The sequence below is a fragment of the Spirosoma pulveris genome (assembly GCF_054781875.1).
Window position 1 is genome coordinate 576,715 of record NZ_BAAGTO010000003.1, and the last position, 57,671, is coordinate 634,385.

Here is a 57,671-nt window from a genome sequence, read left to right on the forward strand (position 1 = left end):
AGACTTGCCTCTGTTTCATTTATTATTGATCAGTCTATCAAATCCGCCTAATTAGTTATGGTAAAATTGTACAGTAAATTCGCATTGAAGATGTGCTGTATCGCTGTATGGATACTGCTCATCAGTCTGTTAAATAATTCAGTTGGTTGGACTCAGAGCGGTCCCCCTGACCGGGATAAGTTTAAAAGCAAGCAGAAGCTAAAAAAGAAAGAACCCAAGCTTCCTAAAGAGAAACTGAAGGATAAAACGAAGAAAAATGCAAAGTTCAATTTCAAAGCAAGTGCTTTGAAAGGGGATAAGTCGAAAGGTGGTCGCCTGGGAGCTATTAATTTAACTAACCCAACCTCACTTCAATTTGGTCCGGATGGACGCTTGTATGTAGCCCAACAGGATGGGATCATCAAGGCCTTCACCATTGTGAAGAATGCACCCAATGATTATTCTGTAACGCAGATAGAAACGATCGCAATAATCAATCAGATTCCCAATCACAATGACGATGGGACACTAGCTGCTGAGGTAACTACCCGCCAGGTAACCAGCCTGCTCGTTACGGGAACCGCCACCAGTCCGATCCTCTACGTCAGTTCGAGCGATAGTCGTATTGGGGGTCCCGTTGGTGACTTGAACCTCGATACAAACTCCGGCATTATTTCCAAGCTGACAAAAACGGCCACCGGTTGGGATAAGATCGACCTGGTCCGGGGATTGCCGCGTTCGGAAGAAAATCACTCCAATAATGGGATGCAGCTGGATGGAACAAAACTCTATATTGTCATTGGGGGGAATACCAATGCGGGCAGCCCATCCACAAATTTTGCCTACACCTCAGAATTTGCGCTCTCCACGGCCGTACTGTCAATTGATCTGGCTGTGATCGAAGCCCTACCTACTCAGGGCAGTGGTGTCAATAAATACAAGTACGATCTGCCAACGCTCGACGACCCTACGCGGGCGGGCAACCCCGACGCGGGCGATCCCTTCGGCGGGAATGATGGGTTAAACCAGGCCAAAATAGATCCAACCGGGCCGGTTCAGGTATTTGCAACCGGGTTCCGGAATGCTTATGATCTGGTGATTACCAAAACACCGGGTAAGGCCCGGCGTATGTTCGTTACCGATAACGGAGCCAATCAGGGATGGGGAGGGGTACCGGCAAATGAAGGTGGTGGTAACGCCACCAACAACTACATCCAGGGCGAACCCGGTTCAACGAGCAGCACCTTAACGGATAATATGGTTAACAACCTCGATAACGTCCATTTTATAGGTGACTTAAGTACATACGTTCCCGGTAGCTTCTACGGTGGGCATCCGAACCCTGTTCGCGCCAATCCGTCCGGTGCGGGATTATATACAAATACGAGTGGCGTAGGCGTGTGGCGTACGGGCAAAACCGGCGCTAACCCACTCCCTGCCGACTGGCCCCCGGTGCCGCTCAGCAATGCCCATCCCATTGAAGGCGATTTCCAGAATCCCGGCGAAAATGATAATGCGATCATGACGTTTCAAAGCTCGACCAACGGCATAGTCGAGTACACCGGTTCCGGGTTTGGGGGCACGCTGAAAGGACACTTGCTGGTGGCTTCCTTCGATGGCACCATCCATAAAATCACACTCGACGATGCGGGTACCGCCGTTACCAACACCTTGGGAAACAAACGGTTGAATCAGGATTTGCCCATTGCATCAAACTTTGGCGCAGAACCACTGGACTTGACCGCGCAGGGCGATAACGATATTTTTCCCGGTACGATATGGGCCGCCTGCTATGGAGGTAACTCCATTTATGTCTTTGAGCCGGAAGAAACGACAGGCTGTGATGCGGCCTATAGCACTACCCTGGACGACGATGGGGATGGCTTTAGTAATGCCGATGAAATTGATAATGGCAGTAACCCCTGCTCGCAGGCTAGTAAGCCCAAGGATTCTGACGGCGACGGGCAGTCTGACTTCAATGATGCTGATGACGACAATGACGGTGTGACGGATGACAACGACTTTTATCCGCTGGATGCCGCCAACGGAAGAACGACGAATCTGCCGGTTACCTATGAATTGTTCAACAACGATCCAGGCCGGGGCTTATTTGGCGTAGGCTTTACGGGGTTGATGTTACCCAAACAGACCGGGTTTAATTACCTCGATATGTTTGACGAACAGAATCTGGTAGCGGGTGGTGCAGTAGGTGCTTTCTCTGTAGTGAGCGTTTCGCCCGGCGACCCATACCGTACCCTGAATAACCAGGAAAACGGCTTTCAGTTCGGGGTAAATGTAAACAGCAGCACCGGACCGTTCACCGCGAGAACCCGAATGCTGGGGCCTTTCTTCAACGGACAGGCACCCCGCTATTATCAGTCGCAGGGGATATACATTGGTAATGGCGATCAGGACAATTACCTTAAGCTCGTGCTGGGTTGCGACGGTGGTCAGGGAGGACTCGAAATGCTGTATGAGAGCAATGGTGAACTGATCAGTAACGGGTTTTATACCTTACCCGGTGGTTTACCCAACAGCACCATGGACTTATATCTGTCCGTTGACCCGGCAACGGGTATGGTGCAACCCAAATATTCGAAAGATGGTGGTCCTCTGGTTAATGTTGGCCCGCCCATTCAACTCACGGGTGCTGTGCTCAACGCAGTGCAGGGTGCAACGGCATTAGCGGTAGGTATTCTCTCTACATCGCTCAACTCCACACCGTTCACGGCTACCTGGGATATGATCAGTGTAAGGTCCGATGCCGAGCCGCAGCAATCGGTAGTGAGCTTTAGCCTGATGAATACCAACACCAATCAGCCAATCAAACAGTTAGTACCCGGCGAGCAGCTGGATCTGGCTGCACTGCCTACCCGTAATCTGAGTATTCGGGCTAATGTCAGCACCGCAGCCATCGGTTCGGTCGTTATGGCGTTAACGGGAACCGAGGTTCGAACTCAGATTGAGAACGTGGTGCCCTATGCCCTGTTCGGCGATAATGGCGGTAGTTTTTATTCCTGGACACCCAGCGCGGGAAGTTACAACCTAACGGCAACACCTTATACCGATCCGGGTGGTGCAGGTACCGCCGGTAATGCGTTGTCTCTAAACTTTACGGTTATTGATGGAACTCCGCCAACGGGTACCTGGCAAACGCTGGTTCCAAATTCCGGTTCGCCAACGGCTCGTCACGAAGCCGCTTATGTGCAGGCCGGAGACAGATTTTACCTGATGGGTGGGCGAGGTATCAAACCTGTGCAGGTATATGAGCCCATTGGCAAGAACTGGACCAATGCCGTTGCTACACCAATTGAACTGCACCATTTCCAGGCCGTAACAATGGAAGGACTGGTATACGTTGTAGGTGCCCTTACCGGAAATTTCCCGGAAGAGCCTTCTGTATCAAACGTTTATATCTATAACCCAACGACAGATAAGTGGTTGCTGGGTCCGGAAGTACCCCTCAGCCGACGTCGGGGTACGGCGGGTGCGGTGGCGTATAACAAGAAGATATACGTAGTGGGCGGAAATACCCGTGGGCATAATGCCGGCTATGTGAACTGGTTCGACGAATTCGATCCGGCTACGAATACCTGGAAAGTTATGCCCGATGCTCCGCATGCCCGAGATCACTTCCAGGCAGTCGTTATTGGTAATAAGCTCTATGCGGCCGGTGGTCGGCGGAGTTCACAGAATACGGGTCAGACGTTCATGCTGACGGTGCCCGAAGTGGACATCTATGACTTCACGACGGGCCAATGGTCGACCTCAACGAATCCTATCCCAACGCAGCGGGCCGGTACGACAGCGGTTGCACTGGATGGTAATGTGGTCGTTATTGGTGGCGAAAGCGTTCAGGCAACCGCGCATAACGAAACGGAATCCTTCTCGCCAACGACAAACAACTGGCTGAAGCTGGCTAATCTGCAGCAGGGAAGGCACGGCACACAGGCGATTCTCAACAACCAGGCTATCTACATTGTCGCTGGTTCCGGTTCGCAGGGGGGTAATCTTGAACTTAGCTCGCAGGAGGTATTCTACCAGTCGGGGCCAACCACGCCAACCGGTACACAACTAACGCAGAGCCAGCTGACCTCTCCCTCGTCCGGTGCCTATGGTCAGGCATCCATTGGTTCGACCCAGAGCACATTGATCAAACTGACCAATTCGAGTGGTAACCAGGCGATACTGGTAACGGGTATCTCCTTAACGGGTAGTACCGACTATACCTTCCAGGCGCCTATTACGATGCCGTTTATTATCCCGGTTGGTCAGAGCGTAGATGTTAAGGTCGACTTCAAGCCGTCGTCTTCCGGAACCAAAAACGCCAGTTTGGTTATCGCGCACTCGGGCGCTGTAGGAACCCTGTCCATTCCGTTAACGGGTGAGGGGATGAATGGCAGCCAGCAGTCGGTAACCAGTTTCTCGCTGCTGAATGCAGATACCGATCAGGTTATACGCGTGTTGGCCAACAATGATGTGATCAACCTGCCCAGCCTAACGACGCCAAGGATCAACATTCGGGCGAACACCAGTCCTTCAACGGTAGGTAGTGTACTGCTAACCTTAACTGGAACGCAGAATCAAACCGTCTGGGAGAGCGTAGCGCCCTATGCTTTGTTCGGCGATAAAAACGGCGATTATAACCCGTGGACGCCCGCCATTGGTACCTATGCCCTGAACGCGATTCCTTACTCCGGCGCCAACGGCACTGGCACTGCCGGTAACCCGTTGCGGATAAACTTCACCGTCACGAATAGTGCAGGGGGTAAAGTAGCTGCGGAGACCATGCCGCTAACCGAACTGGGACAGGGATGGCGCTTCTTCCCCAACCCGTCATCGGGCGTTATCCGGATCGAGTTCGAGCCTAACCATGCGCTGCCGCTCACCATCGATATCACCGATATTATGGGCCGGTCGCTGCTGCACGAACGGAAAGAAAGTCTGGACGCGGTAACGGTTAACCTGCACGATTATCAGCCGGGTCTCTACATTGTTACGATTCGATCCAAAAACGGTATAGTGAGTCGTAAGTTGGTTAAACAATAAGGTTTAGTTTGTAAAAAAAGCCGCCGGGAACATGACATTTAAATCGTCATGTTCCCGGCGGCTTTTTTCAATACAACCCTTTGTCGCCCGATGGACTCTTGATCGTCAGGCGTTGGTGCGCAGGTATATCAATTTCTCATGAATCAGATGAAAGCTATCTATTGTTTATTGCTGCTGATGAGCATGCAGCTTTTAATGTGTGGTAAGGGGTACACTCAACCTACGCATCCTGACCGCTCTTTTCAACTGAACGGAACCATCGACGCCGACACAGGTACGGTATTATTGTTGCCCATAGCTGGAGAAGCTTTTCATCCGGCTACCGCTAATGTCTACAAGGCGTCGATTAAGCAAGGGACGTTTACGTTCAAGGGCCAAATGGCATATCCCGGCGGCTTCCTGATTGCTTTTTTTCCCAACTATGTGTCAAGCCCGTTTATCGTTGAAGCCGGTACGCAATCAATTGTTTGTCTTGTTGATTCCGCCCGCGAAATCCCCCGAATCGACAACGGGAGTATGCGTGAACTGAAAGCTGCGCCCGTCAACTTCTTTTCGAGACTTATTGTCTCAGCAAAGCAGAAAACGCGTTTACTGGACTATACCCGGCAGCATCCCGATTCATACGTGGCACTTTGGGAAACTGTGCGGCAACTGGAAGTTGGTTATGTACCCATTCTGGATTCTGTTTATGCCGCTTTCTCCACTTCGCTTAAAAACAACCACACGGGCAAGCTGATCGCCCGGCGTCTGGCATCTGCCCGGGTTACTGCTATAGGGAAGGTTTTTCCAGCCGTAACCCTGCTGGATACGGACCAGAAGCCGGTAGCGGTAAAGCCCCGGAGCGGAGCCAGTTATACACTGGTCGATTTTTGGTACAGTCGTTGCACCGCCTGCCTGGAGGAGTTTCCACAGCTTACCAACCTGTTTCAATTGTACCGGAACAAGGGATTTGATATCGTTGGTATTTCTATAGATAAGCCTGTCGATAGTCGACTTTGGGTAAATACGATCGAAAAAAGAAAGCTTGGCTGGCGCCAGTATCTGGATTTGTCCGGTAAGTTTACGCTTGATGAATTGTCCATCGGCTACTTCCCGTCCAATTTCTTACTCGACGAAAAAGGAACGATTATCAACCGGAATATCCGGCCAGATGAGCTAAGTAAATTCCTTGCCGAAAACCTGTAAACCCGCTCACGCTGTGCCAACAGGTCATGACGCCTGACCCGGCAACGTAGAACGAACCCAACTGCTCTGGTAATGCGGCAGTAAACGTGGGCTCTGAACGATTTTTGTCTAGTATAATGGTAGATAAATCGGGCCATGCCGGGAACCAGCACGCAGCCGGCCAGTGTATAGGGTATGAATGGGTATCAACGTCAAGTACACAGGAGTTCGGCAGCGGTCTTTGTTCCGGCTCATGCAGGCAACGGGGTGGTTGCTGGTGTTAGTGGCGACAACCGCTAGTACGGCACCCCCGCGTGCTCGAACGGTTCTGTTCGGGTATAAAGCGGTCATTGGCCAACTACCCACCGGCACCCGGCAAGTGGATATCTGGATACCTGTACCACACAGCAACCCGTTTCAGCAGATTTCGCAATTGACCATCGTTTCGCCTTATCCGTACCAGTTGGACACTGCTCAGTACGGTAACCGGATCATGCACCTGCATATTCAAAATCCGTCGGGGAAGGAATTTTCGGTTGATATGCAGTTCAGGGCTACCCGAAAAGAACACATTCAGCCCCAGCAGCAAACGCTCGGCACGACCGAGAAACGGCCCGTTGACCCATACATGAACCGCTGGCTACAGCCAGACCGGCTGGTACCTATCGATGGGGCAGTTAAACGATGGGCCAAGGCCGTTGTCGATTCGGCGGGTGCTAAAACGGACCTCCAGCGGGCACGAGCTATCTACAATCACGTTATTGCCACCGTCAAATACGATAAAACCGGTACCGGCTGGGGACGGGGAGACATCTACTACGCCTGCGACACCCGCCGGGGGAACTGCACCGATTTTCACGCTATTTTTATAGGCTACTGCCGGGCATTGGGTATCCCTGCCCGCTTTGCCATTGGGTTTTCCTTACCAGCCGACCGCCCTACCGGACAGGTAAGCGGCTACCATTGCTGGGCCGAGTTCTACAGTAAGGAGCTGGGGTGGGTACCTATCGATGCATCGGAAGCCGCCAAGAACCCGGCCCGGCGCGCCTATTTCTTCGGGGCTCATGACGAAAATCGGATCGAGTTCAGCTTGGGTCGTGATCTGATGCTTTACCCAAAACAGGAACAACCGCTGAACTATTTTATCTACCCGCTAGTGGTTGCAGACGGACAGCCACTTCTGCCTGTGACTCCTGCCATTACCTACCGCAACGTAGTTGATTAGTTTATCGCAGCGAGACACAACTCGGGTTGGCCTTCAACTTTGTTTTTGTTAAATACCTGTGTTAATTGATTTACTTGATATATTTATAATAGACATATTGAATGAATATTTTTTCATAATGTTAACTTTGTGAAATTTATAGTAACTATTCGCGTACTAAAATAGCCTGAACTGATTCATGGTCGTGATGGATGATACAGTATGGGCACTTATCAGAAATCGGCAACTATAGGATACCTTACTCAACAGACAGTATAAAGAAGCACAACGGATAGTAGGTGCTTAGCTAAGTTAATATCCACAAGAAGGTATTTTATTGGTACGCCAAGTGGCCGATAGGGTCAATTGGCGTAAGCAAACATGGAAACGCTTTTAGAGCTTTGGTTCGATACGTCTGTACAGGGAGTTGCCTTCCTGGAGCCTGTTTATGGGAGATCGGAGTCCTTGATTGCGTTTCATTGCCGGCGGGTCAACAAAACACTGGCCCAACTGCTGGGCCAAACCGCCGATAAGTTTATCGGGCAACTTATCGGTCCGTTCGTCCCCTGGATACCCCAGGCAGAGTTGGCGAGTCAACTGATAACTGTCTTTCAGACTGGCGCGCCCCGGCAATGCCATTGTTATGATCCCCGGGGGAATCGCTGGTTCTCGGTTAGCCTGACCCGCCTTGCCGATTTGGTCGCCATGAGTGTTCTGGAGGTGAGTGAACCTCGGGAAACAGCTCGCCAGCCACCATCGAATCCCTATCCTGAAAGGCGTGCCACGGGGATAAATCGGCTGCGTAGGCATCGGTTTCCCCGATATCTCAGCGACCAGCAACGGCAGCGGCTAACCCTGCAACGCCTGTTTAAACGGATTCCCTGCGAAGAGGCCGTACTTTTCCAACTGGATCAGACCGGGCAGCTCTTCAATACGGAAGTCCGATATCGGCACGGCGTTCAACATGAGGGTCCGGCTATCTCGCTGCCAACCAGGTACCGACATCATTCCTTACTTGCACAGGGGCAGGAGGTACTCATTAACCAGCTTGAGGAAGATATGCCGGGCTTTCCGACTGATGTTAACCCATACCGGCGGGGGCATCGTTCGTTTTTGGGACTGCCTTTGCTGGTTGGCAGGAAATTGGTGGGTATCCTGGCTTTGCTGGACACCTCACCCAATTTTTTTACACCGGATCATGTGCGGATCGGGCAGGAGGTGGCCAGTCAGCTAGCCAGCCTGTTTCTGCGGCAGGCTACAATCCAGCAGTCCGGTAACCTGAGTGAAAACAATCAGTTGCTGCAGGCCATTATCAACACCAGTCCGACCAGTTTATGTTTGTTAAGGCCTGTTTGGCAGGATGGCACGATTACTGACTTCCGGGCCATTATCAATAATCCACAGTGTGCCACCATAACCGGGTTAAGTCAGGATGCGCTGTTGGCCAAATCGATGCTCACCCTGTTTCCGCAATTATTGACGAACGGTGTATTTTCTAAAATGGTCAGCGTGGTGCTCACGGGCGAAACCCAGCGCTTTGAAGTAGCGGATGAGCTGGCAACGGGATCATTCTGGGGCGATTTCTCACTGGTACGGGTAGCCGGTGATGTGCTGTTCAGCGTCAATGATATCACGCGGCTAAAACAGGTTGAAGAAGAGTTCAGGACAGCCAATCTGGAACTGGAGCAGCGGGTAATCAGACGTACGGACGAAGTTCGGCAACTGGCTGCCTTGCAGGGGGCCATCCTAAAACACGTTGGGGCGGGCGTGGCGGCTACCGATACCAAAGGAATTATCCAGCTTATAAATCCGGCTCTGGAGGCCATGACCGGCTACCGGGCGGATGAACTGGTGGGCCAGCGGACAACCGGTTCCTTAAGAGAACCGATACTCCATCAGCAACAGCTTGATCAATTGAAGCGCGAACTGGCTGATGAGGAGGGCGAAGGCGAAGATATAGTAGCCCGTTATGTCGCCCGGCATAATTTTCTGCGCCTTGAAAATAAACTTTTGACGAAAGACGGGCGTGTGATCCCCGTTCTGTCGACGGTGAGTGGCCTGTACGACGAGCAGAACGAATTGATGGGCTATGTAGACATCAGTACGGATATATCGTATCTAAAAACCATTGAGGAGGCTTTGATGCAAGCCAGCCAACGTAGTCAGATGGCAACCAAAGCCGGTAAACTGGGCGTTTGGGAGTGGAACCTACTGACCCATGAGCTGATTCTTGATGAGAATTTTTATACCCTCGTTGGCATTCCTCAAAGTACAGCCCTCGCCCATATCAGCGATGTAGAGCCGCTGGTACATCCGGCGGATCTGGCCTTCTTTTCCGATAAAGTGCAGACCATTATCCGGGAGCAGCAGCCCTTTGAAGTCGAGTTTCGAACGATCTCGCCGATTGATGAATCTGTACGTTACATGAAAGTCGATGGGCTGGTTCTGCAAAACGAGTCGGGACTAAGCCATCGGATGATTGGCGTTATTCGGGATCGAACGGCCAAGCGCCTGGTCAATCAGGCACTTCGGGCTAGTGAACAGCGGTACCGCTCGCTGGTCGACCATTTGAACGATGTTGTCTTCCAGGCCGATTCGAAGGGATTATGGACGTACCTAAACCCGGCCTGGGAGGTTATAACCGGCTTTTCAATTGAGGAGTCGCTGGGTCGTTATTTTCTTGATTTTATTGTTCCTGAGGATCATGCCAAGGTCAAAGCTCTTTTTCCACCCATTGAGGCAGGACAACCGGAGTCTGTGAGGCAGGTAATTCGCTATGTTTATAAAACAGGAGGCTTTCGCTGGATAGAGGCCTTTGCGCAGGTAAGCCGTAATCAGCACCAGGAAATAACGGGCGTAACCGGCACATTGACGGATATTACGGAGCGAAAAATGGCCGAAGAAGCAATTCAGGAAAGTGAACAGCGGTTTCGGGAAATTGCCGAAAATGTCGACGAGATGTTCTGGATTCGGGATGTTGATTCGCCCGTATTTCTCTATATGAACCCCGTCTTCGAAGTCTACAGCGGTATGTCTGTTGAGCAGTTGTACGAGAATCCGCTCATTTTTGCCAATGTTATTGTCGAAGAAGACCGGGCTGCTATCGTGAACGCTTTTATGAGTAATGAGCCGAAAGCTACCTTTCAGTTCAGGGTTCACCACCCCGATGGCAGCATTCGCTGGCTCAACGCACGAGTCTTTCTGCTGACGGATGCAAATGGGGTTCCCACACGCCGGTTAGGGGTAGCCACAGATGTGACGACAGCCATTGAGAAAGAACAAATTCTAGAGGAGTCGCTCGCGAAGGAGCGGGCTCTGAATGCGCTTAAATCGCGGTTTATCACAACCGCTTCCCACGAATTCCGAACACCGTTGGCGGCCATTGTCTCCAGCGTCGAATTAATAAGATATTACGCAGCAAATGAGTCTCGGTCCGTAACGAACGCCTTGATTGACAAGCATGTCGACTCCATCTCGAAGCAGGTGATGTCCCTCACCGATTTGATAGCGGACACGTTGACCCTAAGTAGTCTGGAGGAGGGGAAAATACCGGTTCAGCTGGAAGCGTCCGATATGGTAGACCTTGCCGATAAGCTGGTGGCGCTCAACTTTGGCAATCGGGAAGACAAACGGCAAGTGATCCTGGAAGTGATTGGTTCGCCGGTGCTGGTGAACATCGATAAAAAGCTGATGACCCATGTGTTGACGAATCTGTTATCCAACGCCTTTAAATTTTCCGCTACGAATCCCAAATTGACAATCCGATTTGAGAAAGAAGCCGTATCTATTTTGGTCGTTGATCAGGGCATCGGTATTCCCCGAAAAGATTTGCCTCATTTATTCGGTAAATTTTTCCGGGCGAGTAATGTCACTCATATTAAAGGTACCGGCTTGGGGCTGTCTATCTGCCTGGAATATACCACGTTGCAGAATGGGACTATCGACATTGCCAGTACAGAAGGCGTTGGGACAACCTTTACCATTACTCTGCCAACTAACAGCCTTGATACGCATTCGTGCTAATAAACGCGTTATAATAGTACCTATTTTAAAAATTTCAAGTACTTAATATTTTCATTAGTTGTTTTTTTATATACTTGTTTTATTTATTTCACTAACTTTTCAGCATCGGTGGGAGGAGCTCAGAGAATAGCCTATCCTACTATTTCTGTATTCTTCTCCTGACATGAAAATTAAACAAGATCTATTCACGGGTAGCAGCTGGAAAACACTCTCAGAAACTGACGGCTTTACCGCATCCGCGTCACAATTGGTTCTGGCCTTTGGCGAGCGAAACTTGCTCAGCCGTACCGATGTGTACGGGCAGCTCCGGGCCCGGTATCCATCCGCAGCTATCGTCATCAACTCCACGGCCGGCGAAATCTTCAACGATCATGTGTCAGACGATACTATTGTTGCTACGGCTATTGCGTTCGATAAAACCACGGTCCGTACAATACAGATCGAGATAGAGAACTATCAGGAGAGCTACCAGGCAGGCCAGCAAATTGCGCAGGCACTGGACGATCCATCCCTGGCCGCGCTGTTTGTCGTATCGGATGGCAGTTGGGTGAACGGCAGCAAATTGATCGACGCACTCAACGACTCACTCCAACGCGTCGTTCCAATTACCGGCGGGCTGGCTGGTGATGCAAGTCGGTTCGAGTCTACGCTGGTCGGGCTCAATGAGCAGCCAACCGCCGGGAAAATTGTAGGTATTGGCTTTTATGGCGACAGTCTTTACGTTGGTACCGGTTCTATGGGCGGGTGGGATGTTTACGGCCCCGAGCGAGAGGTAACGCATTCGGAATACAATGTACTTTTTCAGATTGGCGACACCTCGGCGCTCGATCTGTATCGGGATTATCTGGGCAAATACGCTCAGGGGTTGCCCTCGGCGGCTCTGTTCTTTCCCCTGTCCATGCGCACCACCGCCGACTCTCCACCCCTGGTACGCACCATTCTGACCATCGACGAAGCCGCCCGCAGCATGACCTTTGCCGGTGATATGCCCGAGAAAAGCCTTGTGCGGTTCATGACGGCCAACTTCGATCGGTTAATTGAAGCGGCTGCTACGGCTGCAAATACGGCCAGGTCGTCAACCACCTTTGCGCCCGAACTGGCCATTCTGGTGAGTTGCGTGGGCCGAAAGCTGGTGCTGGGCCAGCGTATCGATGAAGAAGTAGAAGCCGTTCGCGATGTGTTTGGCGAGACTACGGTACTCAGCGGATTTTATTCATACGGAGAAATTGCCCCTACTGCGCCCGGTGCCCGGTGCGAACTCCACAACCAAACAATGACCATTACCGCCTTTTCGGAGCAATAAGCATGAATGAGAAACCGCTACATAAAGTACTGGCCAGACAGATAAAAAAATACTTACCCGAAGATAGCCTAGCCGATACGCAACTCGACCTGTTTGTACGCGTGATCAACGAGTCGTATCATAACTTTGAACGAGACAAGGAATTGTTCGAGCATTCGTCTTTCATGAATGAACAGGCGTATGCTGACCTAACCCATAAACTGAAAGCCGAAATCGGGCAGCGTAAGCAGTCGATTGAAAAACTGATCGATGCCATTGGAACCCTGGATGTACCCACTGATGAGGGGATGACGGACATTAATCCCGATAACCTGATCGAGCTGGTCGAGTTCCTGAAACGGCAGATTGAACGCCGGAAAACAATTGAAAACGAACTCCGTCAGGCCAAAGAGCTGGCTGAACAGGCTACCCTGGCCAAGTCCGATTTTCTGTCGACGATGAGTCACGAAATCCGTACGCCCCTCAATGGTGTGATCGGATTTACCGACTTGCTCCTGAAAACCAAAACCGATGAAACCCAGCGTCATTATCTGTCGCTGGTTAACCAGTCTGCTAACAGTCTGCTCGACATCATCAATGATATTCTCGACTTCTCCAAAATTGAAGCCGGGAAGCTGGAACTCGTTGTCGAACAAACCGACCTGCTGGCCATTGGTCGCCAGGTAGCCGATATGATAAAATTACCGGCTCACCAGAAGAAGCTGGAAATGCTGCTCAACATCGACTCGTCGATACCTCGTTTTGTGTGGGCCGACCAGATTCGACTCCGGCAGATTTTGATCAATCTGCTCAGTAACGCTGTAAAGTTTACCCAACAGGGAGAGATTGAACTGAGTATAGAACGCATCAACGACCACCTGTCCGATGACTTGACCAATCTCCGGTTTGCTGTGCGGGATACCGGTATTGGCATTGCTGAACGAAATCTGGAAAAGATCTTCGAAGCGTTTTCTCAGGAAGATTCCTCAACTACCCGCCGGTTTGGTGGAACCGGCCTGGGGCTGGCCATCTCCAATAAGCTGCTGGGACTGATGGGCAGCCAGCTTCAGCTAACGAGTGAACTGGGTAAAGGCAGCACGTTTTTCTTCACCATCCAGTTTAAATCGCTCCCCGGCGAAGTGAACCAGTGGGCAGGGCTGCAGTTAATTCAGCGCGTACTGATCGTAGATGATAATGCCACAAACCGTCAGATTTTACTGGCCATGCTGGATCTGGCAGATATCCAGGTCCAGCAGGCGGCTAGCGGTCTGGAGGCACTGGAACGGCTAAAGTCCGGTGAGAAGTACGACGCCGTGATTATGGATTACCACATGCCGCTGATTGATGGACTGGCCACCATCCGACTGATTCGGCATGATCTGAATCTGTCTGCCGATGAGTTGCCGATCATTCTCCTGCACAGCTCGTCGGAAGACGAAAAAGTAATGAATGTGTCCAAAGAGTTATCGGTAGACCGGCGGTTGGTGAAACCCGTTACCGCCGACCAACTGTTCGAAGCCCTGTCGTACCTCAAGCACCGGCCCGAAGAGAAGGTCGTTGCCTCGGCTCCTTCCCAGCTTGCGACCTCTGTGGATGTGGAGCCGGTAACGATTCTGCTGGTTGAAGATAACCAGGTGAACATGCTTCTGGCCAAGACCTTACTCAAACAGCGATTGGCAAATGTTCGGATTGTGGAAGTCGTTGACGGGCAGCAGGCCATCGATGCGTTTCAGACGGCAGATCCTGATCTGATCCTGATGGATATTCAGATGCCTGTTGTGAATGGATACGAAGCCACGCGGGCTATCCGTCGGCTCGAAACCGGTAAACGAACGCCAATTATTGCGTTGACGGCCGGTACAGTGCGGGGTGAAAGGGAAAAATGCTTACTGGCCGGTCTGGATGACTATCTGAGTAAGCCCATTATCCCCAACGCATTAAATACAATTATTGATAAGTGGCTGGGCCAGCAGGACGAAATGCCTAAGCCAGATGAAGAGACCGAGCTATCCAGACAGGGACATTTTGATCGGGAGGGTTTATTAGCCCGCATGAACCAGGACCAGCTGCTTGTCGATATTCTGATTGAGGGCGCTCAGGAATACCTGAGTGCGTTCCCCGCCCGCTTTGCGTCAATTCGTCAGGAGGGGGCTTTGTCAAAGCTGAAATCGCTGGCTCACCAACTAAAAGGAACTGCCTTGACCGTTAACCTGCTTCGTCTGGCTGACCTGGCCGGAACCCTGGAACACACACGACCTATCGACCCGGACGAACTGGCCGAGCTATGCACCGATATAGAAGCAGAGGTTGAGTATGTCTGTAACTTACTGAAAGCTGATTCGAAAAGTCGGTAATAAGTACCGAACAGTGGCTGCCGGGCAAATTCTGCTAGTTATTATCTTACCCTGCTGGTTAGATCAGCGGGGTTTTTCATTTTTAAGCAAGGCTACCTTTTGTAAACTGCTGAATTACTATTAAGTTTGTTTACTATATGTTAATATTAGACAATGTAATTATACTTTAATAATAAAACTATTAATTAAAGATTGGTTGATAGGCCGGAAAAAGTTATTAGATTTGACTACGTATAAATTACTCAAGAGTATCTGATTCGCCAGATTCGTCAGCCAAAAAGCAGTTTATCCCTAATGTAGAGAAAGCAACGCCCGAACGCTGGTATTGGTGTCCCGAATGACCAAGCCAGTAATCTCTATGGCTACCAGACAAGAAGCTTCTATGATTGGCGTTGGGATGAATGAGTAAAAAATCGGTGTTACTGGCTGATTAAGCTGACCTTAGTTTTTATGAACAATTCTCTACAGACTGCGCACATAACAGGTCTTGACCCACTGTCGTCTGCTCGGCGAAACTTGTTCTTTTTTACACCGGTATATAATGAACGTGGGAGGCTGGTTAATTTAGCCTGTCACACAGCTACGGCATCAATCCCCGCAGGTGCCTGCTTAACCGACTGGATCTCCTCAGGAGACGGAACTCTGTTCGATCCCCTTTGGCCGTTGCTGGAAAATGGTATCGGTTGCCGTCTGGCTTATGAACTGGCAACCGGCAAGCCGGGCCAACTCCTCATTTCACCCATGAATGGGGGGTATCTGGTCGAATTACTGGCTGGTAATCCGGTCGATTCCATCCCGGCTAACGTTGAACCAGACAACCTGCCCGTTGAGCAGTGTGAGTGGGCTTCTGCTCACCCCCGCTCTTTCTTTTTAACGAAACAGTCTTCCCCATCCGATACGGTAAATCAGTTACTGGAAGCCATTGTGGCTAATACGCCCGTTGGGCTGGCCTTTTTGCAGCCTGTTTGGGAAGAGGGGAATATAACAGACTTTAGCTACCTGTGGACCAATCCGGCCCATGCCGCCATGATTGGCTATAGCACTAGCCAGTTGGCTGGCAAGCACTTTAAAGCGCTGCACCCTTCGGCTACCAATGCCGGCCTGTTTGACCGATTGGCCCATGTGGCGCAGACCGGAAAAACACTCCACTACCAAAAGCAGGTTCAGCATGATGGTATTTGCTTGTGGGGAGAGTTCAGGATCGTTCGGGTAGGTGAGAATGTGCTGTTCACCGTCATGGATATTTCGCCCCTGATGGAGGCTAAAGAACTGCTGAGTCAAAAGAACGCTCAGTTGGAAAAAGGTATTGCCGAGCGGACTAAACAGGTTCAGAAGCTGTCTACGCTGCAAAATGCTATCCTCAGGCATGCAGGGCAGGCTATTCTCTCGACCAATCCCGACGGCATCGTACAGACGGTCAATCAGGCCACCGAAACGTTACTGGGTCTTTCGGCCAATGAGCTTATCGGTAAAGTTGCCCGGTTAAAGTCTGAAATAACCGAAAGTTGGGATCCGGTCATTTCATTTTGTTCGTATGATCCCGACGAATCGTACAACTTCTTTTCGCAGTCTGTAGTGGCTGAGAAGGGATACGTACAGCAGGAATGCTTGCTGACAACTCGAAATGGCCGTCTGGTTCCGGTTCTGCTGACGGTTAGCCGGTTGGAGGATGAGGATGGATCAACCTTGGGTTACATGGGTATTGCCACTGATATTTCGGCCCTGAAGCTGGCGGAAGCCAGGCTGCTTCAGAAAAATCAGATACTGGATACTTTTTTTGCCGGTGCACTCGATATGCACTGTATTGCTGATCGGAAGGGCTTGCTGCTGGAAGTCAACCATGCCTTTCAGGAGGTAACGGGCTTTTCGTCCAGTGAACTCAGGACTATGCCGCTTTTGAAACTGATTCATCCTGATGAGCAGGCGTTTGTGGCTAAAGAAGTAGTAAAGAAAAGTCAGCAGGAGCCGGTTCGCAATCAGATCAATAGGTGGCGCTGTAAAGATGGTACGTACCGGATCATTGAGTGGAGTGCCATTGGCATTAAGGGATTGCTCTATGGTTCAGCTCGGGATATTACCGACCGGCAACTGGCTGAGGATCAGCTACGACAGCTTCACGAACGGCTGCAGCTAGCTACGCAGGCGGCTGGACAGGGGATCTGGGAAAATAACTTAATTACCGGTACGGTCATCTGGGATGAGCGCCTGTGGGAGTTACACGGGTTAACGCTGCCCGTCCGGCCGTTGACATATGCCGACTTTTTAGCTACTGTACATCCGGAAGATTTGCCCGCTCTCATGGCCAAAAGCCAGCACGAACTCGCCGGGAAAGGAGATACCATTTCGAATGTGTACCGTATCGTTTGTCCAAATGGAGTCGTGCGGTACCTGGAAACGAACGGCCGTATCATTCGCGATTCGGTGGGGAAGCCAATCCGGCTTATTGGGGTTGCCTGGGATGTGACCCGTCGGAAACTGGATGAAGAAAACCTGCGTACCAGCGAACAACGCTATCGTTCACTGGTCGATCATCTGGATACTATTGTCTTTCAAACCAACGAGGTAGGGAGATGGGTTTATCTAAATCCCGCCTGGGAGGTCATCACGGGCTTTTCCGTCGAGGAATCGCTGGGAGGATTTTTTCTGGATTCGATTTTACCCGAAGATCATGCCGAAACGCTTTTGCTCTTTGAGCAGATTAAAGCAGGGCAGCGGACGACTGTCAGGCATGTTATTCGCTATGTTCACAAAGAGGGCGGGTTTCGCTGGATCGATGTAAATGCCCAGATCGTGCCGGGTGATGGGCATGTATGGATGGGGGTAACCGGCACATTGACGGATATTACGGAGCGCAAAATGGCCGAAGAAGCAATTCAGGAAAGCGAACAGCGTTTTCGGGAGATTGCTGAAAATGTCGACGAGGTCTTTTGTATAGTAGACAGTGAAAAGCCCCGCTTTCTGTATGTAAACCCTGCTTTCGAGAAATTTACCGGTGTATCTTCTCAGGCCCTTTACGCAGACTCTTCCTTATTCTTACCGCGTATTGCGAAACAAGATCGGACGCTTATTCAAACTATTTTCAAGGATTCTGTTTCGGGTAGTGAATTGACATTCCGGGCGCGCCATCGGGACGGTAGTCTGCGCTGGTTACATGCCAGGGTTTTTGGCGTTACCAATGAGGCCGGGGTGCTTATTCGGCGTATCGGCGTAGCTACCGACATAACGACGGCTATTGAAAAAGAGCAGATTCTGGAAACCTCGTTGCAGAACGAGCGATCCTTAAATACGCTAAAATCGCAGTTTATCACCACGGCTTCGCATGAGTTCAGAACGCCCCTCATGGCCATCAGTTCCAGTGCGGAACTGGTAAGGCATTATATAGCCGGAGAGGATGTTTCGCTGGTACTGCCAGTCATAGACAAACATCTCACCGCCATCCTGACAAAAGTAGTTTCGTTGAATGAATTGATCAGCGATACCCTGACGCTCAGCAAGATAGAGCAGGGCAAGATAGACGTACAACTCGTCTATACCAATTTAGGTGCACTCTGCAAGGCATTGATTGCATCTACGTTTTCGGAAAGCAAGGATAATCGGCAGATCGATGTCAAGCTTGTCGGGGAGGCTGTCGATGTACTGGTGGATAAAAAACTGATGCATCATATTCTGACCAATTTATTGATGAATGCCATCAAGTTTTCCACGAAAAATGTAAGCCTGACCCTAACCTATAGCGCGACAGAAGTGAAAATTGCGGTAAGCGATCAGGGAATCGGCATACCCAAAAAAGACCTGCCCCATTTGTTTGATAAATTTTTCAGAGCTGGTAACGCCATCAGCTATCAGGGAAGTGGCCTTGGTCTGGCCATTTGCCAGGAGTATACAAACCTGATGAACGGCCAGATCAGCGTACTGACCAAAGAAGGAGCAGGCACCACATTTACGATTACACTTCCGTATGCCTAGGCTGAATTAATTTATTCATTTGCTTAGAAACGAGCGTTTTTATTCCCTGATAGTTGCGTGTTGTAGCACTCCATAAAGTAGGAGCCAGGTAGAGTGCAGCGACTACCAGACAGGTCGATACGGTTTCCAGCGGATAAAAATAATAGCCGCCAAACACCCGGTACGCGCTGATACTGGTAAGGTAGGGGTTGAAGGGCGAAAAAAGTAAAACCAGGATAATGTGAAAGGCGAAAACCTCCAGCGAATTTTTACCGAGATAAGCAAGGGGTTTATACTGAAACCAGGTGGGATTTTTTACCATTACCCAGCGAATTAGAATAAAGACGGCCCCAACATTAATTAACCGTAATGGACGAAGGTATTTTTTGTCAGCCCAAAACTTAATGTCATAATCAGTGATTTCGATCAGGTGGAGAGCCACCAGGTTTTTGATTAGAAAAAGAGAAATAGCAACCGCAAAAGCACCCCAAACAATGTAGTTTTTATCGAGAAGATCGCCCAGTTTTTTCTTATAAGCCAGGTTGCCTAAAATAATCCCGACAACGAAGATAATTTGCCAGGAAAGCATGTTAAAATAACCCGGATTTACCCATCTGCTCCAGGTGTATCGGTAGTGATTAATTAAAAGCAGTTCAAACGTTCCAATCAGGTAAATAATCGATGAGATCAGCAAGACAACAAAATAGCCTTTGGGATGCTTTTGTAAGTGGACGATAATCCAGGGTACAAAGAGTAAGAAGACGGCATACATGGGCAGGATATCCATGTTTTGCGGCTGGTAAAGGAAAATCAGTGCCAGTATAGATGCTCCTATTGGGTTGGCCAGCATAGTACCGTAGTGCGGTTCCCAGTGAGTTCGAACGAAGCCCAGCGTCAGTACGGCTAATAAAGTAATGAAGAATACACCTATATGAAATTTATAAATAAGCCACGACCGGTTTATGGCTGCACTGCGAATTTCGTTTCCTCCCTTTTTTAAAAATTTATTTGTGTATACTAACCCCACCGTGAAACCTGACAGGTACACGAATCCTGATGCCCCTTCCACCCAACCAATTGATTCTCTGGTGAAACGAATGATAATATTATTCTCTGATACGAAGTGATTGATCGTAATTAATACTAATAAAAATCCTCTGAAAAAATCTATCTGATTATTCCGCTCCATTCTGTTTAAGTTAACAAGTACGGTAAATAATATAATATAAGTCTGTAATTTTATGTAGGCTGAAGAGACAGAAAACCAGAAGTAATCTGTACGTAATACGTAAATGAGTGTATGAAGAATAACGTTGATAGGTAGATAGCTCTCAGTTTAATCATAAAATCCCTGACGGTATTTTACAAAAAACGAGAACTACTTTATAAATAAGATGCAGTCGAAAAGTCAATAAACTTAGCGCATACCGATAAATAAATTTCGGTCAGCTAAGTATGGTAAACTTTACTCGGTGCAAACCATTGGTAAGTGAAATCGAGTACTACAAAATTAAGACAAAAACTTATTTTAGTGCTAAGCTAATGGATTATATATGTATAAGTGGATATAATTTTTTAGTGATAAGGGTAGATCGGTAACTTGTGCCGTCGATAAACTTCTGAGAATTGACTAATTGCCGGAAGCTATACTGTAGTTCATAGGAATGAACAGATAGCTTCCGGTAACTAGTCAACATAGCTTATAGATAGAGTAAAGAAAAGGCAGTCTGACAACTGCCTTTTCTTTGCCTGAACTTATGCTTTTACTATTTTTTCGTGTACACTCTTACCCAGTCAACCTGCATGATGCCTTCGCCAGCATTGAGGGGAATCTGACTGGCTGTTGGCGCGTAGAAGAAATCGCCACCTACCGCTTGATTCAACGTAAGTTTTTCAAGCTTTCCGGCCAGATTAGATACGTAGCCGCCGGTTTTGGTGTCAATCACCTGGCCATCGAGCAGGAATGTAAGCGACTTTTTGCTCCAGATCAGCTCATAAACGTGCCAGCACTCGGTCAAACTGGTTGACGTTGTGAGGAAGGTACCTGCGTTCGTAACTAAATTTTGGTTGCTTGTAGTACCATATATATAGTTTGTCTGGTAGTTGTTAGGCTCATTGCCGCGCGCTTCAAGAATATCAATCTCACCGTTAGTCGGCCAGTTATCGCCATAAGACCAGAAAGCAGGCCACATGCCATAGCCACTAGGCAGCTTTATACGCGCTACCATCCGTACCTGGCCATTAGGGCCAACAGGTGTAAACAAGGGTTTTGATTCAATCCGAGCCGATGTGAAGTCGAAGTTTTTAGGAGTTGCATCAACATCCTGCCGATATTTTGGCCCTGTCACCTGCTCCTTTATTGCTTTAATTTGTAGCAGGCTATTCGCCGTGTTACTGGGATCCTGGGTAACGGTCAGGTTAGTGGGGCTGGCCGTATACATTTGCAGTTCCGTGTTGAAAGATCCTCCAACCCACACATTCCAGTTTGTATTCGCCGGATTATTGGGGCTTACATTGAAGTTGTCCTCAAACGTTTTTGTCCAGCCGGCAGTTGCCAGGCTTGATTCCATAGCAGCTGTGTAATCGTACCCGCATATACTCGTTACAGAGACTAAATTGTCGGCAGTAGCCGTCGCCCCTTTACGAGCATTGGCTGAAGAAACGGTTGATACGGGTTCAGGTTGTATGGACTCCGAGTTTTTAACGCATCCGAAAAGTAGTAGGGTGGACAGAGCACCGGATACCAATACAGGTACACAGTTGTTGAAAGGTAAAAATTTCATATTAGATCATATTAGATGTTAAATCAGGTTAAAGTAATGAAATTTCTATTTTAGAAACTATGACGAAAATCTTTTAAACGGTTGATCAACATCGTATTTACTTATTATTTATTTAATGACACAATAGTATTGTAAATCTAGCGTTCTGGTATATATTAGATAAATGACATATGTGTGTCGTGGTTAAGTTTTTTGAGCCATTTGCCGTCTATATAGAAATGGTTGATAATAAGCAGAATAGGCGGTTTAAGTAGCCTTCTTGCTTGTTCAATTGTACTTAATTTGTGGTCTATTCTCTCGAATAAATACAATACGAGTCTGAATAGTCTGCACAGGGCCGTTCGATAAAAGAATTTTATACAGAAGAAAGAAATTTTCGACGTTTGGTAGCATTACCACGTTTTTTGGTTTTCAAATCACTTTTCCTTCCTTGGCGTACTCTCGCAGGATGGCCTCTTCCAGTCGTTTCCGATCCAGTTTAGGGGACTGATCGGCCAGTAGTTCAATAGCGCAGTAGTGTGCCACGTTGACGATGCTGGCGCCCGTGAGTTCGTACCGGCTGGCCACCTGATGCCAGTCGATATCAGCAGCAATTGGCATCTGTTTCGGAAAGGTGCGCTGCCAGATTGCCTGCCGCTCTTCGGCACGCGGTAGGGGGAAGTAAACAATCGTTTGAAAACGCCGGATAAAAGCGTCATCAATATTGCCCCGCTGGTTGGTGGCCAGAATAACCAGGCCATTATAACTCTCGATACGCTGAAGCAGGTAAGCCACCTCCTGATTGGCGTATTTGTCATGGGCATCGCGGATGTCGGTTCGTTTGCCAAACAGGGCATCGGCTTCGTCGAAGAAAAGGATCCAGTTTTTGTGCTCCGCCTTATCGAACAGCCGCGACAGGTTCTTCTCGGTCTCGCCAATGTATTTGGATACCACCCGCGATAGGTCGATCCGAAAGACATCCTTACCCGTCTGCTTTCCCAGGAGTGTAACTGTAAGGGTTTTGCCGGTGCCGGGCGGGCCGTAGAACAGGGCGCGGTAGCCGGGCTTGATTTTCTTTTTCATGCCCCACGTATGTTGTACGGTATCGGTATGGGTAATCCAGTGTTCTATTTCCTGAATCTGCCGTAAGGTGGTTGGGTGAAGCACCAGATCATTCCAGTCCATGCCGGTCTCAATATACTCGGCCGGAAACTCCATACTGAACTGCGGCCGACTGCTGATGCCGGTGGTTAGTAGTTCAACCACATCGGGGTCTAGGAGCAGTCGGCCGCTCATGAAGGGTTCGCCTGCGGGTACGCTGTCGACCCGGAGCATTCGTTTCCAGACAAAGTTGGGGTCATTGCTCAGCAGGCGCTGGATGGTGAGCCGCTTGGCGAGGTCGTCACCCGCCAGCACGAACTGGGCGGTTTCGCCGGTGGGCAGTATCCCCCGGTGATTCATGCCCTTCACGCCCCCAAACTCGGGCAGGTCGCCCCCCTCGGGGTACTGTTCGGCAATGATCTGGTTAAAGAAATGGGGATGAACATGCGGAGCCAGTGCCAGCAGCAGCAGCATGTATTCGTCGAAGCCGGGCTGGTACTGTTTGACGAAGGTCGAAAAGGGCGAGTCGTCCTGATAATAAGCGGTGCCGCTAACGTCCTCGGCCTCTACCTTGCCCGAATGCACCTTTAGTCGGCTCACGATTACAGCCCGAAGGTAAGCCAAAGCGGTGGTGAGGTTATCAGCGTTGGTCATATCTGTCATAAGAATGGGCGAGAGCCTACACCCGCCGGGCTTTGCCGCCAAAAAGTTGAGCGAGTAAAATCAGATGCTCCTTCATTTTTACGACCTCCTCTTTTGACGTTTCGAAGCTTCCTCCCAGTGGTAGAGCAGGAAACAATGCCACGATTTCATCCGGTTGCAACGTCTGCACATCAACGCTAAGATGTTTAAACTGGCTGATGAAAAAGCCGTTCTCCAAAATTGTATCGAGCATTAACATCATATTCAGTAAATCGTCAAGGTCGTCCGCTAAATCCATCCTTCGCCCTAATAGGGGATCGAGGAGATAGATTTTTTTATTGCGACGATTATAGTAAATGAAGGCGCCAAAAGCAGTTCGCAAAAAGGGAATACACGTTGATTCGTTGAGGCCCCACTGTGCCAGTACGCCATTAAAATGATCAGGACTGGTTGTCCACAAAAAATTATTACTGTAAGAGCATATACCTTCGCTGGTCAGAAATTGAACGATTTCTTCCGGTAGCTTCTCGGCCATTCCCTGAAGTTCCGAATCGGAAAAGTAACCGAATTGCCTTTTGGGGATGTGCTCTTCTAAAAATTCGTCGTAGTTGACCATATACTGTGTTAAAACTAGTCTTTATTCGCATTCAGTTATCTTGGAGTTAAGTCAACATTGACTAACGCAGTTGGCTTAACATTCTTCGCTGCCTTATCTACTACGTCAATTTTTTGCGCCCATTGTGAGCCTATCGAAGAGTTGATATCGCTTTGGCCAAAAATGCTTTTCTCGTCGCCGTAAACGTCGGCGCTTCCGCCCGCTACCTGGTCGACTGTATGAAGTACGGCCAATTTATTACTGCTGTAAAGTCCCATGATTCTACTGACGATGGTTTTCATCTGTTTCTCATTCTTTACCGTGATCGCCGTTTTTAAGCGTTGGGCATCTTTGGCTGAGATAATCTTCAGGGTTTGCAGTTCGGCAATAGCTTTATCTCCTTCTACCTTCAGTAAGTCTATGACTGACTCTGATCGGGTTTCTTTCGTGTCTGATTTTTTGTCTCTACCAAACCCTATAAACCGGGCTCGGTTCTGTTGCCATTTTCCTACTTCTGTCTTGTTCAGCTCCTGGTGCTGCATGCCAATTTGCCGCTTAAACTCGGCAATGGAAGTGGGATTGCTTTTAGCTGGTGGCGTAAAACTTACGCTTGTTTTCTCCATTGTCTCCTTTGTCCCCTTTCCATACTTAAGTTGGACAAGCAAAGCCACCGCTTTGGACACCAACCCATTCACTTCTTTCTCTGCAGCGGCTTTCTGAGTCGGATTGGTAGCGTCTTTCAGTTTTTTGTTGGCTTTTCCTAAATCTTTTGCTAATCCCGGATCGGCTCCCAACTCTTTTAAGGCTGCCTCAAGTCGTTTTGGATTTGAGCTGGCAACCATTGGTTCACCAGAATTATCAGGGTAGAGCTTGTGATCTTCGTCTTCTACTTTAAAGGATTGCGGTGAAAAGAAAGAGGACAAAGCTCCACCCAACTTCTTCAGCAAATTCCCCAGCCACGCCACGATCTTGTCCAGCCCTTTGTCGATTGGCTGACGGATCTTCTTCACAATGCCGACCAGTTTCTCCGGAATATTCCCCAATCCGGCGAACTTGGCCAGAAAGGCGATGATGACGGTGAGCGTGCTGGCCATCGTTTGCTCCACTTTCTTGGCCGCCCCTTCTACCTGACCGGACGCAATGGCCGATATGGAGTCGATAAACGATGCCACCACGGCCGCAATCTGGTTTATCTTTTGAATAAAGAAGGTAACCGTATTGTAAATGGCCAGAATTGCCTGAATAACAGCCCCCGCCGGGTTGATCATACTCACCAGCTTCGCCACGGCGGCTTTCACGACTTCTGTGGTGATCATCTGCGTAACCTGCGCTATCATCTGGTCTTTCAGTTCCGTCAGCTCAGTCTTGATCTGCTCCCAGGCCGCTGCCGGGCCGTCTTTTACGAGTGTAACCAGAATGCCCGCCGTTTTTTCGAGTACCACCAGCACGGGTTCGGGAATGATCTTGACCAGCTTGCTTCGGATGTTCTGCCACGTTAGCCCCAGCACTGATAAAACCAGTTTCACAATCTCGATCAAGTTGAACGACTTAGGGATGTACACACCCGCTTCGCCCAGTGGTCCGGTAATCCATTTGATGAGGGCCGTTTTCAGGTGTTCGCCAATGTTGGACGCAAAGAGCTGGAAGCCCATTTTACCCGCGCGTACCAGATTGTTCACAAAGCCAATCGGGTTTTTTAGAATCGTGTTGAATGCCGCTTTGGCCTTGGCGATGTACGGCATTACGCCGGGAGCCACCACCGAGAAGAGGATTTCCAGCAGGCTGATAACCTGGTTGAGCGCCCAATTGAAAAATTCACCCGCAATGCTGGCAAACGAGCCGACAATTTTGCTGAATGCCCCGGCTACAGAAATGATGTCCTGAAAGGTAAGGGACGTAAGCGTGTCGATGATTCGGCGGGGGATGGTCCGGGCAAAATTCAGCAAGCCGCCCAGCGCGCCCTGGAACCACGCCCAAGCGCGGGCAACGGCATTCCCTTTCTTGATGTTCTCCCAGATTTCTTCCTGCCCGATCAGTTTCATGAACCCGCCAATGAGGGTATCGGCGGTGCGCGGAACGGCTTCGCCCGTAATGGGGTCTACCCCAAGCAGGGCTTTGAGCAGGTCGTAACCGCGGGTTCCCTCCGCCAAAGCCGCCAGCGGTTTCAAAATGGCGTCTTTAACCATTTTGAGGAGTTCGGAAACAACGCTCCCGGCAAAGGAAATGAGTCGCCCGATGGGGTCGGTGAAGATGCGTTTAGCTCGATCCCAAACCCCGCCAAGGTCGAAGATATCCGTCCAGCTCAGGGAGTTGATAAAGCTTTTCAGCCCGGAGATAATCTCGCTGCCGATGTCGCCCAAGGTGGCCAGCTTCTGCTCGATCCAGGCCCCCGCTTTGGTAAACACGCCGTGGTTGTCGAGGGCCTGCGTAATGAGGTGGCCGCCCGGTACCAGTTCAATCAGTGCCCGCAGAATATTGGCCGCGCTCCGGTCTGTAGACCGCATGTTGATGGGGTTGAAGCCCAGCAAAATAGTCAGCATCCGGAAACCGGGGATGTTATACGCCTTATCGGCAAAATAGTCCAGTGCATCCTGTACACCCAGCCGCTGCACGGGTGGGGGCGTAGCCGTGGTAGCTACCTGCGGACTACGCTGTACGGCATGGCCCTGCTGTACCGTATGGGTTAGCTCGTGGGCCAGCAGCTGTTTTCCCTCGCTGGTGCCGGGCTGGTACTGGTCGCGGGAGAAAAAAATGTGATTCTGGTACGTAAAAGCCCGCGCACTAAGCTGGTTGCTCAACCCCGCCGACTCGGCATTGGTATGAATGCGGACATTGCTGAAATCGGCACCAAAACGGGGTTCCATAAACCCTCGCACGTCGTTGGATAACGGTTGCCCGCCGGAGGTTTGGTGCTGAATGGCCGTCTGGACATCGGAGGTAACGGCTGGCGTACCGTCGCCGGTTGTCTTCCCGGCCTGGGTACTATCCTTCTTCTGTATTTTATCCTCCTGAGCGGGAGCCTTCTGAAGCTTGTCGTCTTCTTTTTTCTGAAGTTTTTCTTCCTGAGCCGGTGCCTTCTGAATTTTATCGTCTTTTAGCTCGGCCTTTTGTATTTTCTCTTCGGCCAGGGCAGCCTTCTGAAGCTTGTCGTCTTCTTTTTTCTGGAGTTTATCATCAGGTTGCCGTTGCAGCTTCTCGTCTTTTCCTGTGATGGCGGGTGCCGACATGGGCGCGGGCATCCGCATTACTTTATCGGCCGTTTTGTCGGCTTCCTGTTCAAACGAGTCGCCGGGCTTGTTCACCGTCAGTTTCATCTGAACGGCGGGGGCAGCGGTTTGCCGGGCTGGCTCAAAAAAGTCGCCACCACCTGCCTTGGCAAAAAAAGGCTGGCCGCTCGTCTGCGTGGCAGTCGAAGGCGTGGTGGTGGTCGATTTTTCCGAACTCGCTTTCATGCGTACATTATACGTTTAGCCGATGAGTCAGCGCCACTCTATCCGAAGCAGCCGGTCCATCCAGGGAAGTTTTACCATCGCTATGCCCCAGGGCAGCTGATCTAGCAAAATATCGTACGGCTGCGATTCGACCTGGAGCAACCAGTCGCCATCCGGGCGCAGGGAAAGTTTGCCGGGGCGAATGAGAAAGGTGCCCCGCAGGGCATCGGGCGAGGTATTTCGCAGTGCTTCCCAGTGATGGACAACGGCTTCGAGAAGTGCATCGGCTTCCTCCAGTTCGTTGGGCGTTAAGGTTACATCGGCCTCTACGGGTGTTTCGAATGGGACGTTACACAGTAGTTTGGGGAACAGCAGTTCATGCTCCGGCGCAACGGACTGGCCGGTAGCCAGAAAGTGCAGAAGACATAACGCCCGCTCGGGTTGCTGCAACTGCCCATCGGCAGCAATGCCCAGAGCGCCAAAAAATTGCCCCAGAAAGGGATGCAGCAAAATCAGACCGGCATTGTCGATATACAGACCCTCGTGCGTGTCGAACAGTTGAGATGGCCCGGCGTTATCTCCAAATCCCGCTGGCAAGGCTGTTTCCTGTTTGGGAGCCGGGTTGTCGGTTGCCCGTTCGGTCGTTTCACGGCCCGCCGACTGGTCTTTTGCGGGAGTCGATTGTGTTACGCCCGGCCAGTACTGTTCCAGCACATGACCCAACTCGTTCGATGGTGGTATCGTCCCGGCCAGGGCCAGCCAGGTTTTCCGGACGAGCTGCTCACCGGAAATGGCGGTATCTGTCGTGACATGCGCAAAGGCCGTTTCCCAGAGCTTTCGTTCAAAAAGAGCCACCGATTCCGGCCGGGGGTACACATACTTCAGTATGCTCAGGAGCGTCGTTACGGTTGCTTCGGCCACCGGGGCAAATCGGCCCAGCAGCCGGGTTCGGAATGCAGCCGAAAACTGCCGGGTAAGCCGCTGTCCAACCGGGAATGCGCTCAAAACTGATCGAAGCACCTGATTTTGCCAACGTTGCTCTACGTTCGATTCAGGTTCGTTTTCCCAGATGTCCAGCAGGGTCTGTTCCAGCGTTTTGTCGGGCGGAAGGCGGAAAAACCAGGGCAGGGTACCGGTTTTCAGGAAATGAATAAACGCGTCAAAAACCGTTTGCCGGCTCGTTTTTCGGATCACGGTCCCGGCGGGCTGCATCTGCGCCTGTTCGGGCGTTGGCGTCTGTAGCCGCATGGCCTGCTCCAGCGCCTGTTCGACCAGCAGGATTATGTCCTGTTCCAGTCGGTCGAGGTTCAGGGTACCGGCATCAATGTCCAGTCGGTCGATAATCAGGTGCCCATCCGACGGTGCATAGCGGTCCAGCACCCGCTCAATGGCGGGAATCAGCCAGTGCTGGCACACGTCCGAGAGCTGGTGCTGGAGAGCCATACCGTCGGATTCGGTGCCGTTCAGGTCGATGTGCAGGTATTGTTGCCGGATGATGTGGGTCATGATAACTTGATCTGGCTATCGAGAATATTGAAACAGCCTTTGGTGGTGATGGCCGTCAGCCGAACGGGTAAATCGGCTCTTCGCAGTTGAACGCCATCAACTTTCTGGCCTGCATAGACGGGTTCTGCTGCCAGCGCTACATCCCATATCCATCCCAAAATCTCGCTGGGGTCGATGGTGGTAACCTGTCCTTCAAACGTGGCATTGATCAGTAGTCGGCTCGCCGTACTACGCTTGCCAACGGTTCGGGATTCAAGCACGGGTTTGGGACCGTCGCATTCGGGTTTATAGTCCGTTTTCAGGCACTGGTTTCGTTCCGCGTAGTTGAAAGCGGGTATCCGGGCTATCTTCTGTGTCTCCCGGTTCGTCAGCATCACCCCGTCGAAGGGAGCACCCGTCACGTCGGGTTCGTTGGTATAGCGGATGGTTAGGTTATATTTCTGTTCAGAAAGGTCTATGAAGTAGTCGAACTCAAGCATAAACGTATCGCATACGAAATGCTCGATCATCATTACCCCAAAAGGATCATCGGCAGATGGTTTGTAGGTGAGTACAAGTCGCTTGTTCCCCGGCTTACCCAGGTCTTTAGTCAGGGCGTCATTGATGATACTGTTCAGCTTTTTGAGAATCCCGCCAACCGTATCCTGGAATTTCGTGTTCAGCGCATCGGCGGGCTGCTGAAGCAGTCCCTGCGTGTCCGGGAGTTCATACTCCTTTCCATTGAACCGGAACCGGATGATCGATTGCTGTTCAAAAGCGTTATACCGGGGGAAATCGTTTACGGGTTGAATCCACAGTCGATACGCACCCCGTCGCGATTGTCCATCGCAGGGCAGATCGCAGCAGGTATGGCTTATCGTCAGCTTGGCGGGGTCGCATTGGCTGGAGTCTCTGACCACAACGGCAGCTTCTTCGCCACTCTTGACCGGATCAGTAATGAATAGGGTTTCGGTAAATTCCAGTTCGTCGGTGGCCCGTTTGTAGAAATAGGGCGGTGTGCCGCCGGATACGTGCACAACGGCGCGGTACGTTCCATCTTCGCAGCGGTAGTCTGTTTCGCTGACAGACAGGGTTAGTACGGCCGGTACGTTGATCGTTTGCGGAGCCGCCGATTCGCCAACCGAATCGGTAACGAGCAGGGTGTGTGCGCCCACCGATAGGAAGGTCGGATTCCTGACGGCCACAGTCGCCCCCTGGTCGATCTGCACCTGATAGGGTTTTTGTCCCCCCGTCGGCGTTATCGTCACGGGCGCTACATTATTGGGCGTTGTACACCCAATCTCAACCGTAAAGGCGAGTGGCGGCAGGCACGATTTCTGAAGGACTTTCGTAGCCTCGCATCCCTGGCTATCCGTAATTTTGATTGTCGTCTCCACATCACCGGGCAGCACCTCGCTGGTATACTGGTTGGTGTTGGTAATCGTGCCTTTATCGGCTTTATAAGGCGCTTTTCCCCCTTTTATGGTTAGTGTAGCCGTATATGTATTGCCACCGGGAAGGCAGGTATAGGTCGGCTCATCGAGGACAAGCTGCTTTTCGATCTTGATCGTCTGCGGTTCCGATTCGGTCGTTTCGGCATCCTGGATGCTAAGTTTGCGTGCCCCCACTGCCAGCGACAGAACACCGTCGAGGGGTTTATATCCTTCATCATCGACCTTAACGCTGTAGGGAGGCACACCACCCTGTGGTTTCAGCGTTACCTCCGCCTTGTCGTTGGCCTTGGTACAGCCTATACTATAGGTAAACGAAGGTTTCACTTTCGGCAGCACAAACTGCACCGGCGTGCCGCCCCCGCTGAAGAGGTAAGGCAGGTAGAAATCGGCAATGACCGTTCCATCGGCCAGTTCATTAACGGTCTGGTCGATGATCTTTTTGCCGGGGTCTTCCTGACCAGCCACAATGCCGGTAGATTGGGGTGGGATGATGCCGAACAGCGTACCCATCACAAGCCGGATGTCTTCGTTATCCGTTAACGCCTGGTTCTTGCTGATCCGTTTGAAGGCCTGTGCCAGAGGTTCGTTGTTTGTTTCCTGGGTGAAGGTGGGCGCTTGCTGAACGTTGAAAAATGGCGTGAAAAATACCGGCTGGAGGAAATCAATCGTTACCGGAGCCACCGTGCCAACGACCGGTTCCGGATCGTCGTGGTAGACGAGGATGAACGTTCCGCCCAGCGGTACCCCGGCTTTGTGCTGGATGCCGGGGTTGTTCTGTAAAAAATTACTTAAAAACTGTTTCTGCTTCAACTCCTTCAGCCGCTGTTTATACTCGTCGATGAGCGAGCGGATGGGTTCGAGTTTGCAGGCAAAAAGAATCTGGTCGAACTGGTCGATGAGGTCTTCTTTCGGCAGGAACTGTTCCAGATTTGCCGGAACGGCGCTGGCCTCCGCATTACGGAAGTAGCGGGACAACTCGATCAGATCCTGGTATTTATTCTGGAAGTCGGCGAACTTAAGCTGATCTAAACTTTTGGGCAGCATCTCGGCCAGCTTAGAAAGGTAATAGACGGCCACAACGCGCGGCTGAAACTCGGGCGCCGGTGCCGTAGTACCAATAAAGAGACCGCAGTAAACAGTTAGTATGGTACCGGCATTGATGTTGTTCTGGTCGACATCAATGTACGGTATGGCTTGTAGCTGCGCCCGGTATTTCTCATACCACGCCCCCAGCGAACCTGCTTTGTAGCTGTAGTTGGATGCATATTGTTGCAGCAGGGGTAACTGGGGCTTCCCGCCGGGGTCTTTGCTGTTTATCGGCTGATCGTAAAATTTGCGGGCACCTTCGGCCAGCGACGACAGCAACTCCTCCCGGAAGGCATCGTATACGGCTTCCAGATCCTGAAAACGGGCTTTTTCTTTGGTCAGATCCACAGGCATGGTCTCGTCGAAAGCGCCGGTACGCAGGGCAATGACGTCGATAGGAAGCCGGTACTGCGCTTTCAGAGTCAGCAGTGTGTTCAGCACCGACTGGTAGCTTTTGCCCAGATGACCTTCGATACGCAGGAAATTATACGGCTCCAGATCGTAGCGCAGGGGGTTGGTCACAAAGGACGGGGCCACCGGCACGTATTCGGCAGCGCGGTAACTCAGGTTCTGATTAGCTCGGTTTCGGCGGGTTTTTTCCGGATTCCAGAGCTGGTACAGGGGCGTAGTGCCCGTTTGCTGGTAATAATACGGAATGGCTTTGTCCGACAGCGGGGCATCCGACAGTTTGCTGGGGGTAATCCGAATCTGGTTGTCGGTGGATGAGCCCGTCGATGGATTCGGTAAAGGCGGGGTGGGGGTGAACCGCTCAATCATGGTCGCCAGCCGACGGAACAGCAGCCGTACTTCCTGCTCCTGTTCTTCGCAGCCGCTCACCGCCGATGAGGATCTGAACGCGTGCCGATAGACGCCCGCGTTAGCCGCCGGATAGAGTAACCCGACCATCAGGTGCCGGGGAAACAGCCCTTCCGGCGGGCAGCAGGCACACATGAGCTCCAGCCCTTTCCGGCAGAACTCATCGTACCCGCGAATCAGGTCGTCGAAGAAGTCGTAATAATAAGGAAGAAAACGCACCTGTCCGGTATTGGCGGGAGCCTGCTCTAAAAAGCCAAATTTGGCGCTGAACCCGACGGATGGGTCGGGTATGTTCTGCAACACCGGCTTGAATGCCGTATAGGCAGCAGCAAGTGCTTTGCTGAAATTAGTGACGACCTTGTCCGTTTTAAAGACGGCCTGAAACGCAGTCAATACGTCCTGTGAAGTAGCCGGGCTGGTGTTGGGCACATCATAGCGGGGCAGTCGCAGGTCGGGCAGGTTTAAACGGGCAAGCAGGGCCGTTTCCAGTTCGGCAGTCGTAATGGTGGTATTCAGCTGATTCTCCTTCGCAATGAGTTTGACCAGATATTTCTGCTGAATCAGCATGGGGCGCACGCTGATGTTGACTTCGGCCCCTTTATCGTCGCAGTTATTGGGGCTGCAATTGCGCAGTTTGGCGTTTTTAAGCTCCAGGAAAAGCACCACTGCCTTGTCTTTCAGGAAATTGGCGGGCGACTCCAGCGGTTTTACGTTGGGCTCGTCTTTCGGAAACAGCTCCCACAGATCATACTGGGTGTTGAGGGCCGGGTCGAGGTCGACGGGGTTGGTATTTTTGAACAGCGGATAGGTCAGGTCTTCGGTTACTTTGCGGTACGAGACAAGTTCCACATCCTGTTGCTGCACCACCAGGTACCCCTCTGAGGTAATGCCGCAGCCCTTCGACAGGCGGATGGTTTTCAATACCTCATCGTAGCTGAGGTCGAACCCGCACACGATACCAATGCCAATCAGGTTAGCCCGCGTGAGTCGTTCCTGCTCGTCTAAATAGATAAAGAGCTGATTCAGGTGTTCGTTGGTAAGCACCTGATTCGCTTCAAATACCGGATATTTTTCTTGAGTCGCTTGCATAGCAAATAGCGGTTATAGCCATTTAGAGAAACAGGTTATTGTTTTTTGGTGGGGTAATTGCCGAGGGCGGTGCTCCCCAGCCGAACGGGGTTCTGGTCACTGCCATCGTCGCAGTCGTGGAGGGTAGCCCCCGGATAGGTATTCCTGAGTTTACTGAGCATATTCACCACCACCCGGAGCCGATAGGAGACGTCCACATAAGTCGCGTAACGCTCGGTCAGGAAGGTTTTTATCGCTTTCAGCGTATCGGCAGCAAACGTAAAATTGGTGCAGAGCGTCAGCGGATCGGGCTTGTCGGGATCGAACCTGGTGAAATCAAGTTCCTTAATGGCAATACCTGCCTGCATGTTGGTCTCCATCCAGGTATAGAAATTCATGCCGAAGGTGGTCAGGATGGCGGTGGCGCACTGGCATAGTTTCGCTTTTTGATCCGCCAGCGGCACCAGCGTTTTGTCGACGTTTATACTCAGAATACCCTCCACCCGCTCCTGCAACTGCTGCTCCGTCCAGTCGATGGCGGCATTGGCCTCCAGCCACGCATGCCAGGCATCTTCGAACCGCTCGAACTGCAATCCCGAAAAGGCGATCTGTACAAAATGGCTTACCATAATGGACTGCACACGTGCCCATAAGGCAGCTTCGAATACCGTGGTGCAGGATACATCGGCGGGTTTCAAACGGGTCGAAAACTCCGTGTCCAGTGCCGTTTGCAGGGCTTCGGGGTGGAAATACGTCAGCGTTTTGTCGGCGTACCAGTTTTTAAACGCCAGGCTGAATTGGGTGTACACCGCCAGCGCACAGGTACAGGCTTCGTCCGGGCTGGGCCGCACATCGGCAGTGGTTTTGCCTTCATCTTCGAATAGCTCCGCCAGTTGGGCAACCACCGGGTCGCAGGGGTTTTCGATGAACCCATCGTTGCTTACCCAGCATATTTTCCCCAGCAGATGCGAGGGGATTTCCTGCTGAATGGTGCGGTTGGCGAACCGGCGCATGTCCAGGTTTTCGCTGAAAGGGGCCGTCCAGCCGGGCATCACGTAGGTCAGCCGGAAGGAGTAGGGGTCTTCGTCGCCACAGGTGCCGCAGTCTCCCTCGGCGCAGGCAGGGTACAGGGCATCGCCGGGAAACTTGGGCCTTAGCAGCAAATGCTCGACGACCAGTGCCCGTTCGTTGCTACTCCAGCCCAGCAATTCGTTGACAATGGCCTGGGCGTCGACTTCGGTATTGAACAAGGTAGGGTGCGTACCCAGCAGATCGCCGTTATCGGCCCTGACGTTGAGTCGGAATTTACCCTGCTCGGCTACAATCTCGTACGAATCGGGCTGGATCGTCTGCTCCAATATCTCCCCAATCTGTTCAAATGCCTTGAATCGGGCGGTTTCTTCGTCGGCCTCGCTCACGCCGACGGTCAGTTTACCGGTGAGCCAGACCGTTGCGGTTTCGTCCGTCGCATCCGTTTTGTAAGGGGTATCCGCCAGTGTGAAGCTGGTAGCGGTATAAGGGGCCGACGCGCTGAGATCGATCGAAAATGTTAAGTTAGGGTAGCCCAGGAGCAGGCTGATCCGGCGTTTCAGGCCCGATGCGTTGGCCGGGTCGTTCTGGTTTTTCTGGTAATTGAACGCTTTTCCGCGGTCGTGGCTGATAGTCGGATACGCTTTCAGGAACGAGATTTTATCGTCGATCAGGCGCTTTTGAGCGATCTGCTGCCCCTCCAGCGTGGTGAGCATGAGCGCGTACTCGCTGAATTGCTCGCCAAACCGGGCCAGCAGATGATCCAGAAACCGGTTTCGCCGTTCGGCAAATTCGGACTCCGACTCGACCAGTTTCTGTAATACATCGGCCGTCAAACCTGCGCTGACAATGTCTTCGTACCCCTCAATAGCCGTCTCATCGAACAGTCGTCCATAATACGTTTTGTCGATGGTTGACTCCAGCGAAAACAACTTCCTGGTGTTGGCTACCTGCGATAGTGTATTGCCCAGCAGTTGTTCAAAAACCATCAGATACGCTTTCAACTGGTTGGCCTGCGCCCGGCGCTGGGGTGTGGCCGTCGACGGCAGCCCTTCCGGGCCAATGCCGTACGTCATCGGGAAGCTGTACTGAACCGGGAAGTACGCTTCCGGATTGCGGAATTTGCCCATCGGCGCTGGTAGATCATTGGTAATCGCATCCAGCGTGGGGTTGATCTTCGGGCGTTCGGCCTCTCCCCGAAGTTGGGTAAGCGTGTCCATCGATTCGTCCATGCGAGGACGAAAGGGGAGCCCGTTTTTATAAAACAGAAACTGCGACTGGTTATAATACAGTCGGGGCTGGTGCAGGGTGCTCACCCAGAGCTGCCACTTAGCGCTGAACCGGTTAGGGTCGAACACCAGACCCGCATCGGTCTGAACGGGGTCCGCAGCGCCTTTTATACTGTTTCCTTCGGCATCGTATTTGGACAGCAGGAGTTCATTGACGGCAATAACGCCGTCAATATCCATCAGCCGGTTGATAATATCCGACGTACGGAGCACGGTTTTCAATCCAGCCGCTTTTAATTCGTCGGCTTTGATGAAGCCATTTTCCAGGGCGGGTCCGTTGAAAATGTCCTCTACCGACTGTCCGGCGTCAAGGAGTTCCTGTAGACTGTAAAAGGGGATGGGCGGGTTGAAATAGCGGTCGATCTCGAACCAGATTTTGGCCTGAATTCGCTCAATGTCGGCATCGGGGGCCACTTCTACATCGGCGCAAACGGCTACGTCTTCTACATCGACTACCTTAATTCGGCAGTAATCTTCGTCCAGATTGCGGTGATTCTGCAGCGTGGCTTTGGCGGCTGTTATGGATTCGCCGGCCTTGCGTAGTTTCTGCCGATACCGCTGGATGCTTCCCAGAACAGATGTCTCCTCAAGAATATCGGTCAGCCTGAACTGATCGGCCAGATCGGGGTCACCCGCCAGTTTTTTTACGACGGTCCGACTTTTTGCGTCCGTGCCGCCGTATAACCGAAGGGCCGCATTGGGAATCATGAGCGGGGCACCGCTATCGAAGGTGATCTCGAACGACACGTAAAAGACATCGCGCCAGTACCGCTGAAGCAGGGCCGTCGTGGTAAATGCAGTTTCGGGTTTGGTGCGCGAAATCTTGAGCACCTTGATTTTGGTGATCTTCCGGGTAAACTCGTTCGTCTGGCTAGTAAACTCTGTAAAACGTTCGTAGGCAGATTGGTCGGTTAGGGTCAGCGCCGGAAAACGCAGTTCGAGGGTGAGCGAAACCGGTTTGCTGTTATCATCGAACACGATCTGCGTGGTTTCAAGTTTGCGGTCGTTGAGGTCGCCCAATTCGGGGTCGGCTTCCAGTTCGAGCAGCACTTCGTACAATCCCCTGGGGTCCACGTTTACGGGTTTCAGCAGCGGATTCGCTGGTTTTTTGTACGAAAGCATCAATTGACCGGCTTCGCACCAGGCGTAGTAATGCAGTTCACAGGCACACTCTTTGCCGAAGACCCACGCGTTTCGAACCCGGTCGAGGTCGATCAGCAGACGGCGAAAATCATCGGGTGTAACCGGGTTGACGGTCAGAATGTCGCGCGCTGTAAAGAATGCCTGATCCGGGTAGGGTGGCCGCGGCTTGCCGAGTACCTCCTTGGAAGGAGCAGGTGCCAGCAGGTCTTTTATTTCCCAGCCAATGCGATAGGCCAGGTCGGTGAAGGCGTAGCAAAGGGCTTCGAGAATGGTAATGCCGGGGTCGTGGATGTTGTAATCCGTCCAGAGGTGGCTTCCCATCTGCTCGATAAAGCCAATCCCTTCCCGGCGGAGACGGTAGAAGTCTTCAGCGGCTTTCAGCACGGGCTGTTTGGGGATGGGAGCGAGTTTCTGAATCATGCTTCGCAGGGACATTGTTCGGCGGAAGTCGCTTCCTCCGTCGGTTTGATGGCAGAAATGGTATGGAGTTTGGCCGCTACAGAGACCAGAATGGAGATAGCTATCGATCCTTCTACCTCCTGCTTATCCTCCGTTCCCGGAACACCGTTTATGTCGTGGAAAAGCTGGAAGTCAGTAACATAATCGACATAGGGCTGTTCTTCCACGAAATTGATCAGCACCGATTTGTAGATTTTGCCCCCGAACGAAGGGCCTTCGCCCCCGGCAAAGGCCCAGGGCGACAGAAAGCGGGTGATGCTTTCCTGTAAGCGGCCGATGTAGAACGTTTCGTCGTAGCCATCGAAGAGCCGCACCCGAAACTTGACCCGAACGCCTTCGAACTGTGGGTTTTTGACGTGCAGCTTCACGAAACATGAAAGCCGGGACTTTAAAAAGACGTCGATCTCGGTCAGTAGTCCCAGGCTGGTGTACGGCTTGAGCGGGTCGCGCTGGTTCTGGAACTGCTGATTCGGAATGGCGACGAGGGTAACGTGACCGGGCGCCAGCTCTTTGTAAATGCCCGGCTCGTAATGCGTGTGGTTCAGGCATTTTACCTTATATAGCTGCGGGAAGGCTTCCAGTACCAGGCGCTCGTAATCCCAGAGCGCGATGCCCCGGTCTTTGTGCCGCAGCCGTTCGCTGATGCGGTTATAGAAGGATTCGGACGTTTCCTTTCCGCGCCCGCCAAACGTCTCAAAAGGCTGTTCGACTTTTTTGACGGCCGAATCGGGCTGGTCGAGTTTGTTGATCGTACCGGCGGGGAGCACGGTAGCCGGAAACGTCGGGTCGTTCGCCCGGTCGACAAACGTAACGCGTGCCGCCTGAGCGGCTACGGCCAGCAGGCGACAGGCTCCCTCACTGGCAGCGACCACCGCTACCCGAATCCAGTGCAGCCCGGTGGGCAAAACGGTGTTGGTAGCGGCCGCGTCGGCGGGAATGGCCAACGTGACGATGCCTGAGCGGGTGAAGTCGTTGGTGGTATCGCTGAGGGATTCGTTCGTGAAGTCTACCCAGTTGTTGGCGCGCAGATAACTCCAGTGAAGCTTTGGTTTCACCGAGTTGGGGTCGGCCGTACCGTCGGCTACCTGAATCAGCAGCGACAGGCTTCGGGGGGGTAACAAGCCGCTGATGCCGATGTAGAACTCGGCTTCGTGATGCTGGCTGACGCCCCCTTCGGCATGGCTGAATTGGGGCAGTAAGGTCACCACTCCGCTACCCGTTAGTTGCGGGTGCCGCTCGGCCATGCCGAAGGGTGAAAGATGGTAGAATTTAGCGCCGGACGCGTCTTTCGAACTGGTCGAGTTCAGCGGAATGGGCGCGGATGTGGCTGAATATCCCAGATTGACGGCCGTGATTTCGGGGGCTTCCGGTACCTTAGGTAATGGGTCCGGGTTGTCTGTTTTAAGTTTAATGAAGTAACTGGCCAACTCTGTCTGCCAGGTTGCATAGCCAAAATCGCCGTTGGCCGAAATTTTCAGGAAACCGGATATCGATGCGGTCGTCAGAAACTCATTCGGACCGTAGTCGACCCGGGCCGCGCCAGCGGGTGGAATCGTCAGGGTATTCGGATTGCTGTCGACGTAGATCGAACTGGCTAAGGGCGTCCAAACGGCTTTGCTGAGGTAAGCGGCCGATAGAGAAGGGGTGGCCTTAAACGTTCCCCGCCAGGTAAAACTGAGTTTAACAACGGCATTGGCTTTCTGGAAGATCTCCTTGCTACCTATGGTAAATGCCGAGCCTGCCTTCGGGTTTGGCCCGAACGGCTGGAACGGTTTGGAGATGTCGACCGGGCCAAAGTCGGTGCTGACCGCCGGTGACTTGATGCCCGGCTTATTGAGGTTGCCGCTGCCATCGAGCCCGGCAGAGACCGCGATCGTACAACTCGCAACCTGAGCGGCTTCCAGTTCTGCGTAGGCATACACCTGGTCGGCGGCCTGGTCGAGTACCACTTTCAGGACAGGGTGCCCGGTCTGGAAGTCGCCCCCGTGTAGTTTAGCGACATAGGGCAGAATGGCGGGTGCATCGGCTTCCAACGCAATGAACAGGCTGACTGTCGCTGTATTTGATGCCGTTAAACTCGTTTTGACAGGGTGCCACCCTTTTTCGGTTGTCAGATAGGCCGTAACAGACGCATTGGTAGTGATGGGTTGGGTCAGTTGAACGGTCAGGGTAATGCGTCGGTACCCTTCCGTCAGGTATAGGTAATGGGAGGCCACCGCAAACCCCACCTCCGCTTTGGGCATGTCGATGCTGATGAGCTTGCCGTCTTCGTAGGTTTTGTTGAAAAAAGGATGCCACGATCCATCCGCCGACGTAAGTTTCGCGCCCAACCCATCCTGCGAGTTGGCCACCGGCGCGGCATACAATCTGTCGATCTGCCTGGCTGCATGGGCCCCCTCGCCGGTAACGGCCTCGTCGTTGTGGCGGTACACGGTTTTGAGGTCGGCCACCCGGGCGGCATTCGCCACAAAAGCCTCGTCATTGGCAAAAAAGACGTCTTTACCCAACGCGTCCTTTCCGGCTTTAAGCAATTCCCCTTCCTTGAGCAGATAGGAATCGACATGCTTGGCCAATTCCAGCAGGATATGGGCGTGGGCAGGCTCGGCCGGTCTTTCGCGCAGCCGGAGAATGTCGCGGTAATAAAAGTCGAGGTGGCGGGCAGTGAGCGTATTCGTCTCCTGCCTGACGTACTCCTGTAAACGCAGAAACGCCAGAAACAGCGCGTAGTGCGGATCGTGGCTGTCCTGGCTGGTGAGCGACGCATCGAGAGCCGCTTTGGCATCGGCCACAACCCGGGCATAGGCTTTCAGGAACTGATCGAAAATAGAGGTAAACAAGGCATGCGTAGCCAGGTGATTGGCTTTCTCGAAGACGCTCGTTCCCGTACCATATACCGATTTTTGTGCCGAAATAGCGTCCCGGTACGTTTCCCAGTCAGCCGACCCGTCCGTGATCCAGTTGGCCGATAGCCCCGTTTTGAAAATTGTACTGAAGGCCAGCGTGGGGCCTCCCAGCAGAATAAAGCCGGGCTCGACTTCGGCAACGAGGCTTTTTACTGCATCCGGCTCGTCCGACGATCCCGCTTTCAGGTTCGGTTTGTAATAGGCGATCAACCGTCCGAAGCCAGGTGCCAGCTGGCTTTTGATCAGGTTTTGCAGCGTGGTTTTGAGTGGCGTACCGGCGGGAAGGGTTTTGCTTAGGGTATCCAGTTGCCGGGCCAGCGTACCCAGGTAGCTAAACAGGTAGCCGAGGTGCTTTTTGAGGTCATCTTCGTTTGCCTGATTGGCGCGGTCGTTTAAAAAGGCAAACGCTTCTTTTATGCGGATTTTGTAGGCCTCCACGTCCTGCACAGCGGCAACGGCCAACTGAACGGAAATGTCTTTCGAGAAGAACGGCTGCCAGTTGTCGGCAATTTCGTTCTTGCTGTTGTAATAGTTCAGGTATTGGGCATAGGCCTGGGCGAACACCATTCCGTGCGCGGGGGTGCGCTCATTCACCGGCGCGTAGGCAGGATCGAGCGCGGGACTATTGCGCTGTTTCCGGCTGGTTCCTTCGCGGACGAGTTTTAACGGGTCGATGTTCTGGGTGCAGTCCATACGATTTATGGCTTAGTTGCTGTCTGGCAACACGTTAAGCGTTGTGGTCAGGTTAATGTCGGTGCCTTCCTGTTTGTAGAAGGGGAATACAAAGTTGAAGCGGGAGTTGGTAGTCCGTACCCGGTAGGTGATCTCGATCAGCACTACCCCTTCCAGCTCGCGGGCGGTGTTCAGCGTCACGTTTTCCAGGTCGATACGCGGCTCGTAATACAGGATGGCCGACTCTATTTTATCGGCCAGCAGGGTCTTTGTTGTTGTATCCAGATTCTCAAAAATCAGTTCCTGCATGTTGCAGCCGAAGTCGGGCAGCATCACCCGCTCACCCGGCATGGTGGTCAGCAGGATTTCCAGGCTCGACGCAATGTCGTCTTCCTGCTCTCGCATTTCTACGCCATTGATTGCCAGATTGAAGGTGGGTGGAAATGACCAGCCGCGCCCAAGAAATGTCAGATTCATACGCTTTACCGTTTGGTAGTGGATAAGGTTATTACGTTACCCGCCAATAAGAACTGTTGGGCAACCAGGCGGCATGATGGCGCCACCGGCAGCGGTGGGATCACTGATGCGGGCGGCTGGCAACCCGCCAATGAACACCGTTGCCGACCCTTTGATGATCGCATCTACCCCGCAGGAGTCACCCATGCGGGCGGCCGGTAGCTTCCCGATGAATACGTTCGGGGTGCCCGGCGGAATGATGGGCGTCGGTACGCCAACCGTGGCCGAACTGACAATAAGGTCACTAACTCGTGCGGCTGGAAGCATGGCTTGGTTATTGGTTAATTAATCTGCACGACGCCCCCCTGAATGACGGTGGTGCCGCCCCCTTTTACGGTGGTGCTGGCTCCGGACGACAGTTCGGCACTGCCGGTACCCTGCGCTTTCAAGGCCGACTGGGCTTTGATATCGATGTTCAGCCCTTCGACGGTGATGTCTTTGGTCACTTTCATGGTCATGTCTTTCACGCTTTCGATGGAAATACCCTTGTCGTTCATGATGATCTTGTTGCCGTTCTGATCGCTGAAGGTGATGCCCTTGTCGTCTTCCGAGAGGATGATCTTATTGCCGCCCGGTGTTTCAAAAGCCATAATCTTCTTGTCATCATCGAAGGTCATCTTCATCTTTTCCCGCGATACGTACCCTTTCTCGTGGTTATCGTCGGAAGGGGGTTTGGGAGCCGGTTTGCTGCTGCTGTGACACATGCCCAGCACCACCGGATGGCGGGGGTCGTCGTGTAGAAACCCGATGATTACCTCGTCGCCAATTTCAGGGCGGAAGTAGGTGCCGCGCTCTTTGCCCGCATCGAGGGTGGCTATGCGTGCCCAACTGCCCTCTTCCTGCGTGCTGATGAGCGGTAGCCGCACTTTGATCCGGTCTTCGCCGTCGGGGTCGCCTTCCAGCTTTGTAACGATCCCTATCTGCAGGCCACTCACGGCGGGTAATAGCCCCGCAGCGGGCAGTGGGCGCAGGTTGTAGGTCTGGACAAAGGGTTCTGGACTTAGGCCAAACTGTACGTCGGTTTCCCAGTTGCCGCCCGCAAACTGATGCCGTACCCCGGCCACCAGCACCTTGCCCTGGAGCCGGTCGCCGATGCCGCCGAGCTCGATGACTTTCCCCGGCAGCACATCCGCCGATCCCTGAAACCGGGCGCGGCCCCGCACTTTAGCCAGCCGCTCCCGGAGGAGTCGGCCATCGGCCCAGGCCTGTAGCTCGGCCGTCGAGAGTTTGCCCCCATGCCGAAGTTCGTGCGCTCCACCACCCAGCGTATCCGACAGGGTTGCCGGGCTGAGGTTACCGGTATTGGTGGTAGTGGGTTCGGGGGCTTCGGCTTCGATAACTTCCTGATCGGTGGCGTTCCAGCTATGCGCTTTGATGCCGGGACTTTGCAATCGAGCGTCGATTTCGGCATCCAGTTCGAGAATGGTGGAGCCAAAAGCCACGTTCAGGATGGCGCTCTGGCCCATATCGGGTTTGGTGATCTTCAGCTTGTCGTCTTCCACCATCACCAGCAGCCCGTTGGCTTCGGCCCGGCAGAGGGCAAAGTCCCAGTCGGTGGCCTCGTACTGCACCACTTCGCGCAGGGTGGGCCGGGTAGCCGTTACGTCTTTGGCGAGTCCGTAGCGCCCGATGATCTCTTCCAGAATGTCGCTGTCTTTCTTGTCTTCGTAATAGCGGTTTTTCAGGCCCGACGTCATTTTCACGGCTTCGTGCCGGCATTCGACCAGCAGGAAACTGCCGCTTTTCCGAATCTTGATGCTGTATTTAATAACGATTCCTTTGAAGACCGTCGATTCCTGCGAGCGGTAGCCGAGCTTGATCTCGATTTTTTTCCCCGGAACAAAATACGCTTCATTCCCCACCGCAAACTTCCCCGTCGCAGCCTCGCCATCCTGAATGTGCAGTGTTGCCCACGGAATCCGGTTCAGATCCCGCACCACCACAATGGAGCTGATGTTGACCGTACCGGGTAGTTCGGTACCGTCGACCAGCACTTTTGCCGTGCACACATCCGGAGTTGCCGGGGTTGGAATTGCCGATGCGTTGTTGACCACGTGTCGATTCAGTTAGTCGTTTTGTCAATGGGCGGAAACACAAGCTCTGTACCCGGAACCAGCCGCCGGAAATTGGTAAGGCCGTTGAGGGCCGCTATTTGTAAATAATAGCGGGTGTCGCCGTAAATCCGCTGGCACATCAGCGGCAGCGTATCCCCGGCTTTCACCAGCCGAATGTGGGTTAGGTCGGGGGAGCTTTTGTTTTCCTTGGCCGCCCGTTTCAGCTCTTCGATGCTGCTCTTGAACTTCACTTTGGCCACCGCCCGGATGGGGCTGCCATCGGGATTGAACAGCTTGTAGGTGATGCTCAACTCCGTGACGCGTCCTTTAAAAATGGAGTTCTCGCCCCACACCAGCTTAAAATGACGCGGCTCGTGCGAATCACCCTTGTATTCGATCAGCACCTGCTTGAACCGCTTGATGTCGTCGGCGATGTTCTCCCGGGGTTTGCCGTCGATAATGCCGGTGTTGTCGAAGAGGAATTCGAAGGTGATCTCTTCGGGTTCGGTGTACTCGTATTTCAACTGTTTGCCACTCGTTCCCTGTCCCTGCCCCGACTCCGAAAACTTGAGCTTGTAGTCGAGGGTATAGGTTTCCGGATTGATAAGGGCTTCGAAATAGGCTTCGTTAGCCTTCGCTTCGGCTTTGCCGCCGTTTTCGGCCTCTTTCGAATCTTTGAAACCCAGGATGAGCATTTTCTCCAGTTTCCCCGTAGCCATCAGCGTTCCTGTTTTTCCCGAAGGATTTGTAAGACCTGTTCAACGCATTCCGCCACAAGGGCTTCTTTATCCGCAGAGCCACCCCCGCCCGCCGGGGGTGCCGACGGCGAGGACGCACCTCCTTCGGCTGCCGGTGCGTTGACCGTGACCCGGATGTGGAGTTCTCTGATTTCAATAGGCATCGTTGGGGCGGTTTAGGAGCTACTTAACGGTGAAATACTGGTACATCAGTTCGAGCGTTTCGACCACCAGCGTGTTATCGTTGGCGTTCAGATCCGTCACGATCCATTTCTTAGGAATGGCGTGAACGATGTTCCAGGTACGCAGCGGCTCACTTTTCTCGTTCATCAGAATCACGCTGATGTCCTTCGATGTGAACTCGCGGTCGCGGAAAGCGGCCATGAACCACTGGGTCACGTCCGAATCGGTGAGCATACCGCGTTTCAGCACCAGGTCGGCATATTTGGTCCGAACCGGGAGCTTGTGGGTGAAGCGGTTTTCGCCCCCTTCCTTGAACTCCTCCATGTCGTATTCGACCGATAAACCGGACACGGACTGAAACCGGATGTCGTTCTTGTTCTTGACCGAACTGAATTCCACTTTGTAGTAGAAACCCCAGGGCGGATAGTAATCGACCATACTGCCGGCGCGTTAGATCTTCATTAGTTTGAGGCCTTCGTGCGCAATCTCGATGGTTTCCACGGCAATTTCGTTGGCATCCGATTTGAGATCAGGGGCCGTCACTTTGATGGGAAAACAACGGGTTGCGGACCAGGCTGCCACCGGAATGTGCTTCTCGTTGAGCAGACGGATCACCACGTCGCGCCGACCATTGACCCGCTCGTTGGCGATTTCGTCGAGCCAGTTGTTGTAGTCGAAGTCGGCTTCGAATTTGCCGCGCTTCATGGTGATGTTGCTGAATTTGCGCATCCCCGGCATCTTGATCTTGTTGAAATCCTTGCTGTCGCTGTGCCGGTATTCGATGACCTCCACCTGCATATCGAGGCCTGTAATTTCGGTGAAACTGATTTTTGCACCACCCCAGTCGACCTGAAAGTGAAAACGGGGTAAAGGATATTCCTGTGCCATGTTGGTTTAACCAGTAAAAAAGTGAACGTTTAAGTTGAATGAGGAGCGGGCACGAAGGCCACCCGTCAGGACTCGGCCATTTTGTGCGAGAACTTGAGAATGATGAACTCGGCGGGTCGAACGGCGGCCATGCCAATCTCAATGATCATGCGTCCTTCCAGAATATCGAGCGGGGTCATGGTCTTGCCCAGGCCCACCGCCACGTAAAAGGCATGTTCGGGTTTGATACCCTGCAAAGCCCCCTGCCGCCAGAGCGTGTTCAGAAAGTTCTCGATCATGGCCTGCACTTTCACCCAGGTGTTGGCGTCGTTGGGCTCGAACACAAACTGTTCGGTGGCTTTTTTGACCGACTCCTCCACAAAGTTGAAAAACCGCCGGACGGGTACGTAGCGCCATTCGTTGTCGTTTCCGGCCAGTGTGCGGGCACCCCAAACCAGCGTTCCCTTACCCGTAAAGGCGCGGATGATGTTGATCGACTTGCCCGAGTTAACATCCACGTTATACTCGCCCTGCTGTTCCTGCGAAATCTTGACACCGGGGCCAATGACTGCATTCAGGCTCACATTGGCGGGCGCTTTCCAGACGCCCCGGTCGCGGTCGGTGCTGGCGTAAACCCCGGCAACAGCACCCGAGGGAGGCAGCAGGTTGAAAGCTTCGGTGGCTTTGGTTACCAGATCCTTGTAGGTACCAAAAGAGGCCATCAATGCATCGTTGAGGGTTTTTTCGTAGTTTTTCTGCGTTGTGGCCAGAAAACGGAAAAACGTAATGGCTTCATTGGCGGCTGCTAAAACAGGGTTTAAGGCGACGGACCCTCTTTTTTTAGCGGTATCGGCACCTGCATAAGCAGCCGCCACATCGGCGGAATTGGCAGCGGCCAACAGGGCTGCCCCGTCGGCAAAGCCTACCAACTTGGCGGCTTTGTCCAGGTCGCCCCCAGTTGTGAGCACGTTTATGGCATCGGCAGCAGGGACAAGGGCACTCAAGTGTTTATGATGCTTGGCTACCAGGGTCAGCGCGGACTTGGCGGGCGACTTAGATACGTATTTTTCAATGTCGGTTCGTAGCTTGAACAGGCTATCCGCTGGTACAGGGGCTGCCATATAACGGTCCTGGATGACGGAAAGCAATTTGATGGTAATGGTCGTGATAGCCCCTAGTTTAGTTTCTACGTCCGCTTTGGGAGCATCGTCGGCCAGGGCTTTGTATTCGCCCAGCCTGGCGGTCTGGAAACTTTCGAGTGATACATCTGCCGAACTCGTGATAGTGACTTCGATGGGAGGAAGGGCATTCACAAACGTCTCGACGGTATCTAGCTGCGTAAGAAGATTCAGAATATCCGCATTGGTTGTCAGGCTGCTCAACTTTATGGGGTCATTTGTTACCGCTCGTTGCAGGGTAAGGTTACGGCGCAGCAGTGTTCGGGGCAGATTGGCCTGAATCCAGGGGCCATAAGCCGCGCCGTATTTCATATAATTGATCCCGATTTTATCCCGAAAATCCTCGACCGTAGTGGCAAAGGCATTTGTATCCGTCGAGCGGGTCAGATCGCATAACGTAAACCGATCCTTCAGTTTGTTGCACTGAGCCAGTGCCTGTTTCTGAAATTCGTAGGGGCCGTTGGCTGCATCAGAAACCGAGTCCGGCGACAGAATGAGGGTGGGCTCATCTTCCTGCTCCAGTAGTAGCAGGGCCGCTTCCAGATCGGCGGAGGCTACGTTTGCCGGATATTTTCCCGCCGAGATAATGTAGCATTTTCCTCCGCCATTGGCATAAAATAACCGCAGACTATCGTACAAATACAGTTTGGCGCTGGTTTCTGCCTTTACAAACTGGTTGTTGGTATCCAGGGTAACCGTCACATTCTGCGAAGGCCCACCGCCGAAGATGGCTTCGTATTCGGCAATGGATTCGATCCGTTTCGGCTTATTGAACAGCGATTCTCCGTTCTCTTCCGCCTTTTCGGTGTACCCGATAAAAGCAGGTATGGCGGTTTCAACAGCGGCTATTGAAGGCGGAAACTTGGGGATTTCCTCGACGTATACCCCCGGCGTATTATACGGTGCTGCCATGGCTTGTGTGTTACTTGTTAGGAATGAGACGGTTATTTTAGGATTTGCGAGAATAGACCCGTGATTTTTTCGGCATTGCCGGGGTCAACAGTAAGCTGTACTGAATCGGGTGAGGGCTTGGGCCTGGTGTTATTTTTCTCGCTGAACAGGGTCAGCGGGAGCGGGTTTGGTTCCGTTGAGAGCAGAGCCCCCGTGCGTTTGTCGATGTACTGCCAGGTCGTGGATCGGTTTTTGAACCGAATTTCAAAAATCGGTGGAGCCGCTTTGGGTACTCCATTGACCACACAACTAAAGTCAGCATCGCCGGGACGTTCGGCCGTGATGCGAACGAGGGCATATACGTTATCGGGGATTTCGGCGGATACCTGAAGGCCGCGCAGTCCGGTTGGGGGGAACTGATCCAGCGCCGGGGGAGCGTCGATGAGCGGCACATCGTCCTGGTGCACATAGACCGGCTGGGTATTGGCCTGGGCCGCCAGTTGCTGGGTGGTGGCATCCGGCTGGCTGCTCGTTAGCTGCACCAGCTTTGCCCCCGACCGGGCCAGCGATTCTATTTTAGCCGTTGTGCTGGCCGCCAGGGTGGGGATTTCTTTCGATAGAAACAGTGCCTTGACCCCATTGATCGTCCGGGAAACGCCGGTTAGGTTCGACAGAACGGGTACGCCTGTTTTATACCGGTCATAGCTGTCATTGGACCGATTGTGGTACTCCCCAATGGTTTGCCTGAACAGCGTCTGGGCCGTATACTGGAAGAAGGCCGGACTTTGTACGGTCAGGATCAGGTCGAACCGGGTATCGGCGTGCACTTGTGTCCCATCGGGTACGGCGACGACGCAGCCCAGGGTTGTCGTTCGGTAGATACCGCCCAGTTTTTTCAGCGCCTTTTGGGTCGCTTCGGTGGGGGTAAGGCTCATGAACTGACGCACATCGTAGGTCAGTAACCGCCGGTTTTTTACAACGTCATCCAGTGCATCAAACAAAGTGGAGCCATTATCCAGCCAGTAGTGGTGGAGAATACGCAGCTCAAAAAGGCGTTTGTACCGGCTCGTTGTGCCCTCTGCCATGTTAGTTGACCGACGGTTTTTTGTGGTAGAAATTACTGGTTATCTCTGTGATGACGCCCCGCTCGGGTTGCCGGGATCTGAACTTCAGATCGAGCATCCGGAAGATGTAAAGCGCAAACGGGTATTGCTTGCCGCCTAACGTTCCCCACAGGTGATTGACTTCTTCCATGCTGGGTGAGTACAGTTCGACATTCATCTTAAAGGACTCCAGTTGATCGAGTTCGTTAACAATAGCCGTTGGCGGAGTCAGGGAGTTGGGGTCAACCGAATCCTGCGTAAATGCCAGCCGGTACTGAAAAAACTGAATACCGCGAGACAGCATCAGCAAGGCAATCATATAGTCGCTATGCGTGGCAGTAAGGAGTACTTTGAGATTTAGAAAAACAGGCGGGTTTTCATAGCTGACGCTCAGATTTGCATCGTGACGGACATAGTTCGGGAGGTTTTTCAGCGTTTTTTCCTCCTGAATATTCACGACTGATAGAATAAGTCGGTTGCGGGGAATTCCATTCGCTGCGTTACCCGATGCAAAGCCTTCTGCCAGATTGCCCAGAACAGCCCGGTTAGAACTTGCATCGGCATTGGGTATATCATAGGTCATCAAATGCCTATTCAACTCATTCATGACAATGCTTAAGGCGTGGGCAATCATATCTCTTTACATTATGTTAAGAATGATAATCAACTGGTTAATTCAATCCACAATTATGCTTACAGCAGTGAACATAATTCATGCGATTTCCTTTGAGTATAATCTTTGAGTAAACGGTCAGAAATGTAGGTAAGCAGCTTTTGTCCGGATGTACCCGGTGCATTTCCCGAAGAGTTCGTAACTGTGGTGCCTACAGGTGATTAGGATCAGTAACCGGTAGTACTAAAAGTTCTTGTAAACAAGGCTGAAATGAATGCGAATGAATTATTCCGCGGAATGATTCATCGAAAAAGTAAACGTAAATTATTAAGTATATCTACAGAGTAAGTGTATTGATTTAATAGTATAAGTGTATGATTTATGCGTATTTGGTGCTTTGTTCTTAATAAAAAGCGTAATTTGTTAAAGAAAATGTCGTTCGGATATTAGACAGGCTGTTTTAGTTGCTACTTTTATAGTTAATTTAAAGCTTGTCCTAGAAAGCGATTTACAAGCCCTATTTAGCTACGCGTAGGTAATTTATAATGCCGCATAGCCAGTAGTAGTACGGTCACCAGTTCAGCTGTACTCTTTGGAATCTTATTGGCCGGCTTTTTAAACTATTAACTATAATGGCTTACTCGACAACCCGGAGTTTATGGCCAATTGATCTAATCAACTTCAGGCAGTTATTGTTTTTTTCTTTTGTGCTGTTTCTGAGCACTTTTATCGTTAACGCTGGCGTGCCGCCCGTTGCCCGGCACGGTACGCTTGATCTGAGAAAAGTCGATTTCACCGGACAGACTATTGCATTGACCGGACAGTGGAAATGGTACTGGCATCAGCTTCGTTCCCCAAAACAGGCCGAATCGACAGCGGAGTACATCAATTTTCCTCAACAGTGGTCTGTTAGTACGTGGCAACGGAAGGCACTTCCGCGGGAGGGTTTTGCTACCTACACCCTAACTGTTCTATTACCCGCCCGCCACCGCCCGCTTTCCTTAAAATTGCCGGATCAAAATACCGCTTACCGGCTTTTTATCAACGGTGAGGAACTGGCTCATGATGGCAACCCGACAGCGTTGGCCACAACAACAGTACCGCACTGGTCAACACAACTGATTTCGTTGCCTGTTTCGGGTGATACGCTTACTATTCTTCTGCAATTGGCTAATTATCAGCACTCTAAGGGTGGTGCTGTTAAGGCCATTACCCTTGGCGAGTCAACCAAAATGGCTTCTGACCTGTCCATAGAGCAGGCTATGGCTGTGTTTATGACGGGTTTTGTCCTCATGAGCGGCCTGTTTTTTCTGGGCTTGTTTGCATTTAGCTCAATGGATCGCCCCATGCTCTATTATGGCTTGTTCTGTCTGGCCTACAGCTACCGATTGATGGGTACGGATTGTTATATTCTTCACACGCTGTTTCCGCAGATACCCTGGTACATAAGTATCCGTTTCGAGTACGGGTCGCTGTATTTGGCCATCGGGTTGTTCGTGAAGTACACGCAGTCGTTATACCCTCAAGATACGCACCCCGGCATTATTAAAGCGATGGCGTGGCTTTGTTTTGCGTTCCTGGGAACGGTTCTGTTCCTGCCTTCTATGGTGTTCACCTACCTGATGGATATATTCCTGGGGGTAATGGTCGCTTACATCGGTTATGCCATCTATGTGTACTGGACAGCTTTTCGCCGAAAGCGGCCCGGGGCAACTTACTCGTTGATGAGCACTGGATTGCTGCTTACCGTTTTTACGCTGATTCTCATTCAGTATTTTGGCTTTGCCGCTCCCTTGCAGATAGAACTTTTTGTGGGTTATATAGGCTTCTTCTTCCTGCAATCGCTGGTGTTGGCTTTTCGATTTACTTATGCACTCAACGAAGCGCGCTATACCGAAAAACAGTTTCTGGCGAACATGAGTCATGAGATTCGCACACCCCTAAACGCCATCCTGGGCTTTTCGGAAATGCTCGAAGCGGCTCCCCTCGATAAGGAGCAGAAAGAATCCCTGCATTACATTCGCACGGCGGGCAAAAACCTGCTCACCATCGTCAACGATATTCTGGACATCGCTAAAATTGAAGCCGGTATGCTTCCGCTAGAAATCATTCCGTTTAGCCTGGGCGCGCTGGCCGATTCGATTCGAACCATGATTCTGCCGGTAGCTATGGAGAAAAACCTGTCACTCGTGGTTGAGACAGACCCGACCCTGCCAGCTATTGTTCTTGGCGACCCCACCCGGTTAACCCAGATCCTGCTGAATCTGCTCAGCAATGCGGTCAAGTTTACCCAGCAGGGTAGTGTAACCGCCCGCATTGTCAACGTCGGCGAAACGGCTGACTCGATACGCGTACGTTTTTCGGTGAAGGACACCGGTATTGGCATGGCGCCGGAGGTGTTGCCGCATATTTTTGAGCGATTTCGTCAGGCCAATGATTTTACTACCCGGTACTACGGAGGAACCGGGCTGGGACTGAGTATCGTCAAATCCCTCACGGAGATGCAGGGGGGGTGGGTCACCGTTTCGAGTACACTTGGTCAGGGTTCCTGTTTTACGCTGGAGATTCCTTACAAGCGAACCGCTAACTCGCTGGAACCAACGGCTGACCTATCGGTGGAGCCACAACTGACGGCTACCCAGAATGTCCGGATTCTGGTGGTGGAGGATAACCTGATCAACCAGAAGCTGGCTCAGCAGGTTCTTAAACGATTGGGCTATTCCATTCAGATTGTTGAGAACGGGCAGGAGGCACTCGATCTGCTGAAAGTAGCCAGCTTCGATCTGATATTGATGGATATTCAGATGCCTATTATGGATGGCTATGCCACTACCCGCTATATTCGTACTACCCTGCAAAGCTCCGTACCTATTATTGCCATGACCGCCCACGCCCTGGCCAGTGAACGTGAGCAGTGTTTGCAGGCGGGTATGAACGACTTTATTCCTAAACCGTTTCAAATTGATGAATTGCAGCGAATTATGCGGAAGTATACCCCCTCTACGCTGAAGGCAACCCCGGCTGAACCAGATAAAACAGCGAGTGGGCCAGCGTCGGGTTTCGACCTCGAACCGCTATTGATCTCGGTAGATAATGATTCGGCTTTCGCAGCAGAAGTATTAGACCTGTTTTTAAGTCAATCCAGCCAGGAGCTGGATCAGATCAGGCAGGCCGTCGCACAGAACGACAACATCACGATTGCACGGTTGATCCACACCCAGAAAGTACCCATCCGCACCTTTGGATTAACGCAGATAGGTCAGTTGATTGACGCGCTCGAGGCCCAGCTCGCTGCAAATAATGACCCCGTTCAGATTAGTTCGCTACTGAAGCAGTATGTGGCAGCGCTCGAAGCCGAACGGCCAGCGATGCAGAAGGCTCTATCGAATTTGCAAAAAGATAGTGTAGCCGACTGAGCGGAAGTGCCGAGGGCATAGAGCTGAGTTGATCTGTGGCAGAAAGAGTAGATACGAAACGTTAGCTTTATTAATGACAGACAGCATGAATGAGCCACTAAAGCCTGATTCACAGGCGACAGGCCAACTTAAAGAAAAGCCATTATCGGGTATATGTATTCTACTCGTGGAAGATTACCCACTTAATGTGCTTTTCGCCCGGCGGCTTCTGGAAGGTTGGGGGGGCTCCGTTGATGTCGCCGGCAACGGTCAGGATGCACTGGATGTACTGAACCCTGCCAAACACAAGCTGGTACTGATGGATTTGCAGATGCCCGTTATGGATGGCTACGAGTCGGCCCGGCACATGCGGGAACGGGGCGAAACAGTCCCCATCATTGCACTAACGGCCGATACCAACCTGGATGTCGATCAGCATATACAAGCCTACGGACTGAATGGCGTTTTAACCAAGCCGCTTCAGGCCGAACCCTTACTGGAACTCTTGCTTCGCTGGCTTAAGGCTGCCTGATCCAGCTGGTTAAACTAACATGACTAATGACCCCATACCTACAAACATTAGTCCGCTATGCGGCCATCTGTCACGTTAAATTACCAAAATGGCGCAGTCGAAAAGGCTGAATTGAAAATTCAGTCCGGTTCTGTAAAGCTAATTCGGCCAGAATCTGGCCAACGGCCGCCGAGTGTTTAAAACCGTGCCCCGAACAGGCCGAAGCCAGCAAAACGTCGGGATGGTCGGGATGCTGGTCGATGATAAAATCACCGTTGGGCGTCATGGTATACAGACACACAACCGATTTGACACAGGTAGGCCCGACCCCCACAAAGTTGGGCGCAATGTGCTGTTCGTACATGCGTCGTGTTTCGGCTTCGCTGACCGTTCGGTTTACAACCTGCGGACTTGTGGGCTGGGCGTAGGTTTCAGTGGCAATTTTCAATCCGCCATCGGGGCCGCCTACCGCCGGGAAGCCGTATAAGTCGCGCTCGCTCAGAATAAATACCGGTAGCTTATCCGGCGTATATTGCCGGTAATCGCCTTCAATACCGAACCAGTAAAGTACCTGCCGGTATACACTAAGCATGTCCCGGTAAGGCGTATGACGCAGGGATTCGGTAATCCAGGAGCCGGTGGTCAAAATCAGCTTACGGGTCTGGTAAACTCCCGTCTCTGTTCGAACGGTAATTCCTGCCTTTGTGGCGTCGAAAGCCACCATCCGTTCGTTGGTTCGGACAGTCGCTCCGTACTGCCGGGCCTGTTGGAGTTGAACCGAAATACACCGCTCCGGTTTCAGGAAGCCAGCTTCTTCTTCAAAATAACCAATGTCGTTGGGCCGGTACCTGAACTGAGGGAACTCCTGCCGAAGGGCTGTGTTGTCGAGCAGTCGATGGGCAATACCAAACTGTTCCGCTGCCCGGATGGTGGTGGTGAGCCAGCCGGGTTTGTTGTGCATCTGGACGGGTGAGTGCTCCTGCCCGATGAACAACCCACCCGTAATGGTAAGCAGGTCTTCGTTGGTACGTTGTTCGAGTTCGCGCCATATGGCGTAGGATCGCAGGGCCAGCGGTACAAAATGAGTCCCCTCGCCAATGGCCTGCCGGGTAATGCGGGTGTCGCCGTGGGTAGAACCCAGCGTGTGCGGGGGCGCAAACTGGTCGAGCCCGAGCACATTGGGCGTCTGTTGGGCAAGCTGGTAGAGGGCAGCACTGCCCATCGCGCCCAATCCAACAACAATCGCATCGAAAATCATACGGACTAATCAGAAGTTTACGCGGTAGTAGAATACGGGCAGAAAACCGAGTTGATATTCCTGCTTCACAAAGGTACCATCGGGCTGGGGCGCGTAGCTGAGGGACAGCAGATTTTTAATGCCCAGCACATTCACGAGATCGACGGCGATGGTATGTGTGAGCCGCTGTCGGTTGATCTTGTAGTCGATCTTGATATCGAATCGGCGGTAGGGCGCAAACTGAAGGCTGTTGCGGGTGGCACTGGCAAAGACAATTTCCTGATTTCGGCGGGAAGCGGCTTCGTCAACGGGACCGTACCAGCGTCCGCCAGTGGCCGTAAATTTGGCCCCTACGCTCAGGCTGGATCGCTTGAAGGGTATCTCTTTGGCGAAGAGGGCGTTGTAAGCGTACCGGCCATTGAAGTCGGTATTTCGCCATACGTTGTCCGATCCTTTGTATTTGGCATCGAACAGCGAGCCCGTAACCAGAAAGTAGTAGTAGTTGCTGAAGAATTTCTCCAGAGTCAGCTCCACGCCGTAGTTTCGACCAACCCCCGTGTTAACCAGTGCACCGGGAAATATGCGGGAGAAAGCCGCGCCGGTGTTCAGCATGGAGAACGACGATTCTGCCCGCTCAACGGGTACATTGAACAACCGCTGGTAATAGGTTTCGAGCAGCAGCCGCATATTCTGCCCCAGCAGGCGGTTATAACTCGCTACATAATGCCAGCTTTTAGTCAGCCCTACAGATCGATTAGCTTCTACCAGCGGGGCCGGGTAGGCCGATGAGGCCAGATTCGGGGATTTGTAGAAATAGGTGTAAGTCGGTTGCATCTGGCTGTGCAGGCCAGTAGCTATGCTTAGTTTCTGTCGGTTCGGCAGGTCATAGCTCAGGCCCAGACGGGGTTCAACGGGCGATGAACTTTTGGCGTTCAGGGTCAGGAAAAGGGCGTTCAATCCGGCGGTGAGCGTAAGGTTGCTGGTCAGGCGGGTGCGGTAACTGGCGTAGGGTTGCAGCAGGGCAAAGGTCTCGTTGGCGTCCCAGCGCGTCTGCCAGCCCGTAAAGCGCGTGGAGGTTGGCGGCTCAAAGGTCCGTACACTATCGAAGGCCGAGAAGTTGTAAACATCAGTATTCAGGCCAATTTTAAGCGTACTGCGAGCACCGGTCTTGTGGTTGACAAACGACGAGAGGGTGTAGCGAACCTCCCTGAAACGGTAGTCCAGAATAGGGCGGAGGGAGTCGACCACAAACCGGCTGTTCTGTACAATGGGATTGCCGCTGCCATCTTTTCGCAAAAAGAGGTAATCATGATTGGCATCCTGCACGTTGCCCGATACGGCCAACGTGGTTTTCCAGAACGTCTGTTTACTAACCGGGCGAGTATAGGTCAGCCCGGCCACGCCCATGCGCGAGGTATAGTACTGGTCGCGGTCGTTCTGCCCGAAAATATTCCGGTCGTCGGCTTTTTGCTGACTCACCAGAATATCGACCGTACTGGTACCGCCCAGCGCCCAGAGGGCAATACTCCCGGCGGGTGCTCCGGTGCGGGTTCTCAGCGGAAAGTTGAGCCGAAAAAAACCGTCCTGATAGGAAGGCACCGCCTGGGTGCCGATGTCCAGCCCGATCTTATTGAAAAGCCCCAGATTGGCATAGCGGAAGGAGGCTATGTACGAAGCCCCCGACATGGACGAGCCAGGTTTGCGGGATAACGGCCCTTCGACCATGGCTTCGGTACCCAGAAAGCCAAACTGCACCGTTTTTTCGTGCTTTTCATTGTTGCCGTTGCGGAGCTTGAGGTCAAATACACCGGCTACCGTGTTGCCAAATTCGGCAGGAAAGGCGCCCGTAAAAAAGTCGGAGTTGGCCAGATACCGATTGTTGATAATGCTTACCGGCCCGCCCGATGTACCGGCAATAGCGAAGTGGTTGGGGTTGGGAATACTAACGCCCTCCAGCCGCCAGAGTACACCCTGCGGGGAGTTTCCCCGGATCACGATGTCGTTTCGCGAATCGTCGGCTCCCTGCACCCCGGCAAAGTTTGAGGCCATGCGGGCGGGTTCCCCCCGGCTTCCGGCGTACCGGTCGGCCTCATCGACGGTAAACTGCCGGGCAGATACCACGGCCATGTCATTGCGGGCCTCACCCGTGCGCTGCGCCCTGACCGTTACGGAGCTTAACTGCTGAACGCTTTCTTCCAGCTCGACGTCCAGAATGGTTTCGCGGCCTGCGTCGATAATGATGTTGTTGAGCAGCACATCTTTATACCCTACCAACGTAACGCGCACCGTTCGCCGGCCAACGGGGACTTTAGCGATGCGGTAGGCACCGGCGGTATCGCTGACATTGCCTAACGACTGATCAACGATCTGAATGGTGGCGCCCACAAGTGGGTATTTGGATTCATTGTCGACTACTCGCCCCCGCAGCGTTTGCGTGAGTTGGGCGTGGGCGAACAGGGGCAGAAACAGGCTAAAAAGCAGGAGATGTAAACGCATGGGCTGCATATTGATTGAGTGGTGAGGATATTCGTGTGTGGAAGTTAGTTAACGGATGTGGAAATATCGAAGTTACCCCTGCCAACTAAGTGGGGAGGACTAAAATTGTAGCCATCTGGGAACAAACATGAAATTCATAAAACGGGCGAAATTACTGCGTCTCTTCCTCGGTTGCACCCGGTACTTTACGCTGTAGAGCGCATTGGGAGGGCCATTCTCCAGCGACCCGTATAGGGTAATTAGCTGCTCCTTCTTAAGAATCTTTATGGTATCTCCCCAAAAGGTATGCTCAATAAGCCGGAGATTGGTTAGTGACTCGCTTAACGAGTAAGCCAGGCGGTGTTGGAGCTGAAGGGGGGTGTTCTCAACAGAGTATGTAAACTGCCTGCCCGCTTTGTTGCTGTGCTGAACCATATGGTGAATCCAGAAGTCGTCGATGGCGACGAATTTATGAGCGGGAAGTTCAGCCATGATGGTGTTGAAAGCCGTTTTTTTGTAGTATCTGACACTAGCGTTCTGATACCTGAGTTGAACCGGATCGGGCTGAAGATTTTTTGGGGCGCCCAACCGGTTACTATACGACGTGGTAAAGCCGTCCCGGTCGAGGAAGCTATTCGACCAGTCGAGGTAGAGTGGATAGCTGGTTTTGTTATAGAGCAAAAATCGCATACGGCCGCCTTCTCCCCAGAGGTTGTAAATAACTTTCAGATCGTCATTCTCATAGGCGAAATCGTTGCCGACGAGCTTTACCTCCCCCGATTGCAGTGATGTGACATGGTATACCGACGGACCGCAACCGAACAGGCAGAGTGAAAAAAGCAGAGAGTTAAATGTTTTCATGATGTAGCTGGAAGGTGACACTTGGGTGGATAGTTAGGCTGACTGCTTTGTTGAACCAAAATTGATGGTTTATGACGCCCTAAGCCAGTTGCAGTTGAACAACGGAGTGCTTGAG

Annotated in this window: 31 protein-coding genes; 9 read left to right on the plus strand and 22 right to left on the minus strand. The window is 52.1% G+C overall.

The genetic code is table 11. From position 1 onward, the window contains the following. The first annotated feature begins 57 nt into the window (after positions 1-57). The 7 genes from ACYVJM_RS15145 (at position 58) to ACYVJM_RS15175 (ending at position 19,021) form a co-directional block, all read left to right on the plus strand. The gene (locus ACYVJM_RS15145) at positions 58-5,028 is read left to right on the plus strand and encodes a Kelch repeat-containing protein (protein WP_461149071.1); all 4,971 of its coding nucleotides are present in this window, start codon (positions 58-60) and stop codon (positions 5,026-5,028) included. Between the two features lie 147 nt (positions 5,029-5,175). Next, positions 5,176-6,213 carry a redoxin domain-containing protein gene (locus tag ACYVJM_RS15150; RefSeq protein WP_461149072.1) on the plus strand — a complete coding sequence of 346 codons (1,038 nt, stop codon included), beginning with the start codon at positions 5,176-5,178 and terminating at the stop codon, positions 6,211-6,213. 178 nt (positions 6,214-6,391) lie between these two features. Beyond that, a complete protein-coding gene (locus ACYVJM_RS15155; protein ID WP_461149073.1) occupies positions 6,392-7,417 on the plus strand; it encodes a transglutaminase-like domain-containing protein in 1,026 nt (341 codons plus the stop codon). Positions 7,418-7,777: 360 nt separating this feature from the next. Beyond that, the gene (locus tag ACYVJM_RS15160; RefSeq protein ID WP_461149074.1) at positions 7,778-11,419 is read left to right on the plus strand and encodes a PAS domain S-box protein; all 3,642 of its coding nucleotides are present in this window, start codon (positions 7,778-7,780) and stop codon (positions 11,417-11,419) included. 163 nt (positions 11,420-11,582) lie between these two features. Continuing rightward, positions 11,583-12,722, plus strand: coding sequence for an FIST signal transduction protein (locus ACYVJM_RS15165; RefSeq protein WP_461149075.1), 1,140 nt, complete (start codon positions 11,583-11,585; stop codon positions 12,720-12,722). A 2-nt stretch (positions 12,723-12,724) separates the two neighbouring features. Further along, the gene (locus tag ACYVJM_RS15170; RefSeq protein ID WP_461149076.1) at positions 12,725-15,055 is read left to right on the plus strand and encodes a hybrid sensor histidine kinase/response regulator; all 2,331 of its coding nucleotides are present in this window, start codon (positions 12,725-12,727) and stop codon (positions 15,053-15,055) included. A 450-nt stretch (positions 15,056-15,505) separates the two neighbouring features. After that, a complete protein-coding gene (locus ACYVJM_RS15175) occupies positions 15,506-19,021 on the plus strand; it encodes a PAS domain S-box protein (protein WP_461149077.1) in 3,516 nt (1,171 codons plus the stop codon). On the opposite strand, the gene opgC is transcribed toward ACYVJM_RS15175, so the two are convergent. From opgC to ACYVJM_RS15270, 19 genes are all read right to left on the minus strand, one after another. Further along, positions 19,002-20,189 carry an OpgC domain-containing protein gene (gene opgC / locus ACYVJM_RS15180; RefSeq protein ID WP_461149078.1) on the minus strand — a complete coding sequence of 396 codons (1,188 nt, stop codon included), beginning with the start codon at positions 20,187-20,189 and terminating at the stop codon, positions 19,002-19,004. The two genes, ACYVJM_RS15175 and opgC, sit on opposite strands and share 20 nt — an antisense overlap. Before the next feature lie 577 nt (positions 20,190-20,766). Beyond that, positions 20,767-21,570, minus strand: a complete 804-nt coding sequence (locus ACYVJM_RS15185; protein ID WP_461149079.1) for a glycoside hydrolase family 16 protein — start codon at positions 21,568-21,570, stop codon at positions 20,767-20,769. Positions 21,571-22,194: 624 nt separating this feature from the next. Beyond that, complete coding sequence (locus ACYVJM_RS15190) at positions 22,195-23,517, minus strand: ATP-binding protein (RefSeq protein WP_461149080.1); 1,323 nt, start codon at positions 23,515-23,517, stop codon at positions 22,195-22,197. Between the two features lie 25 nt (positions 23,518-23,542). Next, positions 23,543-24,121 carry a GAD-like domain-containing protein gene (locus ACYVJM_RS15195; RefSeq protein ID WP_461149081.1) on the minus strand — a complete coding sequence of 193 codons (579 nt, stop codon included), beginning with the start codon at positions 24,119-24,121 and terminating at the stop codon, positions 23,543-23,545. A gap of 35 nt (positions 24,122-24,156) precedes the next feature. Continuing rightward, the gene (locus tag ACYVJM_RS15200; RefSeq protein ID WP_461149082.1) at positions 24,157-27,552 is read right to left on the minus strand and encodes an eCIS core domain-containing protein; all 3,396 of its coding nucleotides are present in this window, start codon (positions 27,550-27,552) and stop codon (positions 24,157-24,159) included. Between the two features lie 27 nt (positions 27,553-27,579). After that, entirely contained in the window at positions 27,580-29,037 is a 1,458-nt protein-coding gene (locus ACYVJM_RS15205) for a contractile injection system tape measure protein (RefSeq protein ID WP_461149083.1), read from the minus strand. Continuing rightward, on the minus strand, positions 29,034-33,461 hold the full coding sequence (locus ACYVJM_RS15210; RefSeq protein ID WP_461149084.1) for a hypothetical protein: 4,428 nt from the start codon (positions 33,459-33,461) through the stop codon (positions 29,034-29,036). Before ACYVJM_RS15210 ends, ACYVJM_RS15205 begins: the two co-directional genes overlap by 4 nt. A gap of 35 nt (positions 33,462-33,496) precedes the next feature. Then, on the minus strand, positions 33,497-37,321 hold the full coding sequence (locus ACYVJM_RS15215) for a hypothetical protein (RefSeq protein ID WP_461149085.1): 3,825 nt from the start codon (positions 37,319-37,321) through the stop codon (positions 33,497-33,499). Next, positions 37,318-40,956, minus strand: a complete 3,639-nt coding sequence (locus ACYVJM_RS15220; protein ID WP_461149086.1) for a baseplate J/gp47 family protein — start codon at positions 40,954-40,956, stop codon at positions 37,318-37,320. Before ACYVJM_RS15220 ends, ACYVJM_RS15215 begins: the two co-directional genes overlap by 4 nt. Positions 40,957-40,968: 12 nt before the next feature. Continuing rightward, a complete protein-coding gene (locus ACYVJM_RS15225; RefSeq protein ID WP_461149087.1) occupies positions 40,969-41,412 on the minus strand; it encodes a GPW/gp25 family protein in 444 nt (147 codons plus the stop codon). Positions 41,413-41,448: 36 nt separating this feature from the next. Beyond that, positions 41,449-41,718, minus strand: coding sequence for a PAAR domain-containing protein (locus ACYVJM_RS15230; RefSeq protein WP_461149088.1), 270 nt, complete (start codon positions 41,716-41,718; stop codon positions 41,449-41,451). A gap of 14 nt (positions 41,719-41,732) precedes the next feature. Further along, positions 41,733-43,505, minus strand: coding sequence for a type VI secretion system tip protein VgrG (vgrG, locus tag ACYVJM_RS15235; protein ID WP_461149089.1), 1,773 nt, complete (start codon positions 43,503-43,505; stop codon positions 41,733-41,735). Positions 43,506-43,513: 8 nt separating this feature from the next. Beyond that, a complete protein-coding gene (locus ACYVJM_RS15240) occupies positions 43,514-44,224 on the minus strand; it encodes a CIS tube protein (protein ID WP_461149090.1) in 711 nt (236 codons plus the stop codon). After that, positions 44,224-44,406, minus strand: a complete 183-nt coding sequence (locus tag ACYVJM_RS15245) for a DUF5908 family protein (RefSeq protein ID WP_461149091.1) — start codon at positions 44,404-44,406, stop codon at positions 44,224-44,226. The genes ACYVJM_RS15240 and ACYVJM_RS15245 overlap by 1 nt, the downstream gene beginning before the upstream one ends. Positions 44,407-44,425: 19 nt before the next feature. Next, positions 44,426-44,863: a phage tail protein gene (locus ACYVJM_RS15250; RefSeq protein ID WP_461149092.1), complete on the minus strand. Its 438-nt coding sequence runs from the start codon at positions 44,861-44,863 to the stop codon at positions 44,426-44,428. Positions 44,864-44,875: 12 nt separating this feature from the next. Next, entirely contained in the window at positions 44,876-45,313 is a 438-nt protein-coding gene (locus ACYVJM_RS15255) for a phage tail protein (RefSeq protein ID WP_461149093.1), read from the minus strand. Between the two features lie 65 nt (positions 45,314-45,378). Continuing rightward, positions 45,379-47,382 (minus strand): phage tail sheath family protein, encoded by a 2,004-nt coding sequence (locus ACYVJM_RS15260; protein ID WP_461149094.1) that lies wholly within the window; start codon positions 47,380-47,382, stop codon positions 45,379-45,381. A 32-nt stretch (positions 47,383-47,414) separates the two neighbouring features. Then, the gene (locus tag ACYVJM_RS15265) at positions 47,415-48,446 is read right to left on the minus strand and encodes a hypothetical protein (RefSeq protein ID WP_461149095.1); all 1,032 of its coding nucleotides are present in this window, start codon (positions 48,444-48,446) and stop codon (positions 47,415-47,417) included. A gap of 1 nt (position 48,447) precedes the next feature. Beyond that, positions 48,448-49,098, minus strand: a complete 651-nt coding sequence (locus tag ACYVJM_RS15270) for a Pvc16 family protein (protein WP_461149096.1) — start codon at positions 49,096-49,098, stop codon at positions 48,448-48,450. A 611-nt stretch (positions 49,099-49,709) separates the two neighbouring features. Here ACYVJM_RS15270 and ACYVJM_RS15275 point away from each other — a divergent pair. Next, positions 49,710-52,493, plus strand: coding sequence for a response regulator (locus ACYVJM_RS15275; protein WP_461149097.1), 2,784 nt, complete (start codon positions 49,710-49,712; stop codon positions 52,491-52,493). An 85-nt stretch (positions 52,494-52,578) separates the two neighbouring features. Further along, the gene (locus ACYVJM_RS15280; RefSeq protein WP_461149098.1) at positions 52,579-53,004 is read left to right on the plus strand and encodes a response regulator; all 426 of its coding nucleotides are present in this window, start codon (positions 52,579-52,581) and stop codon (positions 53,002-53,004) included. A gap of 70 nt (positions 53,005-53,074) precedes the next feature. Here ACYVJM_RS15280 and solA read toward each other — a convergent pair whose 3' ends face one another. The 3 genes from solA to ACYVJM_RS15295 form a co-directional block, all read right to left on the minus strand. Then, positions 53,075-54,241 carry an N-methyl-L-tryptophan oxidase gene (solA, locus tag ACYVJM_RS15285; protein WP_461149099.1) on the minus strand — a complete coding sequence of 389 codons (1,167 nt, stop codon included), beginning with the start codon at positions 54,239-54,241 and terminating at the stop codon, positions 53,075-53,077. Between the two features lie 9 nt (positions 54,242-54,250). After that, complete coding sequence (locus ACYVJM_RS15290; RefSeq protein WP_461149100.1) at positions 54,251-56,716, minus strand: carboxypeptidase-like regulatory domain-containing protein; 2,466 nt, start codon at positions 56,714-56,716, stop codon at positions 54,251-54,253. Between the two features lie 99 nt (positions 56,717-56,815). Continuing rightward, a complete protein-coding gene (locus tag ACYVJM_RS15295; protein ID WP_461149101.1) occupies positions 56,816-57,556 on the minus strand; it encodes a hypothetical protein in 741 nt (246 codons plus the stop codon). Positions 57,557-57,671: the final 115 nt, after the last annotated feature.

Bases quoted from the DNA above. Each gene is read 5' to 3' on its own strand.
- ACYVJM_RS15170 (WP_461149076.1), top strand. From the start codon at position 12,725: ATGAATGAGAAACCGCTACATAAAGTACTGGCCAGACAGATAAAAAAA.
- ACYVJM_RS15195 (WP_461149081.1), bottom strand. From the start codon at position 24,121: ATGGTCAACTACGACGAATTTTTAGAAGAGCACATCCCCAAAAGGCAA.
- ACYVJM_RS15280 (WP_461149098.1), top strand. From the start codon at position 52,579: ATGAATGAGCCACTAAAGCCTGATTCACAGGCGACAGGCCAACTTAAA.
- solA (WP_461149099.1), bottom strand. From the start codon at position 54,241: ATGATTTTCGATGCGATTGTTGTTGGATTGGGCGCGATGGGCAGTGCT.
- ACYVJM_RS15145 (WP_461149071.1), top strand. From the start codon at position 58: ATGGTAAAATTGTACAGTAAATTCGCATTGAAGATGTGCTGTATCGCT.
- ACYVJM_RS15230 (WP_461149088.1), bottom strand. From the start codon at position 41,718: ATGCTTCCAGCCGCACGAGTTAGTGACCTTATTGTCAGTTCGGCCACG.
- ACYVJM_RS15250 (WP_461149092.1), bottom strand. From the start codon at position 44,863: ATGGTCGATTACTATCCGCCCTGGGGTTTCTACTACAAAGTGGAATTC.
- ACYVJM_RS15240 (WP_461149090.1), bottom strand. From the start codon at position 44,224: ATGGCTACGGGGAAACTGGAGAAAATGCTCATCCTGGGTTTCAAAGAT.
- ACYVJM_RS15150 (WP_461149072.1), top strand. From the start codon at position 5,176: ATGAAAGCTATCTATTGTTTATTGCTGCTGATGAGCATGCAGCTTTTA.
- ACYVJM_RS15275 (WP_461149097.1), top strand. From the start codon at position 49,710: ATGGCTTACTCGACAACCCGGAGTTTATGGCCAATTGATCTAATCAAC.
- ACYVJM_RS15225 (WP_461149087.1), bottom strand. From the start codon at position 41,412: ATGAATCTGACATTTCTTGGGCGCGGCTGGTCATTTCCACCCACCTTC.
- ACYVJM_RS15290 (WP_461149100.1), bottom strand. From the start codon at position 56,716: ATGCGTTTACATCTCCTGCTTTTTAGCCTGTTTCTGCCCCTGTTCGCC.
- ACYVJM_RS15245 (WP_461149091.1), bottom strand. From the start codon at position 44,406: ATGCCTATTGAAATCAGAGAACTCCACATCCGGGTCACGGTCAACGCA.
- ACYVJM_RS15255 (WP_461149093.1), bottom strand. From the start codon at position 45,313: ATGGCACAGGAATATCCTTTACCCCGTTTTCACTTTCAGGTCGACTGG.
- ACYVJM_RS15165 (WP_461149075.1), top strand. From the start codon at position 11,583: ATGAAAATTAAACAAGATCTATTCACGGGTAGCAGCTGGAAAACACTC.
- ACYVJM_RS15215 (WP_461149085.1), bottom strand. From the start codon at position 37,321: ATGATTCAGAAACTCGCTCCCATCCCCAAACAGCCCGTGCTGAAAGCC.
- ACYVJM_RS15295 (WP_461149101.1), bottom strand. From the start codon at position 57,556: ATGAAAACATTTAACTCTCTGCTTTTTTCACTCTGCCTGTTCGGTTGC.
- ACYVJM_RS15265 (WP_461149095.1), bottom strand. From the start codon at position 48,446: ATGGCAGAGGGCACAACGAGCCGGTACAAACGCCTTTTTGAGCTGCGT.
- ACYVJM_RS15160 (WP_461149074.1), top strand. From the start codon at position 7,778: ATGGAAACGCTTTTAGAGCTTTGGTTCGATACGTCTGTACAGGGAGTT.
- ACYVJM_RS15190 (WP_461149080.1), bottom strand. From the start codon at position 23,517: ATGACCAACGCTGATAACCTCACCACCGCTTTGGCTTACCTTCGGGCT.
- ACYVJM_RS15260 (WP_461149094.1), bottom strand. From the start codon at position 47,382: ATGGCAGCACCGTATAATACGCCGGGGGTATACGTCGAGGAAATCCCC.
- ACYVJM_RS15200 (WP_461149082.1), bottom strand. From the start codon at position 27,552: ATGAAAGCGAGTTCGGAAAAATCGACCACCACCACGCCTTCGACTGCC.
- opgC (WP_461149078.1), bottom strand. From the start codon at position 20,189: ATGGAGCGGAATAATCAGATAGATTTTTTCAGAGGATTTTTATTAGTA.
- ACYVJM_RS15205 (WP_461149083.1), bottom strand. From the start codon at position 29,037: ATGACCCACATCATCCGGCAACAATACCTGCACATCGACCTGAACGGC.
- ACYVJM_RS15175 (WP_461149077.1), top strand. From the start codon at position 15,506: ATGAACAATTCTCTACAGACTGCGCACATAACAGGTCTTGACCCACTG.
- ACYVJM_RS15220 (WP_461149086.1), bottom strand. From the start codon at position 40,956: ATGGACTGCACCCAGAACATCGACCCGTTAAAACTCGTCCGCGAAGGA.
- ACYVJM_RS15155 (WP_461149073.1), top strand. From the start codon at position 6,392: ATGGGTATCAACGTCAAGTACACAGGAGTTCGGCAGCGGTCTTTGTTC.
- ACYVJM_RS15185 (WP_461149079.1), bottom strand. From the start codon at position 21,570: ATGGAATCAAGCCTGGCAACTGCCGGCTGGACAAAAACGTTTGAGGAC.
- ACYVJM_RS15270 (WP_461149096.1), bottom strand. From the start codon at position 49,098: ATGATTGCCCACGCCTTAAGCATTGTCATGAATGAGTTGAATAGGCAT.
- ACYVJM_RS15210 (WP_461149084.1), bottom strand. From the start codon at position 33,461: ATGCAAGCGACTCAAGAAAAATATCCGGTATTTGAAGCGAATCAGGTG.